At 70.5% G+C, this 55149-nt stretch carries 50 protein-coding genes, 7 tRNA genes and 1 pseudogene (1 of these 58 only partly in view); 21 read left to right on the top strand and 37 right to left on the bottom strand.

What is annotated here, in order from left to right:
- A protein-coding gene (gene pgsA / locus ACFWV8_RS27845) for a phosphatidylinositol phosphate synthase (protein ID WP_329389866.1) crosses the window boundary here: on the bottom strand, positions 1 to 528 show its 5' portion. 183 nt of this gene lie to the left of the window's left edge; the window shows 528 of its 711 coding nt (coding positions 1-528); it begins with the start codon at positions 526 to 528; its stop codon lies beyond the left edge, outside the window.
- Positions 529 to 735: 207 nt separating this feature from the next.
- On the opposite strand from pgsA, the gene ACFWV8_RS27840 reads away from it, so the two are divergent.
- Together ACFWV8_RS27840 and ACFWV8_RS27835 are read left to right on the top strand one after the other, a co-directional pair.
- Positions 736 to 2949 (top strand): elongation factor G-like protein EF-G2, encoded by a 2214-nt coding sequence (locus tag ACFWV8_RS27840; protein ID WP_384209387.1) that lies wholly within the window; start codon positions 736 to 738, stop codon positions 2947 to 2949.
- 169 nt (positions 2950 to 3118) lie between these two features.
- Positions 3119 to 4774, top strand: coding sequence for a hypothetical protein (locus ACFWV8_RS27835; protein WP_329389862.1), 1656 nt, complete (start codon positions 3119 to 3121; stop codon positions 4772 to 4774).
- A gap of 28 nt (positions 4775 to 4802) precedes the next feature.
- Here ACFWV8_RS27835 and ACFWV8_RS27830 read toward each other — a convergent pair whose 3' ends face one another.
- Positions 4803 to 5369, bottom strand: coding sequence for an HIT family protein (locus tag ACFWV8_RS27830; RefSeq protein WP_384209377.1), 567 nt, complete (start codon positions 5367 to 5369; stop codon positions 4803 to 4805).
- Positions 5370 to 5435: 66 nt separating this feature from the next.
- Between ACFWV8_RS27830 and ACFWV8_RS27825 the strand changes: the two genes are divergently transcribed.
- Entirely contained in the window at positions 5436 to 6149 is a 714-nt protein-coding gene (locus tag ACFWV8_RS27825; RefSeq protein ID WP_384209371.1) for a potassium channel family protein, read from the top strand.
- Between the two features lie 200 nt (positions 6150 to 6349).
- Here ACFWV8_RS27825 and thrS read toward each other — a convergent pair whose 3' ends face one another.
- Positions 6350 to 8332, bottom strand: coding sequence for a threonine--tRNA ligase (gene thrS / locus ACFWV8_RS27820; protein WP_384209366.1), 1983 nt, complete (start codon positions 8330 to 8332; stop codon positions 6350 to 6352).
- Between the two features lie 193 nt (positions 8333 to 8525).
- Between thrS and ACFWV8_RS27815 the strand changes: the two genes are divergently transcribed.
- Positions 8526 to 9251 carry an exonuclease domain-containing protein gene (locus ACFWV8_RS27815; RefSeq protein WP_384209359.1) on the top strand — a complete coding sequence of 242 codons (726 nt, stop codon included), beginning with the start codon at positions 8526 to 8528 and terminating at the stop codon, positions 9249 to 9251.
- Between the two features lie 100 nt (positions 9252 to 9351).
- Here the strand turns inward: ACFWV8_RS27815 and ACFWV8_RS27810 are convergent.
- Positions 9352 to 9423 (bottom strand) — tRNA-Val (locus ACFWV8_RS27810).
- 209 nt (positions 9424 to 9632) lie between these two features.
- On the bottom strand, positions 9633 to 10082 hold the full coding sequence (locus tag ACFWV8_RS27805) for an SRPBCC family protein (RefSeq protein WP_384209356.1): 450 nt from the start codon (positions 10080 to 10082) through the stop codon (positions 9633 to 9635).
- A 114-nt stretch (positions 10083 to 10196) separates the two neighbouring features.
- On the opposite strand from ACFWV8_RS27805, the gene ACFWV8_RS27800 reads away from it, so the two are divergent.
- Positions 10197 to 12647, top strand: a complete 2451-nt coding sequence (locus tag ACFWV8_RS27800; protein WP_384209353.1) for an SCO7613 C-terminal domain-containing membrane protein — start codon at positions 10197 to 10199, stop codon at positions 12645 to 12647.
- Between the two features lie 87 nt (positions 12648 to 12734).
- Here the strand turns inward: ACFWV8_RS27800 and ACFWV8_RS27795 are convergent.
- Positions 12735 to 12806: transfer RNA gene (locus ACFWV8_RS27795), tRNA-Val, on the bottom strand.
- A gap of 54 nt (positions 12807 to 12860) precedes the next feature.
- The gene (locus tag ACFWV8_RS27790) at positions 12861 to 13319 is read right to left on the bottom strand and encodes a TIGR02611 family protein (RefSeq protein WP_384209350.1); all 459 of its coding nucleotides are present in this window, start codon (positions 13317 to 13319) and stop codon (positions 12861 to 12863) included.
- A 190-nt stretch (positions 13320 to 13509) separates the two neighbouring features.
- Between ACFWV8_RS27790 and ACFWV8_RS27785 the strand changes: the two genes are divergently transcribed.
- Positions 13510 to 13923, top strand: a complete 414-nt coding sequence (locus ACFWV8_RS27785; RefSeq protein ID WP_384209347.1) for an SsgA family sporulation/cell division regulator — start codon at positions 13510 to 13512, stop codon at positions 13921 to 13923.
- Between the two features lie 386 nt (positions 13924 to 14309).
- Positions 14310 to 14867 carry a CGNR zinc finger domain-containing protein gene (locus tag ACFWV8_RS27780; RefSeq protein WP_384209344.1) on the top strand — a complete coding sequence of 186 codons (558 nt, stop codon included), beginning with the start codon at positions 14310 to 14312 and terminating at the stop codon, positions 14865 to 14867.
- A gap of 3 nt (positions 14868 to 14870) precedes the next feature.
- Here the strand turns inward: ACFWV8_RS27780 and ACFWV8_RS27775 are convergent, their stop codons facing one another.
- Positions 14871 to 15023, bottom strand: coding sequence for a hypothetical protein (locus tag ACFWV8_RS27775; protein WP_189109258.1), 153 nt, complete (start codon positions 15021 to 15023; stop codon positions 14871 to 14873).
- A 128-nt stretch (positions 15024 to 15151) separates the two neighbouring features.
- Positions 15152 to 15613, bottom strand: a complete 462-nt coding sequence (locus ACFWV8_RS27770) for a hypothetical protein (protein ID WP_384209340.1) — start codon at positions 15611 to 15613, stop codon at positions 15152 to 15154.
- A 172-nt stretch (positions 15614 to 15785) separates the two neighbouring features.
- On the opposite strand from ACFWV8_RS27770, the gene ACFWV8_RS27765 reads away from it, so the two are divergent.
- Positions 15786 to 16298, top strand: coding sequence for a DsbA family protein (locus ACFWV8_RS27765; protein ID WP_329389842.1), 513 nt, complete (start codon positions 15786 to 15788; stop codon positions 16296 to 16298).
- Positions 16299 to 16335: 37 nt separating this feature from the next.
- Here ACFWV8_RS27765 and ACFWV8_RS27760 read toward each other — a convergent pair whose 3' ends face one another.
- The 3 genes from ACFWV8_RS27760 to ACFWV8_RS27750 are packed head-to-tail and all read right to left on the bottom strand — an operon-like array spanning position 16336 to position 19095.
- A complete protein-coding gene (locus tag ACFWV8_RS27760) occupies positions 16336 to 17175 on the bottom strand; it encodes a GNAT family N-acetyltransferase (protein ID WP_384209336.1) in 840 nt (279 codons plus the stop codon).
- A gap of 42 nt (positions 17176 to 17217) precedes the next feature.
- On the bottom strand, positions 17218 to 18039 hold the full coding sequence (locus ACFWV8_RS27755; protein WP_384209334.1) for an aminotransferase class IV: 822 nt from the start codon (positions 18037 to 18039) through the stop codon (positions 17218 to 17220).
- Positions 18040 to 19095 carry a chorismate-binding protein gene (locus ACFWV8_RS27750; protein ID WP_384209331.1) on the bottom strand — a complete coding sequence of 352 codons (1056 nt, stop codon included), beginning with the start codon at positions 19093 to 19095 and terminating at the stop codon, positions 18040 to 18042.
- A gap of 179 nt (positions 19096 to 19274) precedes the next feature.
- Here ACFWV8_RS27750 and ACFWV8_RS27745 point away from each other — a divergent pair.
- From ACFWV8_RS27745 to ACFWV8_RS27725, 5 genes are all read left to right on the top strand, one after another.
- Positions 19275 to 19347, top strand: a tRNA-Gly gene (locus ACFWV8_RS27745).
- 36 nt (positions 19348 to 19383) lie between these two features.
- Positions 19384 to 19457: transfer RNA gene (locus ACFWV8_RS27740), tRNA-Cys, on the top strand.
- 1 nt (position 19458) lies between these two features.
- A tRNA-Val gene (locus tag ACFWV8_RS27735) sits at positions 19459 to 19530 on the top strand.
- 20 nt (positions 19531 to 19550) lie between these two features.
- Positions 19551 to 19622, top strand: a tRNA-Val gene (locus ACFWV8_RS27730).
- A gap of 23 nt (positions 19623 to 19645) precedes the next feature.
- A tRNA-Val gene (locus tag ACFWV8_RS27725) sits at positions 19646 to 19717 on the top strand.
- A 56-nt stretch (positions 19718 to 19773) separates the two neighbouring features.
- Here the strand turns inward: ACFWV8_RS27725 and ACFWV8_RS27720 are convergent.
- From ACFWV8_RS27720 to ACFWV8_RS27705, 4 genes are all read right to left on the bottom strand, one after another.
- Positions 19774 to 20067 (bottom strand): zf-TFIIB domain-containing protein, encoded by a 294-nt coding sequence (locus ACFWV8_RS27720; RefSeq protein WP_384209328.1) that lies wholly within the window; start codon positions 20065 to 20067, stop codon positions 19774 to 19776.
- A gap of 68 nt (positions 20068 to 20135) precedes the next feature.
- A complete protein-coding gene (locus ACFWV8_RS27715; RefSeq protein ID WP_384209325.1) occupies positions 20136 to 21143 on the bottom strand; it encodes an aminoglycoside phosphotransferase family protein in 1008 nt (335 codons plus the stop codon).
- 226 nt (positions 21144 to 21369) lie between these two features.
- Positions 21370 to 21576, bottom strand: a complete 207-nt coding sequence (locus tag ACFWV8_RS27710; protein WP_329389831.1) for a hypothetical protein — start codon at positions 21574 to 21576, stop codon at positions 21370 to 21372.
- A gap of 188 nt (positions 21577 to 21764) precedes the next feature.
- Positions 21765 to 22022: a hypothetical protein gene (locus ACFWV8_RS27705; protein WP_329389828.1), complete on the bottom strand. Its 258-nt coding sequence runs from the start codon at positions 22020 to 22022 to the stop codon at positions 21765 to 21767.
- A gap of 205 nt (positions 22023 to 22227) precedes the next feature.
- On the opposite strand from ACFWV8_RS27705, the gene ACFWV8_RS27700 reads away from it, so the two are divergent.
- Positions 22228 to 23508: a protein kinase gene (locus ACFWV8_RS27700; protein WP_384209412.1), complete on the top strand. Its 1281-nt coding sequence runs from the start codon at positions 22228 to 22230 to the stop codon at positions 23506 to 23508.
- 6 nt (positions 23509 to 23514) lie between these two features.
- Here the strand turns inward: ACFWV8_RS27700 and ACFWV8_RS27695 are convergent, their stop codons facing one another.
- Positions 23515 to 23814 carry a TrmH family RNA methyltransferase gene (locus ACFWV8_RS27695; protein WP_384209320.1) on the bottom strand — a complete coding sequence of 100 codons (300 nt, stop codon included), beginning with the start codon at positions 23812 to 23814 and terminating at the stop codon, positions 23515 to 23517.
- Between the two features lie 312 nt (positions 23815 to 24126).
- Between ACFWV8_RS27695 and ACFWV8_RS27690 the strand changes: the two genes are divergently transcribed.
- Entirely contained in the window at positions 24127 to 25497 is a 1371-nt protein-coding gene (locus tag ACFWV8_RS27690) for an aspartate aminotransferase family protein (protein ID WP_384209316.1), read from the top strand.
- Here ACFWV8_RS27690 and ACFWV8_RS27685 read toward each other — a convergent pair.
- A complete protein-coding gene (locus tag ACFWV8_RS27685) occupies positions 25472 to 25990 on the bottom strand; it encodes an Lrp/AsnC family transcriptional regulator (protein ID WP_384209308.1) in 519 nt (172 codons plus the stop codon). The genes ACFWV8_RS27690 and ACFWV8_RS27685 overlap by 26 nt on opposite strands.
- A gap of 204 nt (positions 25991 to 26194) precedes the next feature.
- Here ACFWV8_RS27685 and ACFWV8_RS27680 point away from each other — a divergent pair, with 204 nt between their 5' ends.
- Together ACFWV8_RS27680 and ACFWV8_RS27675 are read left to right on the top strand one after the other, a co-directional pair.
- The gene (locus ACFWV8_RS27680) at positions 26195 to 27181 is read left to right on the top strand and encodes an alpha/beta hydrolase (protein ID WP_384209300.1); all 987 of its coding nucleotides are present in this window, start codon (positions 26195 to 26197) and stop codon (positions 27179 to 27181) included.
- Positions 27182 to 27340: 159 nt separating this feature from the next.
- A complete protein-coding gene (locus ACFWV8_RS27675) occupies positions 27341 to 28903 on the top strand; it encodes a Na+/H+ antiporter NhaC family protein (protein WP_384209293.1) in 1563 nt (520 codons plus the stop codon).
- Between the two features lie 167 nt (positions 28904 to 29070).
- Here ACFWV8_RS27675 and ACFWV8_RS27670 read toward each other — a convergent pair whose 3' ends face one another.
- The 9 genes from ACFWV8_RS27670 to ACFWV8_RS27630 all read right to left on the bottom strand — a co-directional run bounded on the left by ACFWV8_RS27670 (position 29071) and on the right by ACFWV8_RS27630 (position 40780).
- Entirely contained in the window at positions 29071 to 29622 is a 552-nt protein-coding gene (locus ACFWV8_RS27670) for a hypothetical protein (protein WP_384209286.1), read from the bottom strand.
- A gap of 51 nt (positions 29623 to 29673) precedes the next feature.
- Positions 29674 to 30585 carry a TrmH family RNA methyltransferase gene (locus ACFWV8_RS27665; protein WP_384209280.1) on the bottom strand — a complete coding sequence of 304 codons (912 nt, stop codon included), beginning with the start codon at positions 30583 to 30585 and terminating at the stop codon, positions 29674 to 29676.
- On the bottom strand, positions 30578 to 31834 hold the full coding sequence (cobA, locus tag ACFWV8_RS27660) for a uroporphyrinogen-III C-methyltransferase (protein WP_384209273.1): 1257 nt from the start codon (positions 31832 to 31834) through the stop codon (positions 30578 to 30580). The genes ACFWV8_RS27665 and cobA overlap by 8 nt, the downstream gene beginning before the upstream one ends.
- 276 nt (positions 31835 to 32110) lie before the next feature.
- Positions 32111 to 35611: a nicotinate-nucleotide--dimethylbenzimidazole phosphoribosyltransferase gene (cobT, locus tag ACFWV8_RS27655; protein WP_384209269.1), complete on the bottom strand. Its 3501-nt coding sequence runs from the start codon at positions 35609 to 35611 to the stop codon at positions 32111 to 32113.
- 336 nt (positions 35612 to 35947) lie between these two features.
- A complete protein-coding gene (cbiE, locus tag ACFWV8_RS27650; RefSeq protein ID WP_384209263.1) occupies positions 35948 to 37168 on the bottom strand; it encodes a precorrin-6y C5,15-methyltransferase (decarboxylating) subunit CbiE in 1221 nt (406 codons plus the stop codon).
- 175 nt (positions 37169 to 37343) lie between these two features.
- Positions 37344 to 37982: a GNAT family N-acetyltransferase gene (locus ACFWV8_RS27645; RefSeq protein ID WP_384209258.1), complete on the bottom strand. Its 639-nt coding sequence runs from the start codon at positions 37980 to 37982 to the stop codon at positions 37344 to 37346.
- A gap of 104 nt (positions 37983 to 38086) precedes the next feature.
- Positions 38087 to 38947, bottom strand: a complete 861-nt coding sequence (locus ACFWV8_RS27640; RefSeq protein WP_384209252.1) for a MetQ/NlpA family ABC transporter substrate-binding protein — start codon at positions 38945 to 38947, stop codon at positions 38087 to 38089.
- Between the two features lie 85 nt (positions 38948 to 39032).
- On the bottom strand, positions 39033 to 39701 hold the full coding sequence (locus ACFWV8_RS27635; protein WP_384209247.1) for a methionine ABC transporter permease: 669 nt from the start codon (positions 39699 to 39701) through the stop codon (positions 39033 to 39035).
- Positions 39698 to 40780: a methionine ABC transporter ATP-binding protein gene (locus tag ACFWV8_RS27630; protein ID WP_384209242.1), complete on the bottom strand. Its 1083-nt coding sequence runs from the start codon at positions 40778 to 40780 to the stop codon at positions 39698 to 39700. Before ACFWV8_RS27630 ends, ACFWV8_RS27635 begins: the two co-directional genes overlap by 4 nt.
- A 638-nt stretch (positions 40781 to 41418) precedes the next feature.
- Here ACFWV8_RS27630 and ACFWV8_RS27625 point away from each other — a divergent pair.
- Entirely contained in the window at positions 41419 to 41778 is a 360-nt protein-coding gene (locus ACFWV8_RS27625; protein ID WP_384209239.1) for a hypothetical protein, read from the top strand.
- 2 nt (positions 41779 to 41780) lie between these two features.
- A complete protein-coding gene (locus ACFWV8_RS27620; RefSeq protein ID WP_384209236.1) occupies positions 41781 to 42236 on the top strand; it encodes a hypothetical protein in 456 nt (151 codons plus the stop codon).
- A gap of 75 nt (positions 42237 to 42311) precedes the next feature.
- Here ACFWV8_RS27620 and ACFWV8_RS27615 read toward each other — a convergent pair whose 3' ends face one another.
- Positions 42312 to 42815 carry a GNAT family N-acetyltransferase gene (locus tag ACFWV8_RS27615; protein ID WP_384209233.1) on the bottom strand — a complete coding sequence of 168 codons (504 nt, stop codon included), beginning with the start codon at positions 42813 to 42815 and terminating at the stop codon, positions 42312 to 42314.
- Between the two features lie 364 nt (positions 42816 to 43179).
- Entirely contained in the window at positions 43180 to 44346 is a 1167-nt protein-coding gene (locus ACFWV8_RS27610) for a glycerophosphodiester phosphodiesterase (RefSeq protein ID WP_329389798.1), read from the bottom strand.
- A gap of 144 nt (positions 44347 to 44490) precedes the next feature.
- Between ACFWV8_RS27610 and ACFWV8_RS27605 the strand changes: the two are divergent.
- Positions 44491 to 45256: pseudogene (locus ACFWV8_RS27605) on the top strand (lysophospholipid acyltransferase family protein).
- A gap of 29 nt (positions 45257 to 45285) precedes the next feature.
- On the opposite strand, the gene ACFWV8_RS27600 reads toward ACFWV8_RS27605, so the two are convergent.
- The 8 genes from ACFWV8_RS27600 to ACFWV8_RS27565 all read right to left on the bottom strand — a co-directional run bounded on the left by ACFWV8_RS27600 (position 45286) and on the right by ACFWV8_RS27565 (position 52769).
- Entirely contained in the window at positions 45286 to 46566 is a 1281-nt protein-coding gene (locus ACFWV8_RS27600; protein ID WP_384209228.1) for a sensor histidine kinase, read from the bottom strand.
- Positions 46563 to 47231, bottom strand: a complete 669-nt coding sequence (locus ACFWV8_RS27595) for a response regulator transcription factor (RefSeq protein WP_329389791.1) — start codon at positions 47229 to 47231, stop codon at positions 46563 to 46565. The genes ACFWV8_RS27600 and ACFWV8_RS27595 overlap by 4 nt, the downstream gene beginning before the upstream one ends.
- A gap of 77 nt (positions 47232 to 47308) precedes the next feature.
- Entirely contained in the window at positions 47309 to 48259 is a 951-nt protein-coding gene (locus tag ACFWV8_RS27590) for a VWA domain-containing protein (RefSeq protein ID WP_384209226.1), read from the bottom strand.
- The gene (locus ACFWV8_RS27585; RefSeq protein ID WP_384209223.1) at positions 48256 to 49224 is read right to left on the bottom strand and encodes a DUF58 domain-containing protein; all 969 of its coding nucleotides are present in this window, start codon (positions 49222 to 49224) and stop codon (positions 48256 to 48258) included. The genes ACFWV8_RS27590 and ACFWV8_RS27585 overlap by 4 nt, the downstream gene beginning before the upstream one ends.
- Positions 49221 to 50282 (bottom strand): AAA family ATPase, encoded by a 1062-nt coding sequence (locus ACFWV8_RS27580; protein WP_384209221.1) that lies wholly within the window; start codon positions 50280 to 50282, stop codon positions 49221 to 49223. Before ACFWV8_RS27580 ends, ACFWV8_RS27585 begins: the two co-directional genes overlap by 4 nt.
- Complete coding sequence (locus ACFWV8_RS27575) at positions 50279 to 50524, bottom strand: hypothetical protein (protein WP_384209218.1); 246 nt, start codon at positions 50522 to 50524, stop codon at positions 50279 to 50281. Before ACFWV8_RS27575 ends, ACFWV8_RS27580 begins: the two co-directional genes overlap by 4 nt.
- Before the next feature lie 71 nt (positions 50525 to 50595).
- A complete protein-coding gene (locus tag ACFWV8_RS27570; protein ID WP_384209215.1) occupies positions 50596 to 52224 on the bottom strand; it encodes an MFS transporter in 1629 nt (542 codons plus the stop codon).
- On the bottom strand, positions 52224 to 52769 hold the full coding sequence (locus ACFWV8_RS27565; protein WP_384209211.1) for a TetR/AcrR family transcriptional regulator: 546 nt from the start codon (positions 52767 to 52769) through the stop codon (positions 52224 to 52226). Before ACFWV8_RS27565 ends, ACFWV8_RS27570 begins: the two co-directional genes overlap by 1 nt.
- 122 nt (positions 52770 to 52891) lie before the next feature.
- Here ACFWV8_RS27565 and ACFWV8_RS27560 point away from each other — a divergent pair, with 122 nt between their 5' ends.
- Complete coding sequence (locus tag ACFWV8_RS27560; RefSeq protein ID WP_384209208.1) at positions 52892 to 55111, top strand: NADP-dependent isocitrate dehydrogenase; 2220 nt, start codon at positions 52892 to 52894, stop codon at positions 55109 to 55111.
- The last annotated feature ends 38 nt before the right edge of the window (positions 55112 to 55149 follow it).

The raw sequence follows: 55149 nt of genomic DNA, 5'->3' as shown, positions 1-55149 counted from the left end.
CGAGATGACGAGGCGCTCGGCGCGCTCGATCAGCCCGTTGACGGCCACCGGCAGCCCTATGGATTCACCGCGGGCCTTCGTGTACGAGACGACCTGGCCGCTCGTCAGACAGAAGATCGACACGGCGCACAGCACGTTGTTGTCGCCCGTCCCCGCGTACCAGAGCGCGAATCCGCCGAAGACCGCGCCATCGGCGACCCGGTCGAGCGTGGAGTCGAGGAAGGCCCCCCACCGGCTGGAGATCCCGGCCTGCCGCGCCATGTTGCCGTCGATGAGGTCGGAGAAGACGAAGAGCGTGATGACGATCGTGCCCCAGAAGAACTCTCCGCGGGGGAAGAAGAACAGCGCTCCCGCCATCACTCCCGCGGTACCGATGAGCGTCACAGCGTCGGGACTCACCCCCCGGCGGAGCAGAAACGCGGCGAACGGGGTGAGGACACGCGTAAAGAATGCACGCGCGTACTTGTTCAGCATGGCCTTCCCGACGGTCGTTGGGCAGGCGGCCCCATCGGCCACCGGCTGGCCCATCGTAGCCAGGACGGCGGCGCTCCACCGCCGGGGAGCCAAGCTCGGGCGGAACGGGCGGTCCCGCCCGACTTGGTGACCGACGTATGGACGCGGGCCGACGCGAGTGGAAAGCTCGAAGGACCACCGTGGGCATCGCTGGAGCTGCCACGCGCGGCCCCCACGCCCGCGCCCGACTCCTCACCGTGCGATCGATCGGGAGGCATGATCATGGGCGACAAGTCGAACGAACATCCCGGGGCCGCCGGCAGGGCGCCGACGGCCGGCCGGCCCTCCTCCGTACGGAACGTGGTGCTGGTCGGCCACAGCGGATCCGGCAAGACGACTCTTGTCGAGGCCCTGGCGCTGACCGCCGGGGCTCTCACCCGGGCGGGCCGCGTGGAGGACGGCGGCACCGTCTCGGACTACGACGAGATCGAGCACCGGCAGCAGCGTTCCGTACAGCTGTCCCTCGTCCCACTGGAGTGGGGAGGGTGCAAGATCAATCTGCTGGACACCCCCGGCTACGCGGATTTCGTCGGGGAACTCAGGGCCGGTCTGCGCGCCGCGGACGCGGCCCTTTTCGTTGTGTCCGCCGCCCAGGAGGCGGAGGCGGTGCCGGGCTCCACCCGCGCGATGTGGGAGGAGTGCGCCGCCGTCGGCATGCCGCGCGCGATCGTCGTGACGCATCTGGAGACCGCGCGCACGGGCTTCGACGAGCTGACGCGGGTCTGCGGCGGGATCTTCGGCGGTGCCGACCCCGACGCCGTCCTGCCCCTGTATCTCCCCGTGTACGGCGCCGAGGGCCCCGACGGGCACGCGCCGGTCACCGGGCTCACCGGACTCCTCACACGGAAGATCTACGACTACTCGTCCGGCGCCCGCGAGGTGCTGGCGCCCGACCCGGGCCGGCTGCCGCTCATCGACGGTGCCCGGGACCGGCTGATCGAGGGGATCATCGCCGAGAGCGAGGACGAGACCCTGATGGAGCGCTATCTGGACGGCGCCGAGATCGACGAGCGCACGCTCGTGGACGATCTGGAGAAGGCTGTCGCCCGCGGTGTCTTCCACCCCGTCCTCGCGGCGGCGCCGGCCGCCGACGGGGCGCGCCAGGGCCTCGGTACGGTCGAGCTGCTCGAACTGATCACACGCGGTTTCCCCACCCCGCTGGAGCGCCGGGCGCCCGAGGTGACGACACCGCGCGGATCGGCGCGCCCGCGCCCGAGCTGCGACCCGGGCGGCCCGCTGGTCGCCGAGGTGGTCAAGACGGCGTCCGACCCGTACGTGGGCCGGCTCTCCCTGGTCCGGGTCTTCTCCGGCACGCTGCGGCCCGACGAGACGGTGCATGTCTCCGGCCACGGGCTCACCGACCGCGGCCACGAGGACCACGACGTGGACGAGCGGATCGGCGCCCTGTCGGCGCCCTTCGGCAAGCGGCAGCGGATCCTGGACAGCTGTATCGCGGGCGATCTGGCGTGTGTGGCGAAGCTGTCGCACGCCGAGACGGGCGACACGCTCTCCGCCACGGACGACCCGCTGCTGATGCGGCCCTGGACGATGCCCGATCCGCTGCTGCCGCTCGCCGTGGAGGCGCACAGCACGTCGGACGAGGACAAGCTCTCGCAGGGTCTCGCGCGGCTCGCGGCCGAGGATCCGACGATGCGCCTGGAGCAGAACCCCGCCACCCGTCAGGTGGTCCTCTGGTGCCTCGGCGAGGCACACATGAACGTGGCCCTGGAGCGGCTGCGCAACCGGTACGGCGTCCAGGTGGACGTCGTACCGCACAAGGTCTCGCTCAGGGAGACCTTCGGCGAGCCCGCGTCGGGGCGTGGCCGGCTCGTCAAACAGTCGGGCGGGCACGGCCAGTTCGCGATCTGCGAGATCGAGGTCGAGCCGCTGCCTGTCGGCTCCGGCGTCGAGTTCGTCGACCGGGTCGTGGGGGGCGCGGTGCCGCGGCAGTTCATCCCCGCCGTGGAGAAGGGCGTCCGGGCGCAGGCGGCGCGCGGTGTGGCCGCCGGGCATCCGCTGGTCGATGTGCGGGTGACGCTGGTGGACGGGAAGTCGCACTCGGTGGACTCCTCGGACGGCGCCTTCCAGACCGCGGGCGCGCTCGCGCTGCGTGAGGCGTCCGGGCAGGCGCGTATCGAACTGCTAGAGCCGGTCGCCACCGTGGAGGTCGTGGTCCCCGACGAGTACGTGGGCCCCGTGATGAGCGATCTGTCGGGGCGGCGCGGCCGGGTGGTCGGCACCGATCAGGCGGGGACGGGACGGACGGTCGTACGGGCGGAGGTGCCGGAGATCGAGATCGGCCGGTACGCGATCGATCTGCGGTCGGTCTCGCACGGCACGGGCCGGTTCAGCCGCTCGTACGCCCGGCACGAGGCGATGCCGGCCCAGGTGGCCGACCGGATCCGGGAGAGCGCCGCCGCCGAGGTGATGGCCTGAGGGCGGCGCCCGGGAGACGGGAGCCGCGCGGTGCCGGGACCTGTTTCGCCCTGACGCGGGGTGTGTGCCCCGGGTTACGCTGTGGTGCGCCCCAGCTCAGCAGGTGTGCGGGGCACGGTAGTTGGGAAAAGGGCGCAGCAGCGGATGCTCGCGGCGATGGGGGCGGACAGTGGCGCAGGACGGATTCGATTTCTCTCCGGGGGCTCAGGTTCCGCTCCAGGGGTCGGCGGGGCAGACGGCGGCGACGCATGCCCTTGCCTCGGCGGCGTATCGCGACAGCTCCGTCGAGGAGATCCTCAAGGCCGACAGCGAGTGGCACAAGTCGACGGTGAAGAAGGGCAAGGTGTCGCTCTTCGAGCCGAATCTGGGTGAGGCGTTCTCGCGCGCGGTGCAGACGCGGATGCTGGGTGGCGGCCGTGCCGCGCTGATCCAGTCCTTCGGTACGGAACCGCAGGCGGTGGTCGAGCACTGTCTGGCGGCGATCCGCATCCGTAAGGAGCGTGACACCCGGCTCACCGTGGTGGCCGTCGTGTTCGGCCTGCTGTTCCTGCCGGGGATGCTGCTGTGGATCGGCGTCTTCCAGCTGCGCAGGACGCTGGCGGGGTCGAAGGACAAGAACGCCGGTGCGATCGGCGGCGCGCTGCTGTTCGGTGTCGCCGCGCTGGCCGTGGTCTTTCTGATCGCGCTGCCGTTCACGGGCTTCCTCGGCTGGTATCTGCGCGGTGTGATCGTGGCGCCCGTCATCGGGTGGCTGCTCGCCAAGCGGATCTGCGAGACGACGGCCAAGGACCTGCGGGCCCGCTGGAGCGATCTCCTGTCGGGCGGCGGCCTCGGCGCCAAGGTGCCCGAGGCGGTGCCGGGGCATCCCGACGAGACCGCGCGGGAGGAACTGCGCCACGGTCTTGAGAAGCTGACGGCCGAACAGCGTTCCAACGCGGTCTTCTACGCCGGTCCCAAGGGCATATTGGGTATGGGCACCCGGTGGGGCAGCTGGACGCTCGCGGAGGACCTGGTTCCTAAAGAGGCCGGCAAGGAGATCCACCAGTTCCGCAGTTACGACGTGATACGGGCGATGCACGACCAGCTGAAGATGCTGGAGCGCGGCCCGCTCAACTCCGGTGGTTTTCCCAAGCCCGAGGTGAAGCACTGGATCGTTCGGCCGGTCGCCGAGAACGCCGGATCGGTCAGCAGGCCGGAGGGCCAGGACGTCGAGACGTACCAGGTCAAGCCGCACGAGATACAGCGGATCTGCAACCACCAGCAGTTCGGCGCGGGTGACCGGCACTATCTGGGCGTGCAGTTCGTGCTGTGGGACGGCCAGTTGGTCATCACGATGATGATCACGGTGACGGTCCTGCACGAGACACTGCGTATCGAGGTGACGGGTCACGCGCTGGGGCCGGTGAACGGCATCTTCTTCTCGAAGCCCTCGCCCAAGACGGTCACGACGGCCAAGACGGTCCGCTTCTGGGAGACCAGGACGCGCAACCTGCCGCTGGTGGAGGCGAAGGAGGCGGTGCGGCTGGCGGTGCGCGCCCCGTTCACCTGGTATCCGCCGATCCTCGACTTCCTCGGCGGAAAGCTGTCGCTGCCCGAGCCGTTCGGTCTGCGGCACGTCTGGGCGGACAAGCCGTGGCGCCACCGCTTCATGGCCGACGACGCGATGCGCGCGGCGACGCCGGTGCTGCGGGTGGCGCACGCGGCGGCCCTGCGCGTGCTGGACGAGAACGGCGTGGACACCGCGCGCTTCGGCAGCCGCTCCTCGTCCCTCAGCGGCGCGGTCCAGGACCCGACACCGAAGAAGGCCGACGTGTACGACGCGTAGTGAGGGGGCCTGATCGGAGCGACAGGCCCTACGCGTCGCCCTTCGGCCACGCGTCGGCGAGCATCACCCGGGTGTCGGCGAGGAGTTGGGGCAGCACCCGGGTGCGGGCGATGACCGGCATGAAGTTGGCGTCGCCGCCCCAGCGGGGCACGACGTGCTGGTGCAGATGGGCGGCGATGCCGGCGCCGGCCACAGTGCCCTGGTTCATACCGATGTTGAAGCCGTGCGCCCCGGAGGCCGTACGCAGCGCGGTCATCGCCTGCTTGGTGAAGAGGGCCAGTTCGGCGGTCTCGGCGTCGTCGAGCTCCGTGTAGTCGGCGACGTGCCGGAACGGTACGACCAGGAGATGGCCGCCGTTGTACGGATACAGGTTCAGCACCGCGTAGACCGACTCGCCGCGGGCGATGACGAGCCCGTCCTCGTCCGACTTGAGCGGGATGGAGCAGAAGGGACAGCCCTCGCCGGCGTCCGGGCCGGTGGGCTTGTTCTCGCCCTGGATGTAGGCCATCCGGTGGGGCGTCCACAGGCGCTGGAACGCGTCCGGGCTGCCCACTCCGATCTGCTGCTCCGGCTCACTCGTCATGCTGTGCAGCATATGACTTCGGCCCGGTGACGCGTGTCGCCGGGCCTGCCCCGTACACACTGCGGCCATGCTGGCGCGATGCATGTCCGGAACCGAGCGAACCGCCTGCGTGACTGGGAGCGGCGCGCCGAACTGCCCCTGCTCATCGCCTCGCTGCTCTTCCTCGCCTGTTACGCGGTGCTGGTGCTGAACCACAGCCGCGATCCGCTCCTCGGCGATGTCGCGCTGAGTGTCCTGTTCGCCGTCTGGGCGCTGTTCGCGGGTGACTACGCGGTACGTCTGGTGCTGAGCGGCCAGGGTGCCCGCTTCGTCACGAAGCACTGGCTCGACACGGTCGTCCTTCTGCTGCCGCTGCTGCGCCCGGTGCGGATCGTGAGCACGTACGTGACGCTCCAGCGCCGCCGTGACCAGCCGCGGCTGAGCCTGTACGGGCGGGTGATGTCGTACGCGGGTGTGACGGCCGTGCTGCTCAGCTTCGCCTGCGCGCTCGCGGTCTACCAGCAGGAGCGCGGTGCGCCCGGGGCCACCATCCGGACCTTCGGGGACTCGGTGTGGTGGGCCTGCTCGGCGATCACCACGGTCGGGTACGGCGATGTCACCCCGGTGACGCCGCTGGGCCGGCTGTTCGCGGTCTTTCTGATGGTCTGCGGTCTGGCGCTGCTGGGGGCGGTGACGGGTTCGTTCTCGTCGTGGCTGATCCAGGTCTTCGGCCGGGAGGACCTGGCGAGGACGGCGGACCAGGGCCCCCCGGGGGGCCGGGGAGAGGGCGCTGAACGGCCTCCGGAGGGCTGATGTCTCCCGGAGGCCCTAGGCCCTGTCCGGTGGATCTTCAAGGGCCCGGAACGCCCGGCACGGCACCTCGCCGCGTTGCCGAAATGCCCACAGGAAACCACCCTGCGGGCACTTCGGCGCCTTGCGATGCACCGCACCAGACGCCCCGGGCTATCCGCGAAGATCCACCGGACAGGACCTAGCGGTCCCGCCGCGTCGTCTCAGACCTGTACGCGGCGCTCCACGACGTCCAGCAGCTCCGCGAGCGCCTCGTCGGCCGGGATGCCGTTCTTCTGCGTGCCGTCCCGGTAGCGGAAGGACACCGCGCCGTTGGCGACGTCCTCGTCACCAACGATGATCATGAACGGCGTCTTGGCCTTCTGGTGGTTGCGGATCTTCTTCTGCATGCGGTCCGCCGACGCGTCCACCTCGACGCGCAGCCCCTTGGCCTTCGCCCGCTCGGCGAACTCCTGGAGGTAGGGCACATGCGCGTCGCCGACCGGGATGCCGACCGCCTGGACGGGCGCCAGCCAGGCCGGGAACGCGCCCGCGTAGTGCTCCAGGAGCACGGCGAAGAAACGCTCGATCGAGCCGAAGAGCGCCCGGTGGATCATGACCGGCTGCTGCTTGGTGCCGTCGGACGCGGTGTACTCCAGCTCGAACCGCTTCGGCTGCTGGAAGTCGACCTGGATGGTCGACATCTGCCAGGACCTGCCGATGGCGTCCTTGGCCTGGACGGAGATCTTGGGCCCGTAGTACGCGGCGCCGCCCGGGTCGGGGACGAGCGGCAGCCCCTGCTTGTCCGCTGCCTGCTGGAGCGCCGCCGTGGCCTCCTCCCACTCCGCGTCCTCGCCCATGAACTTGTCCGAATCCGGGTCCCGGGTGGACAGTTCGAGCTCGAACTCGGACAGGCCGTAGTCGCGCAGCAGCTCCAGGACGAAGGTGAGCAGGGAGTCCAGCTCCTGCGGCATCTCCTCCTTGGTGCAGTAGATGTGCGCGTCGTCCTGGGTGAAGCCGCGGGAGCGGGTGAGGCCGTGCACGACACCGGACTTCTCGTAGCGGTAGACCGTGCCGAACTCGAACAGGCGCAGCGGCAGCTCGCGGTAGGACCGCCCGCGCGCCTTGAAGATCAGATTGTGCATCGGGCAGTTCATGGCCTTGAGGTAGTAGTCCTGGCCGTCGAACTCCATGGGCGGGAACATGCCGTCCGCGTAGTGCGGCAGGTGCCCGGAGGTCTCGAAGAGCTTCTTCTTCGAGATGTGCGGGGTGTTGACGAACTCGTACCCGGACACCTCGTGACGGTGGCGTGAGTACTGCTCCATCTCCTTGCGGATCACCCCGCCCTTGGGGTGGAAGACCGCGAGACCGGAGCCCAGCTCGTCGGGGAAGGAGAACAGGTCCAGCTCACTGCCCAGCCTGCGGTGGTCGCGGCGCTCGGCCTCGGCGAGGAAGTCGAGGTGGGCCTTGAGCTCTTCCTTGGACGGCCACGCGGTGCCGTAGATCCGCTGGAGCTGCGGGTTCTTCTCGCTGCCGCGCCAGTAGGCGGCGGCGGAGCGCATCAGCTTGAAGGCCGGGATGTTACGGGTGGTGGGCAGGTGCGGGCCCCGGCACAGGTCCTTCCAGCACAGCTCACCGGTCTTGGCGTCGAGGTTGTCGTAGATCGTCAGCTCACCGGCGCCGACCTCGGCGGACGCGCCCTCGGCGGCGTCCGCGGCCTTGCCCTTGAGCCCGATCAGCTCGATCTTGTACGGCTCGCCGGCCAGCTCCACGCGCGCGTCCTCGTCGGTGGTGACCCGCCGGGAGAACCGCTGGCCGCGCTTCTGGATCTCCTGCATCTTCTTCTCGACGGCCTTGATGTCGTCGGGGGTGAAGGGCTCGGCGACATCGAAGTCGTAGTAGAAGCCGTCCTTGATCGGCGGACCGATACCCAGCTTGGCCTCGGGGAACAGCTCCTGCACGGCCTGCGCCATGACATGCGCGGTGGAGTGGCGCAGGATGTTCAGGCCGTCCTCGGAGGAGATCTCCACGGGCTCGACGGTCTCGCCGTCGGCGACCTCGCAGGAAAGGTCCTTCAGCTCGCCGCCCACCCGGGCGGCGACCACGGTGCGCTCGCCGGGGAAGAGGTCGGCCGCCGTAGTGCCCGTCGTCACCACGCGCTCTTCCCGCTCGGAATCGCGTTCGATGGTCACGCGGACATCTGACACCGGTCTCTCCTGACTCACGGGGTGCGCAGGCTCGTTTCCGTACGCGACGGGAATCGTACCGAGCCCGAGGGGTCACTCGCTAAACGCTTCAATTGTGCCGCCATCTCCGGCGTACGCCGCAAAGGGTGCGGGTATGACCGATTCGGGCGGTCGGCCGGATGCCATCTGCCACGCGTGCGCGAGGAGTTCGGGGATGACGCACTGGTACGAGGGCCCCCTGGCCGCATTCGACATCGAGACGACGGGCACCGACGCCGAGGAGGACCGGATCGTCTCGGCCGCCCTCGTCGTCCAGGACATATCGGGCTCCCGGGCCCGGGTCACCCGCTGGCTGGTCAACCCGGGGATCCCGGTGCCGGTCGAGGCGACCGAAGTGCACGGGCTCACCGACGCGTTGGTCCAGCGCACGGGCCGCTGGCCGGCTCCGGTGATCGAGGAGGTCGGGCGGGGACTCGCCGAGCAGTGCATGGCGGGCCGGCCGCTGGTGGTGATGAACGCGCCGTTCGGTCTGACACTGCTCGACCGCGAGATGCGGCGCCACCGCGGCTCGTCCATGGCGCGGTATCTGGAGAACGCGCCGTTCTGCGTCCTGGACCCGGGCGTGCTCGACCGGCATCTCGATCCGTTCCGCAAGGGCCGGCGGCGGCTGATCGACCTCTGTTCGCTGTACGGGGTGATGCTGGACGGTTCGCACGACGCCGCGGCCGACGCGGTGGCGGCGCTGGAGGTGGTCCGGTCGGTGGGGCGCCGGTTCGCCACGACGACACAGCAGCTCACCGCGGCCCAGTTGCACGCCCGGCAGGCCTCCTGGCACGCGGCGCAGTCACGCGGCCGGCCGGAGTGGTTCGCGCGGGGCGGTTCACGTGCGGCAGCCGGCCCGGCGTGGCCGCTGCGGCCCCAAATACCGGTGGTGGCCTGACCGTTCGGGGGTCCGCGCGGGGGGCGGGTGCCGGGGCGGGTCCGAGGCACGTCCGACAACAGCGAGGCCGGTCCGTCAGCGACGGACCGGCCTTTCCCGGTGGGCGATACTGGGTTCGAACCAGTGACCTCTTCGGTGTGAACGAAGCGCTCTCCCACTGAGCTAATCGCCCGGGAACGGACTGAACCATACAGGTCTCGCCGGGTTTCGTTCAAACGGTATGACGGCCCGCCAAGGGCTGTCCCGTAATCCCCGGTGGATCAGCGCGCGGCGTCGGATGCGGTGCATCGCAAGGCGGAGGGTCGTCCTCATACTGGGCGTATTCGGGCGATCCGACAACGCGGCGAGGTGCCGTAGCTGTCGTCGCGCGCCCGCCGGGGATTACAGGACAGCCCTGAGGACCTTCCGCAGCCCCCGCCGCCCCGCCCGCATCATCAGCGCGTGATTGGCGAGGAAGAAGGGCCGGCCGGGCACGGCGAGGCGCCGCAGCAGCGGCTTGTTGACGTCGACCTCCTGCTCGTACAGGGCGCGGGTGCCGCTGCCCCGTGCGCTCAGGGTCCAGCGCGCCCAGCCTTCGAGATCGCCCGTCATCGCGATTTCGAGGACGCGGGCACGCGGGTCGTTCCTGCTCTCGCGGGCGTGGACGAAGAGGTCGTACGGAATCAGCGACCGGAACCGGGCCGTCCCGCCGCGCTCGTCGACGGGGATCACCTCCCGGACCTGGGGCCACCAGTCGGGATACTCACCGGCCCGTTCCAGCACGCCGAACACGGTGTCCGGGGCGGCGTCGAGATCCCAGACGCTGCGGAAGCGGTAGTGATGCCAGTCCATGCGCCAAGTGTGCGCGCCCGGGGGTCAGGTGCGCGCTCCCGGACGGGTACTCAGACACGTATCTGAGTACGAGAGCCGATGGCCCGTGCTGTGGCCCGGACCACACTCCAGGCCATGGAGAACCTTCCGCGACCGGCCGAGGAACTCGCGGTCCTCGATCGCGAGCTGGCCCGAATCGAGGCACGCAGAGCGCAGTTGCTCGCCCGCAGGTCCTATCTGCTGACGCTGCTGACAGCGGTGGCACCACCGGCACGGCCGGTCCCGGCGGCGCGGCCCGCCGCCCGGACGCCCGAGACGTCCCCGCCGAGCGTGCAGAACGCGCTGCTCGCCCTGGGCGGTGTCCTGCTGACCGTCGCGGCCGTCGCCTTCACCGTGGTCAGCTGGGGCTCGATGGGTATCGGCGGCCGGTCCGTCGTGCTGGGCACCGTCACCCTGGCCGCGCTCGTCACCCCGGCCCTTCTGCTGCGCCGCTCCCTGGCCGCGACCGCCGAAGCCGTCGGCGCGCTGGCGCTGGTCCTGACGGTCCTCGACGCCTACGCGCTGAACCGCGCCGCGATGCCCGACGCGGATCCCCTCGGCTACACGGCCACCGCGTGCGCTGTACTGGCCGCGCTCTGGGCGGCGTACGGACTGCTGGCCGACGGGCTGCGTACGCCGCTGCCCGCCGCGGTCCTCACCGCCCAACTCCCCCTGCCGCTCTGGGCGCTGGCCGCCGGCGCGAGCGAACTCACCCTCGCGTGGGCGCTGCTGGCGACCGCCGCCGCCGACGTGGCGGTCGTGCTGTGGACCAAACCCTCGCCCGCCAGGTCGATCGCGGGCGTCACCGCGTGGGTGACCGGCGGCTGGGCGCTGCTGATGGCGGTCGCGCTCTCGGTGACCGCCGACACCCCGCTCGACGCCGCCCGGCCCGGCCTGCTGCTGCTCGCCGGGGCCGGTCTGGGTCTCTTCGCCGCCGTGCGCGTGCCGGATGTCTCGTTCGCCGGTGGCCTGGTGGCCGGTCTGGCCGCCGTCGCCGCGACGGGCGGTCTGCCGCGCCCCTCCGTGCCGCTCGGCTGGGCCGTCGTCGGGTATCTGCTGTGCGGCGCGGCCCTGTTGACGGCCGTACGGGCTCCGCTGCCCCGCATGGCGGTGCGCGGGCTGTGCGCCGCGGCCGGAACTGTCGTGGCCGGTGCCGTCCTGTGGACGCTGCCATCGGTGGCCTTGACGGTGCTCGGCCCGGCGTCCCTGGCGGAGGGCATCTGGTCGGGCTCGCCGGGCAGCGCGCGACAGACGCTCGGAACGGATCCGGGGTGGTCCGCGATGGCCACGGCGCCGCTGGTGCTGCTGATCGCCGCCGGCCTCCTCGCCGTCGCGTACCGCCATCTGCCCGCCTCCGTACGACCCGCCGCGCTCGGCGGTGCGACGGCGCTCGCCTGGGCCGCGCTGCTGGTGCTTCCCGGGGCGCTGGACCTCGGGTACGCGGCGGCGGTGGCGACTCATCTCGCGCTGACGGCGGGCGCGTTGGGGCTCGCGGTGCGCCCGCGTCCGCAGGCCGCGCGGTCGGCGGTCCCGACGACGGCCGTGGTCTGCGCACTGACCGGCGCGGCGAGTGTCTCGCTGCTGGCCCTGGCCACGGAGCCGGCCACGCTGATCACCCTCGGGGTGCTGCTCGCCCTGCTCTGCGGTGGCGCGGTGGCTCTGAACCCGGCCGTGACCGAAGCCGACAAGGACACCGGCACCGCCACCGCCCGCGCCGCCTTCCCGGCGCGGTCCTTCCAGGCGCTCCTCGCCTGCGTCGCCGTCGCGACGGCCGTCGCGCTGCTGTGCGCGCTCTCCGCGTCCGCCGGGCTGCCGCGCGAGCGCACCGCGCTGGTCGTCCTCGCCGTGCCCGCCGCTGTCGCGCTGCTCGCCGCGCGCCTGCGCGGGCGTCCGGTGGCCCTGCCGATGGAGCTGACGTCGGCCGGGGCCGGTCCCCTCGCGGTCGTCCTCGCCACCGGCCACCCGGAGACCACCGCCCTCGTGCTCGCCCTCTGCGGGGTCGTGGCCGCGGGCACCGCGCTGCGCCCGGACCGCCGCCCGGCGGCCGGGTATCTCGCGGCGGCGCTGTTCGTGCTGGCCACGTGGGTGCGGCTGTACGCCTCCGACGTGTCGACCCCCGAGGCGTACACCCTCCCGGCGACCGTCCCCGCGCTCGTCGTGGGCTTCCTGCGGCGCCGGGGCGACCTGGAGGCGTCGTCCTGGACGGCGTACGGCCCCGGCCTCGCGGCGACGCTCCTGCCGAGCCTCGCCGCCGCCTGGGGCGACACGCACTGGCTCCGCCCGCTGGCGCTGGGCGTCGCCGCGCTCGCGGTCACCCTCGTCGGCGCCCGGCTGAGGCTCCAGGCGCTGCTGGTCATCGGCGGCGGCGTGCTCGCCCTGGACACGCTGCACGAGCTGGCGCCCTACGTCGTCCAGGCCGTCGGCGCCCTGCCCCGCTGGCTGCCGCCCGCGCTCGCCGGACTGCTGCTCCTGGCGCTGGGCGCGACGTACGAACGGCGCCTGCACGACGCCAGACGGCTGCGGCGGTCGCTGGGCCGGATGCGCTGAGGGCGGGCGACCGGTCAGGGCCCGGAGCAGATACGGAAACGGCCGATGCCCCGGAGACGGTGAAGTCTCCGGGGCATCGGATCCGGGTGGGCGATACTGGGTTCGAACCAGTGACCTCTTCGGTGTGAACGAAGCGCTCTCCCACTGAGCTAATCGCCCGGACGCAGGGCAAACATTACCCCATGCCAGTGCCTCCCCCGGACCGCTTCCAGGTCACTGGTCGATCTTCCAGGGCATGACGAATCCGAACTTCCACAGGTAAATGCCGGCCAGTACGGCCATGATCACCAGACCGACGGTCGTCAGGATGATGTTGCGCCGGCGCACCTTGGGATCGAGCGCTTTCTGCGCCGCCTCGGTGACCTTGCGCCGCGTCCATCTGAGCACCAGTTGTGCCCAGACGAATTCGGTCGCCCAGATCGCCATACCGCCGAAGATTATGAGCCACCCGGGACCGGGCAGCGGCAGCAGCACGACACCCACGCCGACCACCGCGAGCCCGACGACGAATACGCCGACCTGCCAGCTCATATGGAGCGTCTTCGAACCCTTGATAAAGCCCGGAGCGCGGGAGCCAAGCACTCGCTCCGGCGGCTCCTCGGTCAATTCCCCCGTGGATTTCACTGTCGTCGGTACGACGACATCCCCCCGCTCGTCACTCTCCGCATGCATGACTCCCAACCTACCGGACGCCGAGTCGTCACCGGAATGGCGGCATAAGTCGAAGTTAGGCACCGCTGTACGAGCTACCTGAAGGATCACAAAACAGACAGAGGGGTTTACAACGGCACCGTAGGTGGCATGTCGATTTCGCCGACGTGCGAATCCCCGAGCGCACACTGAGCGAAAGGCCCTGGCGCTTATGAACACCACGGTCAGCTGCGAGCTGCACCTGCGCCTCGTTGTATCGAGCGAGTCCTCACTGCCTGTACCCGCGGGCCTGCGGTATGACACGGCCGATCCCTATGCCGTGCACGCCACCTTCCACACCGGAGCCGAGGAGACGGTCGAGTGGGTGTTCGCCCGCGACCTTCTGGCCGAGGGGCTGTACCGGCCCACCGGCACCGGCGACGTCCGAGTCTGGCCCTCCCGCAGCCAGGGCCAGGGAGTCGTCTGCATCGCACTCAGCTCCCCTGAAGGAGAAGCCCTGCTGGAGGCCCCGGCGCGAGCCCTGGAATCCTTCCTCAAGCGAACCGATGCCGCGGTGCCACCCGGCACCGAGCATCGCCACTTCGACCTCGACACCGAGTTGTCTCACATCCTGGCGGACAGCTGAGCCAGGCCGACAGCTGCTCGGCGCCGTCCGACTCGGGGAGACGGCGCCGCGCGGACAACCGAATACGGGCGAACGACGACGCCGTCGCCGCGGAATCCACCGCGGCGACGGCGTCGCCGCGCTCCGGCCCGGAACCGCCGGACAGGACCTGGGCCAAGGCCGTGTCTTCAAAGTCCCGCCTGGCCCGCGACGCCTGGCACGGCACCTCGCCGCGTTGTCGGAGTCGTGCGAGTACGCCCAGTACGAGCACCATCCTCCGCCTTGCGATGCACCGCACCAGACGCCGCAGGCCCCGCCTTGCAGGCGGACGACGCTACTTCGAAGACACGGCCTAGGATCTGCGGAACCCCGCGGGCACCGGCCCGCGGCAGGCCCGGGAGCGAATCGTGCAGGTCCCTCACGACACCCGCAACGCCCTTGAGACCGTCGTCAGTCTCGTGAACACCGTCCCCGAGGCCGACGGCACGGACGGGCTCGCCGATGTCGAGGCCCTGTACGGCTTCGCACAGGCCCATCGGATGAGCGGCGTCGGTGACCTCGGCCCCCGTGATCTGCGGGCCGTACACGACGTACGTGCGCGCTTCACCGAGGTCTTCGCGGCGGACGGTCCCCGCCAGGCGTCCCGGCTGCTCAACGAGCTGGTGGCCGCCGCAGGGACGACCCCGCAGCTGACGGACCACGACGGCTACGACTGGCACGTGCACTACTTCGCGCCGGACGCGTCGATGGCCGACCATCTGGCCGCCGACTGCGGCATGGCGCTCGCGTTCATCGTGGTGGCGGGCGAACAGGAGCGGCTGCGGCGCTGCGAGGCGCCGGACTGCGGGCACGCCTTCGTCGACCTGTCGCGCAACCGCTCCCGCCGTTACTGCGACAGCCGCACCTGCGGCAACAGGCTGCATGTGGCGGCCTACCGCGCACGCCGCAAAGAAGCGGCCGGCTGAGCGTCACAGCAGGAACAGATCATGGATCGCCGCCATCAGCAGCAGGGTGCCGATCACCGTCAGAAAGATCATCAACGGCGGCTGGGAGAGCGCGAAGAGGCAACCGCGCGGCTCTTCGGTGGGTGCGGGGGTTCGGCCCCGTGAGGTATCGAGCATCGCGGGGTGATCATGACGCAGCCGAAGGTCAGCCGGACAACCAACACGCGTCCCGGTGAGGCGAGTTCGTCAGATTCCCGGTAAACGTCCAACCTCTGAGACGGTCGGGCCGCCGGAAGGGCTTCCGGTCAGATGCCGTGCTTCTTGAGGATGGCCTCGACATCGCTGAAGTCGTCACCGGGATCGGTGCCGCCGGACTTCTTCGCCTTGGCCGGCCGCGGCTCCGCCGCAGGGGCGGTGGACGCGCCGAGCGAGGGCGCGGACGCCGCGGGCGCTACCGCGTCACGCTGCGCCGCCCTGGCCGCGGCCTTGCGTTCCCTACGGCTGCCGACACCGGCGCGCCGCTCCACCATCCGTGTCGTCACGAACAGCAGCCACGAGAATCCGAGGAGTCCGACACCCACCCAGGCGGTCGGGCTGAACGCCTTGTCGGCGAGCCACTGGACCACCCCGGTCATCACGAGCGCGACGGGCACCAGCGAGTACGCCGCGATCCTGGTCGCCGCCAGGAAACGCTTGCGGTAGGCGGTGATCGCCGCGATGCCGAGGCCGGCAGCGGACACCGCGGAACAAATGGTCTCGGCAATCATCCGGTCCTCCAGGCGTTCGGGCCGTCGTGGGTCGTGGTCGGCTCCCTTCCATCCTGCACCCCCCGACGGGGTACGGGCCACGGTGCGGAGCCACCTCAGGGAGATCTCCGGGATCCGCCTCCTCCCCAGGTCCCGGTCGGGAGCGGGCACCGGGACCTGGAAGACTGGCCACATGAGTGACTCCCCCATCGCCGGCCCCGTCCAGCTCGACGTCTGGTGCGAGCTGGAGTGCGCCGACTGCCACACCGCCCTCGCGGACCTGCACGCGCTGCGTGCGCGCTACGGCGACCGGCTGGACATCCGCCTGCGGCACTTCCCCCTGGAGAAGCACCGCCACGCGTTCGCCGCGGCCCAGGCGGCCGAGGAGGCGGTGGAACAGGGCCAGGGCTGGCCCTACGCCGAGGCGGTCCTGGCCCGCCACCAGGAACTGGCCACCCGGGGCGAGCCGCTGCTGGTCGAGATCGCCCGCGAACTGCGCCTGGACGACGAGGAGTTCGACACCGCACTGATCGACGGCCGCCACACCCTGATCGTCGACGCGGACCAGGCCGAGGGCAAGGCGATCGGTGTGACGGGCACCCCCACGTACGTGATCGGCGGCGAACGCCTCGACGGCGGCAAGAGCCAGGAAGGACTCCGCGAACGCATCGAGGAAATCGCGGACCGCCTGCTCGCGAAGGAATGACACCCGCTCTCCTGAAGCGGGTGTCGCAGGTTGGCGTTCAGAGCAGTGGTTTGAACATGTTGTGGTGCGTGGTGACGTACCCCAGGGACTCGTAGAGGCCGATCGCCGGGGTGTTTCCCGCGAAGACGTGCAGGCCCACCGTGGGCGTGCCCCTGTCGTGGGCGATTCGTTCCGCCTGGAGCATCAGGGCGCGGCCGTAGCCGTTGCCGCGCAGGGTGTCGGGGACCTCCACCGCGAATACGTAGGGGATGACCACCCCGGGGTCGATCTCGCGGCTGCCTACCCAGATGTCGCCGACCACGGCTCCGTCGTGGACCAGGACCTCGATCGAGGTGGCCGGGGTGGACAGGCCGGCGGGCAGGAGGTGGTGGCGGCTGGACTCCGCCTTGGCCTGGGCCTGGGACGGTGGCAGGCCGCGGTCGATCCAGCTCTGGCGGAAGCCGTCGAACGAATGCTCCTGCCAGGTCTCGTACTCCTTCTCGTCCATCGGTCTGCCGACCAGTCCTGGCGGCAGGGCCGGGGGCTCCTGGCCGAGGTCCTTGAGCATGTTCCGGCTGCGCTCCGTGTGGCCCAGGTTCGCCAGCAGCGGCAGCAGGCCGTCGGCCTCGGCCGGGACGGAGGCGACCACCTGGCCGCAGCCCCAGCCGCGGAGCACCTCCTCGGCGGCCAGCGCGGCGATCGTGCCGCGACCGCGGCGCCGGTCGCCCTCGTCGATCCGCAGTTGGCGCAGAACACCGGCCGGGGTGCCGAAGGCACCGTCCATGGCGAGTTCGATCACGCCGACGGGACGGCTGTTGTCACACACCTCGTAGCTGCGTGACTTCATGCCGTCATCGGTCTGCTGAAGCGGCCCGGTCGGCCGCAGAGTCGTGGTCATCAGGGGAGTTGTACCCATCCGGCGGGCACGCGTCATCAAGTTTTACGGATCCAGGTCGCTCGCCGCGCGCTCGTCGAAGACACGCATGGCCTTGGCGGTGACGGGGCCGGGGGCGCCGGGCAGTTCGCGGCCGTCGACGCGGTGGACGGCCTGGACGTCGCGCAGCGACGACGTCACGAAGATCTCGTCGGCACGGTCCAGCACGTCGAACGGCATCCGCGTCTCGTGCGCTCCGCACCACTCCACCGCCAGCGCCCGCGTGATGCCGGCCAGACAGCCCGAGGAGACGGGCGGGGTGTGCAGCTGCCCGTCCAGGACGACGAACACGTTGGAGCCCGTGCCCTCGCACAGGTCTCCGACGGTGTTGGCGAACAGCGCCTCGGAGGCGTCCTGTTCACGGGCCCGCGCGAGGGCGACGACGTTCTCGGCGTACGACGTGGTCTTGAGCCCGGTCACCGCGCCGCGTTCGTTGCGCGTCCAGGGGACGGTGATCACGGCGGTGGTGTCCGGGCGGCGCGTCGTCTCCCCGACGGCCACGACCAGCGTCGGGCCGGTGTCGCCGCGGTCGGAGCCGAGCGGTGAGAGACCGCCGGTGTACGTGATGCGCAGCCGGCCCATCGGGACGGGGTTGGCGTCCAGGACCGCGGCGCACGCGGCGCGCACCTCGTCGTGGTCGGGATCGGGCAGGCCGAGACCGCGCGCCGAGCGGGTCAGCCGGTCCAGGTGCCGGGTGAGCGCGAAGGTCCGGCCCTGGACGGTCTTCACCGTCTCGAAGATTCCGTCGCCCACCGTCAGCCCGTGGTCGAGCACGGACACCTGTGCGGCATCGGCCGCCCGCAGTCCGCCGTTGACCCAGATCATCATCTAGCCGGTCCTTCCCGTCGCCTCGTACACCTCCGACGCTACCGCCAGCAGCCGCGAAGCCTTGAGCTCCGTCTCCTGCCATTCCCGCTCGGGGTCGGACCCCCACGTGATGCCCGCGCCGGTGCCGAAGCGCAGGACGGGCCCGCGCAGCGGGTCACGTTCCACCCAGAACGTTCGTATCCCGACGGCGAGTTCGGCCGTGCCGCGGTCGGCGTCCACCCAGCCGACTGCACCGCAGTACGGCCCGCGCGGGGCGGTCTCCAGCTCCTCGATGATCTTCAAAGCGCTGGATTTCGGCGCGCCGGTGACCGACCCGGGCGGGAATGTCGCGGCCAGCAGCTCCGGCCAGCCCGCGCCGTCGGCGAGTTCGCCGCGTACCGACGACACGAGGTGGACGAGGCCGGGGTGGGGCTCGACGACGCAGAGGGCGGGCACGGTCACCGATCCGGTGGCACAGACACGGCCCAGGTCGTTGCGGACGAGGTCCACGATCATCACGTTCTCGGCGTGGTCCTTCTCCAGCAGGTCGGCGGCGGTCCGGCCGGTGCCCTTGATCGGCCCGGACTCCACCGTGCGGCCGGTGCGCCGCAGATAGAGCTCCGGGGACGCGGTGGCGATCTCCACGCCGTGCGCGGGAAGCCGGATCGTGCCGGCGTACGGGGCGGGGTTGCCGCGCGCCAGAAGGGCGGTCAGCGCGTCGACGTCGGCCGCGGCCGGGTCGGGCAGCGGCGCCGTCAGGACCCGGCAGAGGTTCGCCTGGTACACCTCGCCGGCCGCGATGAGTTCACGCACGCGCCGTACGCCGGAGACGTACGCGGCCCGGTCGAGCGACGACGTCCAGTCGCCCGGCGCGGGGCCCTGCCACTGCCCCGGCACGGGCGGCGGCACCGGCTCGCGGCGGACGTCGCCGAACCGGGCGCAGGTCAGGCGGCCTTCGAAGTCCATGGCGACGGCCCAGAAGCCGGTGGAGTCCAGGGCTTCCGGGTCGCGGGTGACATCGCGCAGATCGGTGGCGAGGAGATCACCGAATCGGGCCAGCGGAGGAAGGTCGTGCACGATGGTGAGTCTAGGGCGGCTCGTCCGGCGGACCGCGAACGTGTCACGACGGCGTCGTGAAGGTGCCGCAGCGTGAACGCACGGCAGCACGCTGCACAAACGCGTTTTTGTACTGGCCCCGTAATCCGCTAGAGTTCACCACGTCGCCGGGCCGCGCAGTAGGGGCCGGGAAACGGCACGCGGACGTAGCTCAGTTGGTAGAGCGCAACCTTGCCAAGGTTGAGGTCGCCAGTTCGAACCTGGTCGTCCGCTCGATATGGGGGATCCTCATCCCGCCCCCGTACTCCTGGTGGAGTGGCCGAGAGGCGAGGCAACGGCCTGCAAAGCCGTCTACACGGGTTCAAATCCCGTCTCCACCTCCAAGGACGATTAGCTCAGCGGGAGAGCGCTTCCCTGACACGGAAGAGGTCACTGGTTCAATCCCAGTATCGTCCACTGGATCCATCTGGATTCCCGCGCGATTAGCTCAGCGGGAGAGCGCTTCCCTGACACGGAAGAGGTCACTGGTTCAATCCCAGTATCGCGCACGCAGTACACGCGGGGTCACCCTGCGCGATTAGCTCAGCGGGAGAGCGCTTCCCTGACACGGAAGAGGTCACTGGTTCAATCCCAGTATCGCGCACAGCCCGAAGCCCCCGGCCTTTCCCGGCCGGGGGCTTCGTCGTGTCCGGCGCTCGCTCAGGAGGAGAAGAGCATCCGGCCGAAGCCCTTCTGACGGTGGTGCCCGCCGTGGCCGCCGTGGTGGCCGCCGTGCGGTGCGCCCCACGCGGGAGCCGGTGCCGCCGGCGGGGGGTAACCGCCGGGCGCCGCGGGCGGCGGCGGGGCCTGCTGTCCCCACTGCGCCTCAAGACGGGTGAGGGACTCCAGCTCGCCGTAGTCGAGGAAGATCCCACGGCAGCCGCTGCACTGCTCTATCTGGACACCGTTGCGGTTGTAGGTATGCATCGCTGCATGACACTTGGGGCACTGCATGGATCGGCTCAGCTCCTCGCCGTTCGGTCGGCATCGCCGGAATGCCTCCCGGCGACGGTCCGTTCACCTTACGACGAGGGCCCTGGCGTCAACTCCGTTGGGAGTGTGGCAATTCGGGCACAGCTCTCGATCATCGTCTCCTCCACCTCGTCCAGGTCACGGCCCTGCTCGGCCGACTTGGCGAGGGCCAGGGCGGCGGTCTGGACGGTGAGGACGCGGGCGGGGATGTCGAGCCGGGGCCAGGGGTCGCCATCGGGCGGTACGGCGGGGCCGCCCGCCGACCGGTAGGCGCCGAGGAAGCGCCGCCACTCGTCGGGGGCCAGCAGTCCGGCGGCGTACCAGGCGGCCGGGCGGGCCAAGTCCCAGGCGGCGTCGCCGAGTCCGAGGTCGTCCACGTCGATCAGCAGCCAGGGGCCGTCCGGTACGGGGTGCCGTACGAGCTGGCCGAGGTGCAGGTCCCCGTGGCAGAGCGAGCCGCCCTCGGGGGCGGGCGCCTCGTCCCTGGCCCAGGCTGGCAGCCCCGCCCAGGCACGCTCCACGTCGGCGCCGGCCGGGTGGCGTGCCGCGGTTCGCATCCGGGAGATGGCCTGGGCGGCCTTGAGGGGACCGCGCGTGGGCGGGACGGCCAACGCGAGAGCGGCGGGCGCCACCGCGTGCAGCCGGGCCAGCAGCGTCGCCGCCGCCTCCCAGGGCGCGTCGTCGGGGCGGTCGGGGTCGACGGGGGCGCCGTAGGGCCAGGCGGTGACGGGCCGGCCGGCGATCCGCGGGGTGGCCGCCGGGAGCGGGGCCAGCAGGATGCCCGTGAGCAGCGGATGAGCGGCGACGGCGAGCCGCGCGCGGTGGCCTGCCGGGTCTGTCGCGGGCGCGTGCGCCTTGGCGACGGCGGACTCGTGCCGTACGACGGTGGCGTCCGGCCGGTCGGCCAGGACGGTCTCGGCGCCCCCGCAGGCCCGACAGGGCCCCTGGGATACGGCGGCGAGGGCCGCGTCCGGGTGGGCGGCGTGACGGGCGGCGGCGGTGAGCGCGCGGACGACGGAGGGGGCGGGACCCGTGGTGCCGGTCGCGGATGTGGTCACGGTGGTGTCTGTCCCCCGGTGCGGTGTGTTCCAGCCGGGCAGCTTACGCCGGGGACCCTTCGGCGGGGGATCCCCCGGGCGGTCCGGAACGGGTCCGGACAGCGCGATGGCCGGTCAGCTCCCCAGCTGACCGGCCAAACGCTGCCGTCCGCCGCACCCCCGTCCCCACGGGGTTGTTGGCCGGATGTCTACGATTCGGGCCGCTCTCCCGAACCTGGGGCGCCGCTCAGCGCCCCAGCATCACGCCCACGGACGACGCTTGTGTGACCACTGCTTCCCAGCCGCCGAAGACGACGACCAGCAGGGCCGCGAGAGGGAGGACCATGGCTGTGGCCACCAGGGGGTGGCGCGGACCGGAACTCCGCCCGCCGAACGCGTCGAACGCCCTGCGTCCCTGCGTGCGGGTCATCGCTCGCGATGCCGTGTCGGCCATGGTCCTTCTCCCGTCGAGTCTGGCAGCGGCGAGTGTCTGACCTCGGGGGACGAGTGCTCCACCCGCCGCTTGACAACAACATTAGGCAAGCGCCGTGCCTGGGTCGTCATGCCCGCGTACCGATTGCCGGGCCTCCCGGAGGATGACCGGTACCCCCGCCGCGTACTCCCCTGGGTGGAGAGGGGGGCTCAGGCCTTGGGGTCTTCCCTGAGGGGACGCTCCGAGAGGTCCTCCCTGGGGACCGGCTGCTCCACCAGAGCGAGTACGCGCGTGGCCATGAAGCGCGCCGTGCGCACCACCGAGCCGTTGCGGGTGACTTCACTCACTTCCACCACTCCTCGACGCACCGCCGTCTCCACCCGGCGGCCTGCCCGACTTGCCACGACTTCGTACGTACGCGTCGTGTCACCCGCGTCCACCACTATCTCCACGCGGTCACCCTTCATTGATCCAATCCCCCTTCTGCGACCGACCTTTGAGATCTCGCACGGGCCCGACGACCTTGGATCCACGGTCCCCTGACCACCTTTCAAGTTTCTCACCCAGCACTGACAATCGATCCGTCCGCGAGGGCGCGGCCTATGAGCGCCCCGGGGCGCGGGTACGTAAGCTGTGCCACGTCACACGGACGACCGGGCAGCGGGGATGGACATGGCGATGATGCGGCTCCGGCGCGAGGACCCGCGTGTCGTCGGTTCGTTCAGGCTTCACCGACGGCTGGGCCAGGGGGGCATGGGCGTCGTCTATCTGGGTTCGGACCGGCGCGGGCAGCGGGTCGCGCTGAAGGTGATCAGGCCCGATCTCGCCGAGGACCAGGAGTTCCGCTCGCGGTTCGCGCGCGAGGTCTCGGCGGCCCGGCGCATCCGCGGGGGCTGTACGGCACGGCTGGTGGCCGCCGATCTCGACGCGGACCGGCCGTGGTTCGCGACCCAGTACGTGCCGGGACCCTCGCTGCACGACAAGGTGGCCGAGGACGGGCCGCTGTCCGCCGCCGAGGTCGCCTCCGTAGGAGCGGCGCTCTCCGAGGGGTTGCTGGCCGTGCACGAGGCGGGGGTCGTCCACCGCGATCTGAAGCCGTCGAACATCCTGCTCTCCCCCAAGGGCCCGCGCATCATCGACTTCGGGATCGCCTGGGCGACCGGGGCGAGCACACTCACGCACGTCGGTACGGCGGTGGGGTCGCCCGGCTTCCTGGCGCCCGAGCAGGTGCGCGGCGCGGCGGTCACCCCGTCTACGGACGTCTTCGCGCTCGGCGCGACGCTGGCCTATGCCGCGACGGCCGACTCGCCCTTCGGGCACGGCAGTTCGGAAGTCATGCTTTACCGGGTGGTGCACGAGGAGGCGCAGTTGTACGGGGTGCCGGACGCGCTGGCGCCGCTGGTGCGGGCCTGTCTGGCGAAGGACCCCGAGGAGCGGCCGAGCACGCTCCAGCTGTCGATGCGGCTGAAGGAGATCGCGGCGCGGGAGGCGCAGGGACTGCCGGACGGACGGCCGCCCGTGCAGCGGGAGCGGAACGGGCACGACGTGGCGACGGGCCGGATTCCGGAGCGTACGGCGCGGATGCCGCAGCGTACCGAGCGGGCGGAGCGAACGGACCGGTCGGAGCGGATCGAGCGGCAGGACCGACAGGACCGTACGGACCGGTCCACCCAGGGGCGTACGGCCAACGGGCACGACTCCCGCCCGCACGGGAGCCGTGGTTCGGCGCCGCGCACGGGCGGCGGGCGTCCGCCGAGGCCCCGTGAGGGCTCGCCCCGGACCGGCTCACGGACCGGTGGCCGTCCCGGCAGCCGGCCGGGGGCCCGTACGACATCGGGCGGGCGCGGTGGACGCAGACCGGCCAATCCGCAGCTGCTGCGACAGCGGCTGATCGTCTTCGTGGTGGTGACGCTGATCGTCGCGCTGGGGATCGCGGCGGCGCAGCAGTTGTAGGCGCGGTCAGGCCCGGGGCAGCGTCAGGTAGAAGGCGACGGCCGAAGTGGCCGCCGCATTGAGGGAGTCGACGCAGGCGTCCATCGGGATGCTCACCCGCGGGTCGGCGGCGACGAGGGCACCGGAGGTCAGCCCGTCGCCCTCTGTGCCGAAGAGGAGCGCGAGTCTGTCATGACGCCGCTCGGCGAGTTCGTCGAGCGGCGGCGTCGACGCCGAGCGCCGCGGCGTTACGGAAAGCTGCGCCGAGGTGGGCGGTGTTCCAGGTCCGCTTTCCGCGCGGGACGCGTCTGTGTGAGGCCATCCCAAGTCCGTTTTCGGTCGAGCTACAGCCGGTCGGATGCACCCACGGTCTTCCCGGAGACCGGGAGCTCTCGGCCACCGCCCGGATGATCATTACCGGTGCGGAAGGATCTCGCCCGCTGACGTCGTGCACCACCCGCGGCCTGCCACTGGTTCAAGGGCTACCTGGACCTCCATGAGACGGGACTCCCGACTGGTGGTGACGAAACATCGCGCGATGAAAGCCTTTTGCGCATCATTGTTGCGCGGAGGAAGCCCTTCGCACCATTCTTCGCAATCGCGTGCCGCGCCGACTGCCCTAACGTTGCTCCCCAACCAGTGAACGACGAAAGGCCAGACATGACGACAGTTTCGGGTGAGCGCCAGGTCGGAAGTTCCGTTCAGTCAACGGAGGAATTCTGGGACAGCGCGCGACGTCACTTGATCCGCTACGGTCCGGCCGGCTTCGTCCCGTCGATCATCGAACGTGCGGACGGCTGTTTCCTGTATGACGAGAACGGACGCGCCATTCTCGACTTCACGTCTGGGCAGATGAGCTCTCTGTTGGGCCATTCCTACCCGGCAGTCGTGGAGACCGTGTCGCGATCGATCGCCACACTGGACCACTTGTTCAGCGGAATGCTGAGTCGCCCGCTCGTCGACCTGGCCGAAGCGCTGTCGCGCACGCTTCCCGAGGCGTTGAGCAAGGCCATGATCCTCAGTACCGGTGGCGAGTCGAATGAAGCCGCCATCAAGATGGCCAAGCTCTACACGCAGAAGCACGAGATCGTCTCATTCGACCAGTCGTATCATGGTTCCACGCACGCGGCCGGCGCTGCGACCTACAGCCTGTCTCGCGCAGGATACGGTCCCCTCGCCCCGGGGAATCTCATCATCCCCACCCCGAACCCGTATCGCTCGGTGTTCAGGGACGAGGAGGGAGCGCATGACTGGCAGGCCGAGCTGGACTTCGGATTCGCCATGGTCGACCGTCAGTCCGTGGGCAGCTTGGCGGCCTTCATCGCCGAGCCCATCCTCGGCACCGGAGGACTGATCGTCCCTCCCGACGGATACTTCGCCGCCCTGCGAAAGAAGTGCGACGAGCGCGGCATGCTCCTCATCATCGACGAGGCACAGACCGGCCTGTGCCGCACCGGTGACTGGTACGCGTTCCAACACCAGGGAATCGCTCCGGACATTCTTACCCTGTCCAAGACCCTGGGTGCGGGTCTGCCGGTGTCCGCGGTGATCACCACCGAGGAGATCGAAGCCACGTGCAGTGACCGAAGGTTCATGTTCACGACGACCCACGTCTCTGACCCCCTGGCCGCGGCTGTGGGCCTGACGGTCGTCCAGACGCTCGAAGAAGAAAAGTTCGACGCCACCTCGCGTCGGCTCGGCGAGCGACTGCGACAGGGGCTCCTGGACCTTCAGAACCGGCACGAGCGCATCGGGGAGGTTCGGGGCCGGGGCCTGTTTCAGGGCATCGAACTCGTCATGGACAGGGAAACGAAACAACCGGCGGACAACTATGGCACCGCGGTCACGGCGGCCTGCTTCGAGCTCGGACTGCACCTCAACATCGCCCAGATGCCGGGCGTCAACAGCATCCTGCGCATCGCACCCCCGCTCACGATCCCCGAGGCTGCCCTCGATTCGGGGCTGGCGATTCTCGACGAAGCGCTCACGATTGCCCGGAAGCGCGAGTAGCCGTGCGAGCGGTTCCGGATGAACGTGCGTCGTCAGATCGCGGAGTTCGTGAGGGGACGTCGGACTTGATGAGCAACATCGGGAACCGCGAATGGAGTTTGCCGAAGCCCGGCAACGTCAGGAGCTTGGTGGTCATGAACAGCTCGTATGCGGCAAGATCCCTCGTCGCCACCACCACCTCGAAGTCCGGCGAGCCGAACATGCGCCGCGCCTCGATCACCTCTGAGTAGGAGGTCAGCTCCGACTCGAACCGCTTGGTGGTGGCGGGCGATTGATTCTCGAGCTCGATGTCCACCAGTACCTCGAATCCGCGACCGACGGCCGATGGCGCGAAACTCGCGTGGTAGCCGGTGATGATGCCTTCGTCCTCGAGGCGCTTGACGCGCCGCAGACACGGCGAGGGCGTCAGCCCGACAGCCTCGGCCAGTTCGAGGTTGGACTGCCGACAGTTACGCCTGAGTTGATCAATTATTGCGCGATCGATGCGGTCCATTGGTCAACTATCCCACGCGCTAGTTCATCACGTAATCAGCTGGAAATCAAGAGGGGCCAATGTGAGCAACAGCCCCGGCTTCAGCCCTCCACGACACATGCAGTCGCCCACCGCCTCGCGGAACACGGCTGGTAGGCCGCGGCAGGGCCCCAGCTTCCTTCGGGCAACAGCGGCTCAGAACACGAACGTATCGAGGTGTCGAGCATGACGAAGTTCCCGACGCTGGACCCAGAACTCGCGGCTGCCGTCGCGGCGATCCCCGATCTCGACCTCTCGGACGTCGCTGCGGCGCGAGAGCTCAACAACACACTGTCCGAGCCCGCGCTGGCGGCCCTGTCGTACGACGGGGTGGACGTCTTCGACGTCTCGGCCCCGGGCCTGGCCGATGCTCCCGATGTCCCGATCCGGCTGCTGAGACCCGCAGGCGTACGTGGTGAGCTTCCCGTCGTGCTCGCGATACATGGCGGCGGTTTCGTACTCGGGCGTGCGCGGGACTACGAGTACTTCTGTCTGGACGTCGTCCGGGAGCTGGGGATCGCGGTGGCCAACGTGGAGTACCGCCTCGCGCCGGAGACGCCGTTCCCCGGTCCGCTGGACGACTGCTACGCGGCCTTGAGCTATGTCCACGCCAACAGTGAGGAGTTGGAGATCGACCCGGCCCGCATCGCCGTGGGTGGCTCGAGTGCCGGCGGGGGCCTTGCCGCCGGAACGGTCCTGAAGGCACGCGACGAAGGTGGCGCCCCGATCGCGTTCCAGTACCTGGTCAGCCCCGCGCTTGACGATCGTCTCAGCACCCCGTCGTCGATCCAGTTCGTCGACACGCCAGTGGTGAACCGCCGCACCGGGGTCCTGTCCTGGCAGCACTACCTCGGTGGTGACTACACCGGGCCGGACGATCCCGATGTCTCCGTCCACGCGGCGCCCGGACGCGCCGTCGACCTGTCCGGTCTGCCGCCGACCTACATCGCCGCGATGGAGCTCGATCCGCTGCGCGACGAGAACATCGAGTACGCGCTCCGGCTGCTCCAAGCAGGCGTCAGCGTGGAGCTGCACTCCCATCCCGGCGCATTCCACGGGTCGACTGAGCTTGCGCCTCTCGCCGAGATCAGCGTCAGGGCTCAGCGGGAGATCATCGATGCGTTGGGCCGAGGGTTGCGATCCAGGACACCGACCTCATGCACATCTCCCTGAGGGCTGTCCCGTAATCCCTGGCGGGCGCACGGGACCGGCGCGGCCCGCTGTGAGGCCCACGCGCGTGCCTGGGCTCGGCCTCACAGTGGCCGGATCAGATTGTGAACTCCTTGCTACCGCACCACACGCCCATCCTTTGAGAGCAGGAGACGATCAGCCATGTCCGTAGAGCATCCTGAACGTAAGCACCCTGAACTTCACGCGCCAGCACCGGAACCTGCTGCGATAAGCCGCGGCGATCTGAACTCCAGTGCCATTCCCGAGGACAGACTGAGGTTCCGGATCGGAATCCTCGGTGCTTTCATCGCCCCTGCGGTCTTCTTGGCCGGAGTGGTTGCCTACTTCGTGATCTTCGGAGTCTTCGACATGAACGCCCTCACGGCCTCCGGGCTGGCCGGGCTGCTTGTCGCCGCGCTGTTCGCCACGTCCTACTCCCGGTTCTGGGATTGCGTCATTGCTGGTGTCTCTTCGCGGAACTCCGTCACTCTGCTGCTGATCCTTCTCTCAGTGAGCCTGGTCCCGGCGATGATCACTCAGACGGATGTTGCCGGTGGGTTCGTGTGGCTCGCGGGGCAGGTCGGGATGGGCGGCGGCGAGTTCGTCGCGGTGACTTTCGTGATGGTGTGCACCATCTCGATGTCGACGGGCACCTCGCTCGGCACCATGTTCACGGCCTTCCCGATCTTCTACCCGGCCGGCGCCCTGCTCGGAGCAGATCCGCTGTTGTTGGCCGGAGCTGTGTTGTCCGGAGCCTTGTTCGGCGACAACCTTGCCCCCATCTCGGACTCGACCATCGTCTCGGCCTCGACGCAGCGCTATCGCCGCCGTGAGGGGGTTGCCGATGTCGGCGGGGTAGTGCGGTCTCGAGCTCGGTATGCCCTGGTGGCGGCCGGGGTCAGCGGCATCCTGTTCCTGGTGTTGGGGCTGCTCCGGTCGGGCGACGGCGCCGCCCTGTCCGCCGTCGACGGCAAACAGGGCGGCCCGCTCAGTCTGATCATGGTCGTGCCTGTCGCCGTCCTGCTGCTGGTGTCCTTCTGGAAGCGTGACATCTTCCTGGCCACGACTATCGGTCTGCTGGTCGGCATCGCAACTGGCCTGGCGACCGGGCTACTGAGCCCCGCCGACGTCATCTCAACCAACGATGACGGAACTCCGGGAGGTTTCCTGATCGCCGGGATAAGCAACATGTTGCCGCTTGTCGGACTCGGAATCGTTGTCTTCGGCATCGTCGGCGTATTCCAGGGCGCAGGAGTCTTCGATCTCATCGTCGACCTTGCCAGTCGCTCCGATCGGACCCGCACACCAGTCAGAACCGAGCTGGCCATTGGCCTGGGGGCCGCGGCAGCGGCCGCTGTCTTCGCGGGAGTCAACAGCCCGTCGATGCTGATGTTCGGCCCTGTGGCTGACCGGCTTGGGGCACAAGCCCAGTTGCACCCGTACCGGCGGGCCAACGTCATGGATTGCTTCGCCCTGAGCATTGGGGCGGTGGTGCCGGCGGCCAGCGTGTTTCTGCTGGTCTCGAGCCAGCTGACCCAGGGGTACGGAAAGGGCGCGCCCGAGTTGTCCGCAGTGTCGATCTTCACCACAGCGTTCTATCCACTCGTACTCACCGTCGTGATGTTCCTGGCAGTGCTGACCGGGTGGGGCCGTCGCTTCGAGGGCGAGGGGGGAGCCGAGTTGCGCAAGCCGCCTGGCCGAGTCGACAGCGACCGGACGCGGTGACCCCTGGGCGCCACGTCGCCGGCGCCCGCTGGGCGATCGAGGAGACCGTCCAGACCGCGGAGGGCCAAACCGGGCCGACCATTACCAAGTCCGGCAGTACACCGGCTGGTATCGGCACAGCACCCTCTCGACGCTCGCCCACGTCTTCCTCACCGTCACACGGTCAATCACGATCGCCCACCATCGACGGCATCGATGAGGTCCTGGACGGCGGGAATCTCGTTGCCAGGTGGTCGTGACGCGAGACGGGCTCGACGGTGAGCCCGCCGGGGCGGGAGAACGGCATACGCGGGCGCGTTCCCCGGTCGGACGGTGGCGTGAGGAACTTCCGTCCAACGAGGCCGGACACCCCCGCGCTTGCTTGTCCCACCACCCCGCTCGGTTGTCGAGATGGTCTGTTGTAACTCCGCGGTGCGGCCGAAGAAGCCGCCCGGATCGTGAACCGGCGTCGTCATGTCGTAGTGATCAACCGCGGTGAGTACCTCCGACATCCGGTGCCCGACATCGGATGCGTCGTCGCCCGAATCACCAAGGTGGAGGTCGATCGCAGCGAACTCGCCTCGCCGACGGCGAAGCAACCGGTCCACGTCCTCGTCGAGACTGGCGATCATGAATAGGCTGCGGTCGACGTGCGCATTCGTTGAGATTCGGCGTTGGACCAGTTCGAGCAGACGCGGCTCGACCTCCATGTACTCGACATAGACCAGTTGGATCTCCATCCGAGGTAACTGGTTCCAAGCCCTTCCCCGATGAGGCCAGGGCGACGGTCTCTACCGGGTCGCGTAGAAGACGACCGCGGACGAGGCCGCGACATTCAGCGAGTCGACCCCGTGCATCATGGGGATGGTGACCCGTGCGTCGAGCAGTCGATCGGCCCCGGGCGTCAATCCATGTCCTTCGGTGCCGAAGACCAGCGCCACGTTCCGATGGTCTTGTGCCACCAGTTCGTCGACAGTGATCGCCCCCTCTCCGAGCGTCATGCCGGCCACAACGTAACCTGCCTCCTTCAACAGTTGGATGCCGTCGGGCCACGGCTCGATGCGCGTCCACGGCACCTGAAAGACAGTGCCCATCGAGACGCGCGCCGAGCGACGATACAGCGGGTCGGCACAACTCGGTGTCACCAGCACAGCGTCGACTCCGAGCGCCGCGGCAGACCGAAACGCCGCACCTACGTTCGCGTGATCGACCAAGCCTTCCAAGATGGCGATCCTCGATCGCCGCGGCGCGGCGCTGGCCTGCGGTTCCTGCGCTCGTATGGTGGAACACCCCACGTTGGCGTGGTCCACCATGTCCTCGAGGACGACGGCGCGGCGTGCCTTCTGCAGGAGGTCGGCGGGCGGCGGCAGGGGCTTGCGGTGCATGGAGGCGAGCGCGCCGCGGTGGACGTGGTAGCCGGTGACGGCTTCGGCCAGCTCCGGGGCGACCTGGTAGACGGGTGCGGCGGTGCGGTCGATGACGTCGCGCATGACGTGGGTCCACTTGGCCGTCAGGAGCATGGACCGCATCTCGTAACCGGCGGCCACGGCACGGCGGATGACCTTCTCGCCCTCGGCGATGAACAGGCCCTCGGCGGGCTCGCGCCGGCGGCGCAGTTCGACGTCGGTGAGGTCGGTGTAGTCGGTGAGGCGGGGGTCGGCGGAGCCGCCGGGGGCCGCTTCGACGGTGATGATCTCAGCCACGGTCAGGACCGGTGCCGTCGGGACCGCCGCCGTCGCCGGGGCCCGCGCCGACCGAGACCACGTCGCCGATGACGATGACGGCCGGGGGCCGTACGTCCTCCGTACGGACTGCTTCGGCGGCCGTCGCAAGTGTCGCGTCGACGCGGCGCTGTGTCGCCGTGGTGCCTTCCTGGATCAGCGCCACGGGGGTGGCGGGCGACCTGCCGTGGGCGATCAGTGTCTGCGCGATGGCGCCGATCTTGTCGACGGCCATCAGCAGGACGAGCGTGCCGCGCAGCCGGGCCAGCGCGGACCAGTCCACCAGGGAGCGCGGGTCCTCGGGGGCGACATGACCGCTGACGACCGTGAACTCGTGCGCCACACCCCGGTGTGTGACGGGGATGCCCGCCGCGCCGGGGACGCTGATGGAGCTGGAGATGCCGGGCACGACGGTGCAGGCGATACCCGCCTCGGCGAGCGCCTGGGCCTCCTCCATGCCGCGCCCGAAGACGAAGGGGTCACCGCCCTTGAGACGTACGACCGCCTTGCCCGCCTTGGCGTGCTCGATCAGGGCGTTGTTGATCGCCTCCTGGGCCATGTAGCGGCCGTACGGGATCTTCGCGGCGTCGATCACCTCGACGTGCGGCGGCAGTTCGTCCAGGAGGTCGCGCGGGCCGAGGCGGTCGGCGATGACGACGTCGGCCTCGGCGAGGAGGCGCCGGCCGCGGACGGTGATCAGCTCCGGGTCGCCTGGGCCGCCGCCGACGAGGGCGACTCCGGGGGTCCTGGTGCGGTGGCGGGGGGCGACGAGGGTGCCGTCGCGCAGGCCCTCGACGATGGCGTCCCGCACGCCGGCCGAGCGGCGCGGGTCGCGTCCGGTGAGGACGGCGACGGTGACGCCCTCGCTGCGCCCGGTGGCCGGGGTCCAGGCGGTGGCGGCCTCGGCGTCGTCGCTCCGCACGCACCAGGTCCTGTTCCGCTCGGCCTCGGCGGAGGCGCGGGCGTTGGCCTCGGTGTCGCTGGAGGCGACCAGGACGTACCAGGCGTCGCCGAGGTCGCCGTCGGCGTACGGGCGGCGTTCCCAGCGCAGTTCGCCGGCGTCGGCCATGGCTTCCACGGAGGGCGTCGCCGACGGCGAGACGAGCAGGATGTCGGCGCCGGTCGCGATGAGGGCCGGCAGTCGGCGCTGGGCGACCTGCCCGCCTCCGATGACGACGACGCGCCGCCCGGCCAGACGGAGTCCGACGGGGTAGGCGGGGTGCTCGGCCATGGCGCGGGCTCCTCCAGGGGCGGGGTGTCGGGGTGGTGAAGGTGCTGGTGGGACGCGGTAGCAGCTTAGTGGGAGCGGGAATGGCTCGGGTTGGCCGGTGGCCGGGGAGCCTGGTTGAGTGCCGCGGCCTCGTGCGGGCGGCGGAGGCTTTCCCCTACCCGCCCCTTCCCGAACCCGGGGCTCCGCCCCGGACCCCGTACGGCCTTCGGCCGTGCTCTCAAACGCCGGGCGGGCTGGTTTTCGGGGAGGGGCTGAGATCGCGGGAAACGCCTCCGGCTACTTCTCCGTCACTCCCGCCGAGTCGAACGTCGCCACCTCGTGCATCGCCCGCGCCGCGCTCTGGACCACCGGGAGGGCCAGCAGGGCGCCCGTGCCCTCGCCCAGGCGGAGGTCCAGGTCGACCAGGGGGCGCAGGCCCAGTTTGTTGAGGGCCGCCACATGGCCCGGTTCGGCGCTGCGGTGGCCCGCGATGCAGGCCGCCAGCGCCTCCGGGGCGATGGCGCGCGCGACAAGGGCGGCGGCCCCCGCGCTCACACCGTCGAGGATGACCGGTGTACGAAGCGACGCGCCGCCGAGCAGGAAGCCGACGAGCGCCGCCTGCTCCAGCCCGCCGAAGGCCGCGAGGACTCCGATGGGGTCGGCGGGGTCGGGGCGGTGGAGTTCGAGACCGCGCCGGACGACGTCGATCTTGCGCGCGTGCATCTCGTCGTTGATGCCCGTGCCGCGCCCGGTGACCTCGGACGGGTCCAGGTCCGTGTAGACCGAGATCAGCGCGGCGCAGGCCGTGGTGTTGGCGATGCCCATCTCGCCGGTGAGCAGGCCTTTGTTGCCCGCCGCCACCAGATCGCGCGCGGTCTCGATGCCCACGTCGATCGCGGCCAGCACCTCTTCACGGGTCAGCGCGGGCCCGGTGGTGAAGTCGGCGGTGCCCGCGCGGACCTTGCGGGGCAACAGGCCGGGGGTGGCGGGCAGTTCGCCCGCGACGCCGACGTCGATGACACAGACCTCGGCACCGACCTGATTGGCGAAGGCGTTGCAGACCGCCCCGCCACCGAGGAAGTTGGCGACCATCTGCGCCGTCACCTCCTGCGGCCAGTGGGTGACACCCTGGGCGTGCACGCCGTGGTCGCCCGCGAAGACCGCGACGGCCGCGGGCTCCGGGATCGGTGGCGGGCACATCCGGGAAAGGCCGCTGAGCTGCGCGGAGATGATCTCCAGCATGCCGAGCGCCCCGGCCGGCTTGGTCATCCGCTTCTGCCGCTCCCACGCCTCGCCGAGCGCCTTGGCGTCGAGCGGACGGATGCTGGCGATGGTCTCCTTGAGAAGGTCGTGCGGTTCCTCTCCGGGCAGGGCCCTGCGGCCGTACGTCTCCTCGTGGACGACCCAGGAGAGCGGGCGGCGCTTGGACCAGCCCGCCTGGGTCAGCTCGGGCTCCTCCGGGAACTCGTCGACGTATCCGACGCAGAGATACGCCACGACGTCCAGGTGCTCGGGGAGGCCGAGCGCGCGGACCATCTCACGCTCGTCGAAGAAGCTGACCCAGCCGACGCCGAGTCCTTCGGCGCGGGCGGCGAGCCACAGGTTCTCGACGGCGAGGGCGGACGAATACGGCGCCATCTGCGGCTGTGTGTGGCGGCCGAGTGTGTGCCTGCCGCCGCGCGTGGGGTCGGCCGTGACGACGATGTTCACCGGGGTGTCGAGGATGGCCTCGATCTTCAGTTCCTTGAACTGCTTGGCCCGGCCCTTGGGGAGCGACTTGGCGAACGCGTCGCGCTGGCGCTGCGCCAGTTCGTGCATGGTCTGGCGGGTCTCGGCGGAGCGGATGACCACGAAGTCCCAGGGCTGCGAGTGGCCGACGCTGGGGGCGGTGTGCGCGGCTTCGAGGACGCGCAGCAGCACCTCGTGCGGGATCGGGTCGGAGCGGAAACCGTTGCGGATGTCGCGGCGTTCGCGCATGACTCGCAGGACGGCCTCGCGCTCGGCGTCGTCGTAGCCGGGGGCGGGAGGTGACGCGTCGTCGGCGACGGCAGGGGCCGGCTCGGGGCCGGCGACGAGGGCGGTGGCAGGCTCGGATTCGGGCTCGGCCGCCGGGGCGGGCGCGGGCTCGGGTGACGGCTCGGGCTCCTCGACCACCGCGAGCGGTACGGGCTCCGGCTCCGGTACAGGCTGCGGCTGCGGCTGCGGCTGCGGCTGCGCGAGTACGGGCTCCGGCTGTACCGGTTCGGGTTCGGGTTCGGGTTCGGGTTCGGGTTCGGGTTCGGGTTCGGGTTCGGGCTGCGGCTCGGCGGCTGCCGGCGGCTTGACCGGCGCGGGCTCTACGGGCGCCGCGCCGGGCAGCGCTATCGACTCGCGCTGCTCCTCGGCCTCGGCCGGCTCGACGACCGGGGCCTCGTCCACCACCACCGCGTCGGGTACGGATTCGGAGGCGGGCGCGGGCTCTTCGGTCACCGGGGCTTCGGCCACCGGCGCGGCCACCGGCGCGGGCGTCGGCTCGGGCGTCGGCGCGGGCGTCGGCGCGGGCGTCGGCTCGGGCTGGACCGGGGGCTCGGGCTCAGGAGCCGGCTCGGGGTTCTCGGCCACCGGCTCCGGCACGATTTCCGGCAGCGGCACCGGCACCGGCACCGGCTCCGGGAGCGGGACCGGCTCCTGAACCGGTTCGTGGGCGAACTCCGGTCCGTAGTCGGGCACGACCGTCTCCGCGGCCGGCTCGGGAGCGCCTTCGCCCGCCACCGCCTGCGCTTCGCCGATCACTTCGGCCACCGCGATCGCGGTCTCCGCCACCGGTGTCTCGGACTGCGGCGGCACCGACGCCCACGGGTCGGCGCCCTGCACGGGAATCGCGCCGAGCTGCGGCCCCGGCAGCGCGGCGGCCTCCTCGCGCGGGATGTCCAGATACTCGGGGCCGGTGGTCGGCGGGCCCTGTGTCCGTACCCGAATCGGGTGCGGCGGCGTACTGCTGGGACCCCGGTCGGCGAGCGAACGGACCACGCCACCCGTGGAGTCGGGCATCGGCGGGCCCAGGTGCAGCGGGCGGCGCGCGGGCGGCGGCGTCGGCGTGGAGGTGGCGGTCGGGACCCGTACGGCCCCGACGTCGACGGAGCCGGTGTCGCGGCCACCGGCTTCATGCGCGCCCGGTTCGGCGGCGACGGGTGCCGGAGCTTCCTCGGCGGCCACAGGCGCGGGAGCCTCGGCAGCTTGCGGTGCGGAGTCCGCAACGGGCACCTCCGCAGGGGCGTCCACCGGTGCGTACGCCTCCGGTGCCACCGCGAACTCCGCCTGCTGCACGGGCTGTACGGGCTGTACGTCCTGCTCCGGCATCCGGGCCAGGTCCGGCGCCGCGTACTCCGGCAGGCTCTCGGGCGCGGGCACCGGCTGGAACTCCGGCGGCGTCCCGTACGACACCTGACCGTGCCCCGGCGAGTCGGCGTGCTGGAGCTCGGGCTCCGAGTAGGCCGCGAGCGGCGACTGCGGCGGCTGCTGCGTGAACTCGCCCTGGCCCACATGCCGCACACCTTGCCCCACCGGAACGGGCTCCGGCTCGGGCACAGCAGCGGGCACGGCATGAGCGACCGGCGCGACGGGCTCCGGCGGCGGCACCGGCAGCGGATCGCCCCACGCGCCCTGCGAACTCGGCATCAGCAGAAGGTCGTCGTCCTCGGGAGCACTCTCGGAGGGGCCCAGGTAGGCGTAGGAGCCGGCAGCGGGGTCGCCCGGCTGCTCCACCATGCCTGCGTTCTCCGGCTGTCCCTTGGCCGGGATCTGGCCGGTGTCAGTCATGCGTACCCCTCGCCCATTGGTTGTGCTCCTTCGGCCCTTCGACCGGGGCGCCCGATTCCGCGGCGCTTCCAGCGCCCGTCAGTGACAACGAGCGTGGGCGCCGCGCGGCACGAATCGAGCCGCGGCCCTCACGTATTCTCCCGGCCGTCCGCGGCCGACACACGGAGATCCGCGGCGGCCGTCTGTGGGCTGCGCCACGTTGCGCGACCCCCGGTGCAGCCGTACCACATGGGGGACCAAAACGCCCCCCTTTTCCGGACATTGACGAACGAAGCGACGAACGACCGGCTGCGGTACAACGATCGGTCAGCCTACCTCGCGCCTCTGACAACAGGGTCAGGGGGCGCGGTCCGGCCGCTTCCCCGAGACCAGGAAAACCACCGAGCGTTCACGCTCCGACCAGACTCCGGTATCCATGTCCACGGACTGGAGCAGGACGCATTCCACCGTGTAACCGCCCTCGCGCAGGGCGGTGCAGACGGCCTCGGCCTCGTCCCGTGTGGCCGCGTGGGTGACGATGCGCGCGGGCCTGCGGTCGGCGCACGCGATGACGACGTCCACTCCCCCGCCGCCGATGCGTACGACGTCGGGTTCGGGCAGATTCTCCAGTACGTGGGGCGCGCGGCCTTCCACGACTTCCAGTTGCACACCGGCGCGCCGGGCGGCGGCTGCCGTGCTCGCGCACGCCCCCGGTTCCGCGTCGACGGCGATCACAGCCGCGCCGAAACGCCCAGCCTCGGCGGCGAACGCGCCGCTGCCGGAGCCGATGTCCCACACCAGATCGCCGGTACGGGCCCCGAGCCGGGCGAGTTGGGCCGCGCGCAGCCAGCTGGACTCGCCCTCGTCGAGTTCGACGCCGTACTCCTCGGACGGCAGGGCCCAACCCCGCACGGCGGGCGGGAACTCGGGGTCGTGGGCCGCGATCCAGCCGCCGGTGCGGACGGGCGCGGTGCCGATGCCGCCGACGACGATGACCACGTTGGGGTCCCGCCAGACGTGGTCGGCCGCCTTGTCCGAGGTCAGGACGGTGACCTGTTCGCGCTCAGTGCCCAGTTCCTCGCAGATGACGAAGGTGCGGTGAACTCCCTGGAGCAGCAGGGCGAGTTCGGCGGGACCGGCGCCCGGGGACGTGAGGACGGCGACCTTGGTGTGCGCCCGGCACACATTGACCGCGCGCCGGAGTGTGCGCCGCTGGGCGACCACCACCTGCGCGTCGTCCCAGGGCATTCCGGCGCGGGCGAAGGCGGTGGCCACGGCGGAGACGGCCGGTACGACTTCGACCTCCAGGCCGTGCTCGGGCGCGCGCAGGGTGCGTACGACGCCGAAGAAGCCCGGGTCGCCGTCGGCGAGCACGACGGCGCTGCCGCGGTGCCCGGCGATCCTGCGGGCCGCGAGGTCCACGCTGCCGAGACGGATGCGTTCGGCGTCCGGCGGGATCTCCGGCAGGGCGAGATGGTGGGCGGCACCGGCCACCAGCGTGGCGGCGGCGAGGGCGGATCTGGCCGCGGGCGCGAGGGGCGAGCCGTCCCAGCCGATCACCGTGACGCGGTCGGCCATCGTCGTCAGTCTCCCGGGAGGTCGTCAGGTCGTTCTGTCGCAGGCCGGAGCCGCCGCGGATCGGTGTCGCGTGTGGGGTCCGCACCGTGGCGGTGCGTGTGAGGGTACCCGCCGGTCGTCGCGCGGTCCGCGAGGGGTCCTGGGAGGACGGTGGGGACGGGGAAGCCGCGGGCGTTCAGTTCCAGTCGGTGAAGGAGCCGTAGCCGCCCGCGTCCGCCATCTGGTCGGCCACGCCTTCGAGGTCTTCGGGCAGCAGGCTCCAGACGATGAGGTCCGTACGGATGTCGATCCAGCCGCCGGACTCCGTCTGCGTACGCGCTATCCACGCGTTGCGCAGGACGCCCTCGCTGATGCAGCCGGCCTTCTGCGCGACCTGCTGGGCCGCCGTGTTGTCGGCTGCGGTGCGCAGTTCGATGCGTTCGAAGGTCTGGTCGCGGAAGAGCCACTGCGCGACGGCGAGCACCGACTCGGTGGCATACCCCTCGCCGCGCGCCCAGGGGGCGGTGACGTAGGAGAGCTCGGTCGCCCGGGTGCGCCAGTTGGTGTTCTGGAGGCGCGCGAGGCCGACGAGGCGCTGGGTGAGGAACTCGGTGACGGCGAGGACCAGTCCGCGCCCCTCGGTGCGTTCCGCGGGGGCGATTCCGCGCACCCACTGCTCGGCGTCCCGGACGGTGTACGGGTACGGCGCCGACGTCCACGCGATGACCGGTTCGTCGTTCATCATCTCGATGTGCGCCGGGATGTCCGCGTCCTCGAACGGGCGCAGGACCAGCCGCTCGGTGCTGATGGAGACGTCCGGAAAGGTGGTAGTCATGCGCAGCTCCATGCCTCAGTCCGTCGTAAATGCACAGCATGCAGCATCGGGGGAGCCCCGCACACGGCCGGGGTGTACGGGGCTCCCGCCGAATTGACGGCCGGTTACGCGGGCGGACCGAAGGCGGGCAGCACGGCGCCGTTCTTGTAGGTGTCCTCGATGTACTTCTTCACCTGGGGCGAGTTGAGGAGTTTCGCGAGCTTCAGCACCCGCGGGTCCTTCTCGTTGCCCTCCTTGACGGCGAGGAAATTGGCGTACGGATTGTTCTCGGTCTTCTCCAGGGCCAGGGAGTCCTCGGCCGGGTTGAGGTCGGCCTCGATGGCGTAGTTGCCGTTGATGACCGCGGCGTCGACGTCGTTCAGGGCGCGGGGCAGGGTGGCGGCCTCCAGTTCCTTGAACTTCAGGCCCTTGTCGTCCTTGATGTCGGCCAGGGTGCCGTTGCCTTCGACGCCGTCCGCGAGCGTGATCACGTCGTTGTCGGCGAGGAGCTTCAGGGCGCGGCCCTCGTTCACCGTGTCGTTCGGGATGGCCACTGTCTGGCCGGACTTGAGGGCTCCGAGGTCGTTGACCGTCTTGGAGTAGAGGGCGAGCGGTTCCAGATGGACATTGACGACCGGAACGATGTGGGTGTCGTTCTTCTTGTTGAAGTCGTCGAGGTAGGGCTTGTTCTGGAAGTAGTTGGCGTCGACCTCGCCGCTCTCGGTGGCGGTGTTCGGCAGGACGTAGTCCGTGAACTCCTTGACGTCGAGCTTGAGTCCGGCGTCGGGGGCCAGTTCGTCCTTGATGAAGTTCAGGATGTCGGCGTGCGGTGTGGGGGACGCCGCGACGAGCAGTGGCTTGGACTCGTCGGCCTTGGCGCCGTCCGCGGTCTTCTCGGCCGGGTCGGACGAGGTGCCGCAGGCGCTGAGGCCGATGGCGAGTGCGGTGGTGGCCGCTGCGGCGGCGATCTTGAGGTGAGCGCGCACGAAGAGTGCCTCTTTCCGGTGTGGGTGGTTCGAGCCCGGACAAGGAGTGCGGGCCGGTGGGACATCTGGGGGGGGCGGCGGCGCCCTATGCCGTTCGGGTCCGGCGGGTCAGCAGCCGTACGGCGAGGTCGCCGAGGAGCTGGATCACGGTGACGATCAGGATCAGCACGACGACCGTGGCGATCATGAAGCCGTTCTCGAACCGCTGGAATCCGTAGGTGACGGCCTTGGAGCCGAGGCCTTCGCCGCCGACCGCGCCCGCCATGGCGGAGTAGCCGATGAGCGCGATGACAGTGGTGGTGGTGCCGGAGACGATCGACGGCAGGGCCTGGGGCAGCAGCACCTTGCGGACGATGGTGGGGATGGAGCCGCCCATGGCCTGGACGGCTTCGACCAGTCCGTGGTCGACCTCCCGTATCGCCGTCTCGACGAGCCGGGCGAAGAACGGGATCGCGCCGATGGCGAGCGGCACGATCATGGCCGTGGGGCCGATGAAGGTGCCGACGACGAAGGTCGTGAAGGGGATCAGCGCGATCAGCAGGATGATGAACGGCAGCGAACGGCCGATGTTCACGATCACGCCGACGACCTTGTTGACGGGGGTGTTCTGGAGCAGACCGCCCTTGTCGGTGAGGACGAGCAGGACGCCCAGCGGCAGTCCCCCGGCGACGGTGACCAGCGCCGACCACAGCACCATGTAGAGGGTGTCGAGCGTCCCCTGGCTGAGCAGTGGCTGCATTTCGGACCAGGTCACTTGGCATCTTCCTTGGTGAGCGGGGTGGACGGTTCGGTGGCCAGGGACGTCCCGGCGGTGTCCGCGGCCGGCTCCACAACCTCGACCTGGAGGCCCTGTTCGCGCAGGAAGCCGAGGGGGACGACGTTCTCCTCGAAGGCGCCCGGCAGTTCGATCCGCATCCGGCCGATCTGACGGCCGCCGACGGTGTCCATGGCCGCGCCGAGGATCGAGATGTCGATGTTGTAGGTGCGAGAAAGCTGGGAGATGACCGGCTGGGTGGCGCTCGCGCCCTGGAAGGTGACATCGATGACCGTGCTGCCGGGTCCGGCGACGGCACCGTCGACCGGGAACAGCTCGCGGGCCAGGCGCGAGCCGGGGGTGGCGAGGAGTTCGCCGACCGTGCCGGACTCGGTGATCCGCCCCTTCTCCATGAGCGCGGCCGAGTCGCAGATCGTCTTGACGACCTCCATCTCGTGCGTGATCAGCAGGATGGTGAGGCCGAGCTGCTGGTTGATGTCGCGCAGGAGTCCCAGGATCGAGCGGGTGGTCTCGGGGTCGAGGGCGCTCGTCGCCTCGTCGGAGAGCAGCACCTTCGGGTTGCCCGCGAGGGCGCGTGCGATACCGACGCGCTGCTTCTGGCCGCCGGAGAGCTGGGCCGGGTAGGCCCTCGCCTTGTCGGCGAGGCCGACGAGGTCGAGCAGTTCCAGCGCCCTGCGGGAGCGTTCCCGCGCGGGGTGGCCGAGGATCTCCAGCGGCAGTTCGATGTTGTCCTGGACGGTGCGCGACGACAGCAGGTTGAAGTGCTGGAAGACCATGCCGATGGAGCTGCGCGCGCGCCGCAGTTCCTTGCCGGCCCGCCGCCCGCGCCCGGCGAGCGCCGTCAGGTCGGTCCCGTCGACGGTCACGGTGCCGGCGGTGGGCCGCTCCAGAAGGTTGACGCAGCGGATGAGCGAGGACTTCCCGGCGCCGCTGCGGCCGACGACTCCGAAGACCTCGCCCTCGCGTACACGCAGGTCGACACCGTCGAGAGCGGTGATCTCAGGGCCGCGCGACCGGCCGGACCGGTAGACCTTGGTCAGGCCTGTAGTGGTGATCACAGGGGTTCCGTCACTGTCGGGTGCGCGGCACGAAGGCCGGGCGGGGCAGGGGGAGTTCGGGCGGTCCGATCTGGCGCGGCGCGACACCGCACGGCACGTCGGCCCGCGGCGGCCCGTGGCCGGCTCAGGGCCGTTCGCGGGTGCTGCGGTGGGTGACCGTGCGGGGCCGCCGACGGGCGTACGTGGTCCGGGTGCGTGACGTACGGGAGGTACGGACGTAACCGTGGACGTGGCGTCGCGTCTGTCGGGTCTCGCTTCGGGGCGCGAGGCTCAGGCAGGGGCCCTCAGTGGGCGCACATTCGACACAGACAACGAACACCGGGCGTCATGGTCGCCTCGGTCGCATACATGCGGCTGTTCGTCGTGGTCATGTCGGTAAGTAAAGCAGAGCTCATGTCCGGACTCCACCCTGCTGTCCGAATACCGAACGCCCCTCGGACGGCATGCCGCTCCCCGATTCCACGGCTCTGACCTGCGCATATATAGGCAAGCTGGCGTGGAAGGCGATGCCGGGGGTGGACTCGGAGCGGTCGCGGGCTGTGGCCAAGGCCACGGTCCCGTGGCCCGCCGCGTACCGTGGCCTGTTCCTCGCAGGGGCGGGCGCACCGGGCTTACCGGGCCGTAATACTCTCGACGGCATGCTTGTCGCCCTGACGGTCGCGGTCTCCGTGGCCGCCCTCGCCCTCGCCGCCTGGTGCGGTTACGCCGCGTACCGGGACCAGCCCACCAAGGACTGGCACTTCATCGGCATGGCGGTGGTTACGGCGCTGACATTCGTCCAACTGGTCGTCGGAATCGTCCAGTTGGCACGCGGTGAGGAGCCGGCCGACGGCTCGGTGATCTTCGTCTCGTATCTGATCGGCGCGTTCGCGGCCGTGCCCGCGGCCGGATTCCTGTCGTTGGCCGAGCGGACCCGCTGGGGTTCGGCCACGGTCTCGGCGGGCGCCGTCGTCCTCGCCGTACTCGAAGTGCGTCTGTACGACATCTGGGGAGGCTGACGGTGGAGACCGGGACGGGCGGCGCGGAAGTGAGCACCGGAGCGGGCACGGACGAGCGGCCCCCGGGGCGGACCAGGCTGGTCCAGGGGCCCGGTCTGCTGCTCGTCTGGCTGTACGGGGTGATGTCGGTCGGCGCGGTGTCGCGGACCGCCTTCGAGATCTCCACCAAGTTCGACCGGGCCCCGCTGGCCTACACGCTGTCGGGTGTCGCGGCCGTCGTGTACGTGTTCATCACCTACACGCTGGTACGGGGCGGCGAGACGGCCCGGAGGGTCGCGCTGGTGTGCTGCGCGGGCGAACTCGCCGGTGTGCTCACCGTCGGGACCTGGACGATCGTGAACCCCTCCGCCTTCCCCGACGCGACGGTCTGGTCCGGGTTCGGCTGGGGGTATCTCTTCATTCCCGTGCTGCTGCCGATCACGGGGATGCTGTGGCTGCGCAGGTCCCGACGGAGTTGAGCGGGTCGAGCGGTTGAGCTCTTGCGCCGTGGGGGCTCGTGAACGGTGGGCTCTTGAACGGTCGCCCGCCGTGGATCAGGCGCTGGCGGCGAAGGCTCCGGTGCCCGCCTCCTTCTCCAGCGTCACGAGGGTGAGACCGGGACCGGTCGGCTCGCTGGCCACCGGCGCGTACCCCTTGCTCCGGTACAGCCGCAGATTGCCCTCGCTGCGGTGGCCGGTGAAGAGCTGGAAGCGCTTGGCCGCCTCGTCGCCGGCGAAGCTGCCCTCTATGGCGTCGAGCAGCCGGCCGCCGAGACCGTGGTGCCGCATCCGCGGGTGAACGATAAGCTTGCCGATCCTGGCCGTGCCCTGCGCGTCGACAACGCCCCGCACGGAGGCCACGACTTCGCCGCCGAGCCTGGCCACGAGCGCGTGGCCGCGGGCGATCTCTTCCTTGAGGTCGTCAAGGGTCTGGGTCAACGGTTCGATGGTGTAGTCACCGTAGAGCTCCGCCTCGCTCTGGTAACACAGGTACTGAAGCTTGAGGATGTGTTCCGCGTCCTGTGCACTCGCTGCTGAGATGGTCACGCTCATGCCCATGTGTGCATGCCTCCCGCTCACCTGCTGCCGCCGGTTGTCTACCGCTCCTTTCCCCGGAGTTCAGGAGCCGCAACCTCTGTGATGAGCATTCTGCCCAGGCATCACAGGCATCCGGAACGCACTGACCCCAATCTCACCTGTGAGATACCCAACCCTCCTGCGAAATCGCGGGTGGTGGGGCCGTCGGACGACAACTTCCCAGCCGCCGGAGCGGGATGGGCGTCAGGTGTACGTTCTGGGGTCCCGCGCCCAAACCCGGAGTCGAACCCGGCCTCCACAGCGCATGGTTGTGCCCCGGCGGTCAACACCCGGCCGGGGCACACCATCAGGCGTTTCGGTCAGTCTTCACTGCCGGTGACCGCCGTCAGTCCTTGTTGAAGTCGGCGGCGGCCAGCAGACCCGTGTCGGGATTGTCGGTGAAGATGCCGTCGATGCCCTGCTCGAAGTAGACCTTGAAGGCCCCGAAGGCGTCGCCGTACGCGTTGGGGTCCGTACCGACCCGGAAGTCGGCCGGCAGGAAGCTGTTCTCGTTGCGCATCGTGTACGGGTGCAGGATCAGGTCCTTGGCGTGCGCGTCGCGCACCAGGGTGGTCGGCTTGCCCAGCTTGCCGTCCTTGTCCTTCGGGATGATCAGGTCCAGCCACGGGCCGATGCCCTGCGCGAACGACGCGATCCACGTCAGCCCCTTGGGCGTGATGAGGTCGGCCACGAAACGCGGGTCGCCCGCCTGCTTGAGGTCCCACGGCTGGGTGTTCGCGGCGTCGAAGAGCACGACGCGCGGGGTCGAGACCAGCTTGGCCATGCGCTGCATGCTGGTGGGCTCGAAGGACTGGAGGAAGAGCGGGGAGTCACGGCGGTCCCTGCCGTAGCGGCGCAGCAGCTTCGCGAGCCGCTCCTCCAGGCCGAGGCCGAGGCCACGGAAGTAGGTGGGGTGCTTCGTCTCGACGTACAGCCACACGGGCTCGCCCCGGCGCCGGCCCTCTTCGTCGGCCCACCGCAGGACCTCTTCGAAGGTGGGGATCTCCCAGCGGCCGTTGTAGACCGTGCCGTGCTGACGCGTCTGCGGGATGCGCTCCTTGGCGCGCAGCGTCTTCAGCTCGGCCAGCGTGAAGTCCTCGGTGAACCAGCCGGTGAGGCTGACCCCGTCGACGCTCTTGGTCGTCTTGCGGCCGGCGAACTCCGGGTGGTCGGCGACGTCCGTGGTCCCCGTGATGTCGTTCTCGTGACGGCAGACGAGGTGACCGTCCTTGGTGGGCACGAGGTCCTGCTCGATCACGTGCGCGCCGAGGTCGAGCGCGAGCTGGTACGAACCGAGGGTGTGCTCGGGCCGGTAGCCGCTGGCGCCGCGGTGGCCGACGATCGTCGGCACGGGCAGTCTCTTCTGCGGCGGGCGGTGCCCACCGTGTCCGCCGGCCTGCGCGGCCTGAGCGGTGCCGGCCGTACCGGCGGAAAGACCGAGTGCGGCCGAGCCGAGCACCGCCGCTCCGAGCACGGTCCTTCGCCCCGGGATGTTTTGCGCACCCTGTGTCATGAACGCTCCTTCATGTGATGTCCATGTGCTGTCCCGCACCTGTCAAGCAAGGGCTTGATCGTAGGGAGTCGCCCCCTACTGCGGGCAGACCGTGCGCGAACACACCGGAAACTCGTGCCAACACCGCGCGTCGGCCCCGGCCCGATGTGCGCGGGAGGCCGACCCGCGAGTATCGTCCTCACCTGCAGAGAGTTAGGGCCCGTTACCGAAACCGCTCACCAACCGGAGGACCCCGTTGTCCCGCTTTGCGCTCGTCAAAGCAGTGCTCGGACCGATCTTGCGTCTGATGTTCCGGCCACGGGTGGAGGGCGCCGAGAACATTCCGGGGACCGGTCCGGTGATCCTCGCCGGAAACCATCTGACCTTCATCGACTCGATGATCCTGCCGCTCGTCTGCGGCAGCCGTCAGGTCTTCTTCATCGGCAAGGACGAGTACGTCACCGGCAAGGGGATCAAGGGCCGGCTGATGGCCTGGTTCTTCACCGGCTGCGGCATGATCCCGGTGGACCGGGACGGCGGGCACGGCGGTGTCGCGGCGCTGATGACCGGCCGGCGGGTGCTGGAGGACGGTCAGATGTTCGGCATCTACCCCGAGGGCACGCGCTCCCCCGACGGCCGGCTGTACCGGGGCCGCACGGGCATCGCGCGGCTCACCCTGATGACGGGCGCGCCCGTGGTGCCCTTCGCGATGATCGGCACGGACAAGATCCAGCCGAACGGGGCGGGCATGCCGAGGCCGAGCCGGGTGACGGTCCGCTTCGGCGCGCCGATGGAGTTCTCGCGGTACGACGGGATGGACCGCGACCGCTATGTGCTGCGCGCGGTGACCGACTCCGTGATGACGGAGGTCATGCGGCTCGGCGGGCAGGAGTACGTGGACATGTACGCCACCAAGGCGAAGGCCGCCTGACGCCTTCCGTTGCATGTTCGGGCGCGCGGTCAGCCGGACGGCCCTTCGTCCGGCGGGCCGTCGGGCGGTGACCCGCCCGGCCTGGTCTGCTGCCCACCCGTCTCCCCCGCGGCCGGCAGCCACAGCACGAAGGTGCTGCCCACTCCTCTGCGGGAGGTCAGCCTGACCTGTCCGGCGTGCGATTCGACTATCTGACGGACGATCGCGAGTCCGAGGCCCGCGTGCCTGTCCCGGCCCGTGCCACCGCCGTTCCCCGCGCGCCAGAAGCGGTCGAAGACGCGGCCCTGGTCGTCGGCGTCGATGCCGGGTCCGGAGTCCTTCACCGAGACCCACAGCCAGCCGTCGCGCCGCCCCGTCGAGACCACGATGCGAGTACCCGCCGGGGAGAGCCGTACCGCGTTGGACAGCAGATTGCCGATGGCCCTGCGCAGCGCGTCGTGGTCCCCGATCGTGGTGTCGCCCCGGGTCAGCCTGCGGTCGAAGACGAGTCCCCGTTCGGCGGCCAGGACCGCGAACTCCTCGCAGGCCTCGTCGGCGACCACCGCGAGGTCGACGTCCGTGTCGGCCAGTGCCGGTGCGCTGCGGCGGGCGGTGGCCAGCAGGTCCTCGACCAGACGGGTCATCCGGGTGGTCGCCCGGTCGACGATCCTGACCGCCTCGCGCCGTTCCTGTTCGTCGGACTCCTCGGCCGTTAGTACGGCGTCGAGATTCGCCCGGATGATGGTGAGCGGGCTGCGCAGTTCGTGCGACGCGTCGTCGATGAGCTGGCGCTGGGCGCGGAAGCCGTCGTCCAGCCGGTCGAGCATGGAGTCGACGGTGTCGCCGAGTTCGCGCAGTTCGTCGCGCGGTCCGGTCAGCCGGATGCGCTGGGAGAGGTCGGTGGCCTGGATCTCGGCCGCCGTACGGGAGATGGCCCGGACGGGGCGCAGGGCGCGGCCGGAGAGCACCCAGCCGATGCCGAAGCTGGCGACGGCGATGCCGCCGAGAAGGAAGAAGGAGAAGCGGCGGAGGTTGTGCAGCGTCTGGTAGTTGACCGCCGCTTCCACGTCGCGGACCTTCACGACGTCGAAGTCGCCCACGTACTGGCCGCCGACGTACTTCTCCGCCGTGTACTCGTTGGTGACGGGGTGCGCGTCCCCGCTCTTCTCCACGACGACGTAGACGCCGCCTAGCACCAGCGCCGTGAGCACGAAGAGCAGTGCGGAGTACATCACGGTGAGCCGGAAGCGGACGGTGTGGACGAAGGCGGGCAGCGGGACACGGGCCGCCGCGCCGGCAAGCCTTCCGAAGCGCCCGGAGCCGCGGGTCATGGGGCGTCCATGAGCCGGTAGCCCTGGCGTATGACGGTCTCGATGAGCGGCGTGTCCTCGCCGGTGACCTTTCTGCGCAGCGAACCGACCGTGACGCGGACGGTGTTGGTGAACGGGTCGGCGTGTTCGTCCCAGACGTGCTCCAGCAGTTCCTCGGCGGGGACCACCCGGCCGGGACGGGTCATCAGATAGTGCAGGACGCTGAACTCCTTGGATGTCAGCCGGAGCGGGCGCTCGCCCCGGAACGCCTCGAACCTGGCGGTGTCCAGGCGCAGTTCGCCGACCGTGACGACCGAGGTGCCGCTGTCCTCGCGGCGCAGCAGGGCTCTGATACGGGCGAGCAGCTCGGGCAGGGCGAAGGGTTTGACCAGATAGTCGTCGGCGCCCTCGTCCAGGCCCCGTACGCGGTCGGCGAGCCGGTCGCGTGCGGTGAGCATCAGGATGCGGGGGCCGCCGGGCACGGCCCTGATGGTGCGGCAGACGGAGAACCCGTCGCCGTCGGGGAGCATCAGGTCGAGCAGGACGAGGTCGTACTCGTTGACGGACAGCTTCTCCAGTGCGGAGTCGACGTCGCCGGCCCAGTCGACCGCGTAACCGGCGCGGACGAGACCGACCCGGAGCGCGGCGACCAGGTCGGCCTCGTCCTCGACCGCGAGGATTCTCATGATGCGAACCTAACCTCCGTACGGCGGCGGCCGGGAGTGCCGCTGAGCGCTGCCCGGCCTGATCCAAACGACAGACCCTAGGGAAGCCGGGAGAACCAGAGCAGCGAGGTGGCGGCGGTCGCGAGTGCCGTGAGCAGTCCCGCGGCGACGAACCACTGCCAGATCTCGCGCTCCTCGGTGCGGTGTCCGACGGAGCTGCCGATGTCCTCGTAGACCTGCTGGAGTTCCTCTCCGGACGCGGCCTCGTGGTAGTCGCCCCCGGTGTCGGCGGCGAGCCCTTCCAGGGCGGGGCCGTCCGCGGGGACCTCCAGGGTGGTGCCGTTCGGCATCTCCACGACGCCGTCCTCCGTGCCGTACGCGATGGTCGACACCGGGATGGCGTCTCCGGCCACCTCTCGCGCTGCCTCCGCGACCGAGCGGCCCGCGGTGTTGGTGCCGTCGGAGAGGAGCACGATGTGGGCCGGCGGCGGGTCCTGTTCCGCCCGCTCGTCCAGGTCCCTGACCGCGTCACGTGCCGCGACGACGGCTTCCCCGATCGCCGTGCCCTCGCCGGTGGTCAGTCCGCTGATGGCGGAGCGCAGCACGTCGCGGTCGGTGGTCGGCGGTACGGCGACGGTGGCGGAGCCGCTGAAGGGGACGAGACCGGCGTTGAAGCGCGCGGGGAGCCGGTCGACGAAGTCGAGGGCGGCGCGCCGCGCGGCGGTGAAGCGGCTGGGGCTGACGTCGGTGGCTTCCATGGAGGCCGAGATGTCGAACGCGACGACGACGGTGGCCCGTTCGCGCGGCACCTGAACGTCGGTGGTGGGCCGGGCGAAGCCGACGACGAGCAGGGCCAGGGTGGCGCAGAAGGCGGCGGCGGGGATGTGCCTGCGCCGTCCCGGCTGCTCGGGCGCGACCTTGTCCAGCAGGTCGAGGTTGGTGAAGCGCACGGCGTAACGTCCGCGTCTGCGCTGTACGACGGCGTAGAGGGCGACCAGACCCGCGAGGGGGACGAGCAGGAGCAGCCAGCCGGGCGAGAGCAGCGTCATGTGCCGGCCCTCCCGCCGGGACCGCCCGCCGCGCCGCCGCTGCCGCCGCTGCCGCCGGTGGCGCGGCGTTGGGCCTCGACATGCCGTACGACGTCCCTGACCCAGTCGCGGTCGGTGCGCAGCCGCAGATGCGCGGCGCCGGAGCCGCGGATCGACTTGCTGATCAGGGTGCGCTGTTCCTGGGCGGCCTCGGCGTACCGGGCGCGCAACTTCCTTGAGTGGGTGGGTACTTCGCGGCTCCGCCCGGTCTCGGGATCGACGAGGGTGAGCATCCCGACGTCGGGCAGCTCCAGTTCCCGGGGGTCGGTGATCTCCACGGCGAGTACTTGGTGGCGGTGCGCGAGCACGCGCAGCGGGCGTTCCCAGCCGGTCTCCAGGAAGTCGGACACGACGGCGACCAGACCGCGCGGCGGCTGAAGGGTGTGCAGGGCGCGCAGCGCCGTCTCCAGGGTGCGCCCGTGGAGTTGTCCGGGAACGGCGGGCTCGCGCGGGCGCTCCAGGACGGCCCGCAGGAGGGCGAGCAGCTGGCGGCGACCGCCGCGTGGCGGGATGCGCCGGATTCCGCCGGGGCCGGTGATCTGGGCGCCGACGCGGTTGCCGGTCCGTTCGGTGAGGAAGGCGACGGCCGCGGCGGCGCCGACGGCGAGGTCGCGCTTCTCCATCCGCGCGGTGCCGAAGTCCATGCTGGCGGTCGCGTCGAGCACGATCCAGGTGGTGAGTTCGCGGTCGGCGAGGGTGAGGCGGACATGGGGACGGGTGGTGCGGGCGGTGGCGTTCCAGTCCATCCGGCGGACGTCGTCGACGCCCGGCTCGTACAGACGGGTCTCGGCGGGTTCACTGCCGGGGCCGCCGTGACGGCCGGGGTGGTCGCCCTGGAGGAGCCCGTCGGGGCGCCGGGTGAAGAGGAGTTCGAGATGGCGCAGGGCCTGTTCGGGCGTGAGTTCGCGGAGTGTGGGACCGGTCATGCCGCGTCCTCGCGGTGCTCGGTCCAGGAGTCTCCCGCCGGGGCGTCGACGGGCGTCTCGCCCGCCACCGGGTCCTGGCGCGGAGTGATCCGGGGCTGGTCGACGGCCGATAGGACCTCGTCGACGATCTCGGCGGCGGTGACACCGTCGGCGAGCGCGTCGAAGGAGAGCACCAGGCGATGCGCGAGGACCTCGTGCGCCAGGTCCCGGACGTCCTGCGGCAGTACGTAGCGCCGGCCGCGCAGCAGGGCGGTGGCGCGGGCCGCCGCGACGAGGCCGAGCGTGGCGCGCGGGCCCGCGCCGTGCGCCAGCCGGCCGTCGGCGTGGGCGCGTTCGCGGGTGGCGCAGACGAGCCGTACCGCGTACTCGGCCACCGCGTGGTGGACGAACACGTTGTCGGCGGCCCGCTGGAGGCCGATGACCAGGTCGGGGGTGAGGACGGGCCGGGGCTTCGGCGGGTCGACGCTCATCCGGTAGAGGATCGCCAGCTCCTCGGACTCGGAGGGGGTGGCGATGTCGACCTTGAGCAGGAAACGGTCGCGCTGGGCCTCGGGGAGCTGATACACACCCTCGGACTCGATGGGGTTCTGGGTGGCGAGCACGAGGAAGGGGCGGGGCACCTCGATGGTCGTGCCGCCGATGGAGACCTGGTGTTCGGCCATGACTTCGAGGAGGGCGGACTGGACCTTGGCGGGGGCGCGGTTGATCTCGTCGGCGAGGACGAAGTTGGCGACGACGGGGCCGGGTTCGACCGTGAACGTCTCGGTCGACTGCCGGTAGATCCGGGTGCCGGTGATGTCCGACGGCACCAGGTCGGGGGTGAACTGGAGCCGGGTGAACTCTCCTCCCACCACCCGGGCCAGGGTCTTGGCGGCGAGTGTCTTGGCGACGCCGGGCACGCCCTGGAGGAGGCAGTGCCCGCGGGCCAGTACGGCGGTGAACATCCGCTCCACCATGCGGTCCTGCCCGACGATGACCCGCTTGACCTCGAACAGCGCCTCTTCGAGTAGCTTCTCCTCGACGGTGTGGGCGTGGGCGTCGGTGTGGGCGCCGGTCACAGCGCGTCCGCGGGATCGGCCGTGTCCGCCGCCTCGGCGGGCGCCGACGGCGCCTGCTTCTCCGGGCAGTCGTCCTTGTCCGCGACGGCGGCGCCGGGAGCTTCCTCGTCGACGACGAGCCGTACCTCGTCGGGCGGCGTGCTGCCGCCGTCGGCGAGGGCGGCGCCGCCGACGGCGGTGATTCCCGCCGCGGCCAGAACAGTGATCGCGGCGAGGGCGGTGCCGCGCGTACGACGTGTCATGGTCTTCTCGCTCCTTGGGGCTGGGAAGCCGGTGTCGGAGGACAGACCATCAGGCGAAGGCGAAAACGGACCTAAAGCGGGGGACGCTCGCTGGTCAGGGCCGGTACGGGAGGGCCGGACGGTGCGGCGGGTGTCTCGGTGTGGTCCGCCAGCTTCTGGCCGCGCAGCAGGAACCACGCCGCCACCGAGGCCGCGAGCAGGACCGCCGCTCCGGCGCCCGCCGCGATGCTCAGGCCCTCGACGAACGCCTCCCGGGCCGCAGCGACCAGTTCCGCCGCCTGGTGGGCGGGGACGGTGCCCGCCGCCTCGACCGCGCCGCCCAGGGACTCGTGCGCGGCGTCGGCCGCCCCGGCCGGTACGTCCCGCGGGGTGGGGAAGCCCCGGTAGACACCCGTGACGATCGAGCCGAGGAGCGCGATACCGAGGGCGGCGCCCAGTTCGTACGCGGTCTCGGACACCGCCGATGCCGCGCCGGCCTGTTCCTTGGGGACGCTGGAGAGGATCACGTCGGCCGTGACCGTGAAGGAGAATCCCGCGCCGACGCCGACCACGAGCAGCACGGCGCCGAGCATCGGATAGCCGGTGTGCTCGGTCAGTGCGACGAGGGCCGCGGTCGCCAGGCCCACACCGGCGAGGCCGCCGGCGACCACCAGCCGTACGGAGAACCGCCGGGCGGCCCGGCCCGCGAGCAGACCCGCCGTCACGGCGCCGACTGCGGCGGGCAGTTCGGCCAGGCCCGCCTCCAACGGCCCCCTCCCCTGGACGAGTTGCAGATACTGCGAGAGGAAGAAGACCAGCCCCGACAGACCGAAGATCGTCAGCAGGTCGGCCAGGACGGCGCCGGAGAAGCCGCGGTTCCTGAACAGCCGCATGTCGAGCAGCGGGTGACGGATCCTCAGCTGTCTGCGGACGAAGCCGGTGAGCGCCACGCCGCCGATCACCGCCGCCGCCGCGATGTCCCAGCGCAGCCCGTACGCCGCCGCTTCCTTGACGGCGTACACGATCCCGACGATCCCGACGAGCGACAGCACGACGCTCGTCAGGTCCCAGGGACCGGGCGCGGGGTTCTTCGACTCCGGGAGCAGTCTCACGCCGACGATGACGAGGACCGCCATGACGGGCAGGTTGATCAGGAAGACCGAGCCCCACCAGAAGTGCTCCAGCAGGAATCCGCCGACGACCGGTCCCACAGCCGCGCCCGCCGACGCCGCGGCGCCCCAGATACCGATGGCGACGCTGCGTTCCCTGGGGTCGTGGAAGATGTTGCGGATCAGGGCGAGCGTGGCGGGCATCAGCGTCGCACCGGCGACACCCAGCAGCGCCCGCGCGACGATCATCATCTCGGGGCTGGTCGCGTACGCGTTGATCACGGAGACGGCGCCGAAGGCCACCGCGCCCGTCAGCAGCAGCTTCTTCCGCCCGATCCGGTCGCCGAGACTGCCCATGGAGACGAGCAGGCCGGCGATGACGAACGAGTAGATGTCGCCGATCCAGAGCAGTTGGGTGCCGGACGGCTTGAGGTCCTCGCTCAGGAACGGTGTGGCCAGGCCGAGCACCGTGGCGTCGACCGCCACCAGCAGCACGGCCAGGACGAGTACGGACAGGGCGAGCCAGCGCCCCGGGCGGTGCGTCACGTCCGTAAGCTCCGTCGCCTTCGCCTTCCCCGTCGCCACCTTCGCCGTCCGGTCGGTGCCGGTCATCACTCCACGCTCCGTCGTGCTCCGCCGAGCAGCAGCTCGGCGATCATGTACTGGAAGTCCTTCGCCGCGACCCGGCCGTCCTGGATGGCCCACGCGGCGGTGCCGACAAGGCCGTAGAACGCCTCGGTGAGCCAGGCGGGTGGCAGGTCGATCCGGAACTCGCCCCCTTCCTGTCCGCGCCGGAAGAGCGCCGAGACCCGGGCGTCGAGCCGGTCCCAGCCCTCGTTCACGTCGCCCTCGAAGAGCTGGTTCTCGGTGACCAGGAAGGCCAGGAGCCCGGCGGCGGGCTCGACCTCGGCGATGAGCCTGCGGAGCGCGTCGCTCGCGGTTCCCTCGTCCGTCCGCGCCGCGTCGAGCGCCGCTTCGCACTCCCGGATGCCCAGCTCCTCCAGCGCCTTGACCAGGGCGTCACGCCCCGCGAAGTGCCGGTGCAGGGTGGCCCGGCCGATACCGGAGGCCCGCGCGACCTCGTCCATGGTGGCGGTGGCCTTGCGGGTGAGGAGGGCGGCGGCGGTACGCAGCACCTGGTCACGATCGACTGTCATGAGACAACCATAACCCAAATGAGACACTGACGTCTCAACGATCACGGGCCACTGTCGAGTGGGGCCCCGCCACGGGATATCTTGATGTCGAGCAATGTTGCAGACGTGGAGCGGAGCACCCGGTGACAGACTCGACCATCATTTACACGCACACCGACGAGGCCCCGGCCTTGGCCACCTACTCATTCCTGCCTGTGGTCGAGGCCTATGCCTCGACGGCCGGGGTCACGGTGGAGCGCCGTGACATCTCCCTGGCGGGCCGGATCATCGCCGGTTTCGCCGATCGTCTCGAACCGGGACAGCGGATCGACGACGCACTCGCCGAGCTCGGCGCCCTGGCCAAGACCCCCGCGGCCAACATCATCAAGCTGCCGAACATCTCAGCGTCGATCCCGCAGCTCAAGGCCGCGATCGCCGAGCTCCAGCAGCAGGGTTACGCGCTCCCCGACTACCCGGACGACCCGAAGTCCGACGAGGACAGGGACGTACGGGCGCGCTACGACAAGGTCAAGGGCAGCGCCGTGAACCCGGTGCTGCGCGAGGGCAACTCGGACCGCCGCGCCCCCGCGTCGGTGAAGAACTACGCCAAGGCGCACCCGCACCGGATGGGCGCCTGGACGGCCGGTTCGAAGACGAACGTCGCGCACATGGACGCCGACGACTTCCGCTCCACCGAGAAGTCCGCCGTGATCGCGGAGGACGGCTCGCTGCGGATCGAGCTGGTGGGCGACGACGGGAACACCACCGTCCTGCGTGAGTCGGTGCCCGTGCTGGCCGGCGAGGTCGTGGACGTGTCAGCGATGCGCGTCGCCGCGCTGCGTGAGTTCCTGACGGCGCAGATCGCCCGCGCCAAGGCCGAGGACGTGCTCTTCTCGGTGCACCTCAAGGCCACGATGATGAAGGTCTCCGACCCGATCATCTTCGGTCACACGGTGCGTGCCTTCTTCCCCAAGACGTTCGCCGAGCACGGTCACGCGCTCGCCGAGGCCGGTCTGAGCCCGAACGACGGTCTCGGCGGGATCCTCAAGGGTCTCCAGTCGCTGCCCGGCGGATCGAAGATCGCCGACTCCTTCGCCGCCGAACTGGCCGAAGGCCCGGCGCTCGCGATGGTCGACTCCGACAAGGGCATCACCAACCTGCACGTCCCGAGCGATGTCATCGTCGACGCCTCGATGCCTGCCATGATCCGCACCTCGGGCCATATGTGGGGCCCGGACGGCGCCGAGGCCGACACGCTCGCCGTCATCCCGGACAGCAGCTACGCGGGCATCTACCAGGTCGTCATCGACGACTGCCGCGCCAACGGCGCCTACGACCCGTCGACCATGGGCTCGGTGCCCAACGTCGGTCTGATGGCGCAGGCGGCCGAGGAGTACGGCAGCCACGACAAGACCTTCGAGATCCCGGCCACCGGCACGGTGCGTGTCGTGGACACGGCGGGCAACGCTGTACTGGAACAGACGGTCAGCGCCGGCGACGTCTTCCGGATGTGCCAGACCAAGGACGTGCCGATCCAGGACTGGGTCAAGCTCGCCGTCGGCCGCGCCCGCGCCACCGGCGACCCGGCCGTGTTCTGGCTGGACGAGGGCCGCGCGCACGACGCCAACCTGATCGCCAAGGTCAGCGCGTACCTGCCCGAGCACGACACCGATGGCCTGCGCATCGAGATCATGAACCCCGTGGACGCGATCGCGTTCTCGCTGGAGCGCATCCGGCGCGGCGAGGACACCATCTCGGTCACCGGCAACGTCCTGCGCGACTATCTGACCGACCTCTTCCCGATCCTGGAGCTCGGTACGAGCGCCAAGATGCTCTCGGTCGTGCCGCTCATCAACGGCGGCGGGCTCTTCGAGACGGGCGCGGGCGGCTCGGCGCCCAAGCACGTGCAGCAGCTCGTCAAGGAGGACTACCTGCGCTGGGACAGCCTGGGCGAGTTCCTCGCGCTGGCCGTCAGCTTCGAGCATCTCGCGACCACCACCGGCAACGCGCGCGCGCAGGTGCTGGCCGACACGCTCGACCGCGCCACCGGCTCGTTCCTGAGCGAGAACAAGTCGCCCAGCCGCAAGGTCGGCGGGATCGACAACCGCGGCAGCCACTTCTACCTGGCGCTCTACTGGGCGCGGGAGCTGGCCGGGCAGACCGAGGACGCGCAGCTCGCCTCCGCGTTCGAGGCTCTCGCCAAGACGCTGACCGAGCAGGAGGAGACGATCGTCGGCGAACTCCTCGCCGTGCAGGGGGCGCCCGCCGACATCGGCGGCTACTACCAGCCGGACCCGGCCAAGGCCGAGGCCGTGATGCGGCCGTCGAAGACGTTCAACCAGGCGATCTCGACGCTGGGTTGATCCCAGGCATACGAAAGCGCCGGGCGGGCCGCAGCAGC

Origin of the sequence: Streptomyces sp. NPDC058665 (assembly GCF_042714995.1) — a bacterium.
Classification (GTDB): domain Bacteria; phylum Actinomycetota; class Actinomycetes; order Streptomycetales; family Streptomycetaceae; genus Streptomyces.
Note: the sequence above shows the minus strand (reverse complement) of the source record. Positions and strands in the feature narration are given on the sequence as shown.

What these genes read in the sequence shown, in the direction of transcription:
- ACFWV8_RS27645 (WP_384209258.1), bottom strand. Translation starts at nt 37,982, where the DNA reads ATGACTACCACCTTTCCGGACGTCTCCATCAGCACCGAGCGGCTGGTC.
- ACFWV8_RS27595 (WP_329389791.1), bottom strand. Translation starts at nt 47,231, where the DNA reads ATGAGAATCCTCGCGGTCGAGGACGAGGCCGACCTGGTCGCCGCGCTC.
- ACFWV8_RS27765 (WP_329389842.1), top strand. Translation starts at nt 15,786, where the DNA reads ATGAGTGACTCCCCCATCGCCGGCCCCGTCCAGCTCGACGTCTGGTGC.
- ACFWV8_RS27775 (WP_189109258.1), bottom strand. Translation starts at nt 15,023, where the DNA reads ATGCTCGATACCTCACGGGGCCGAACCCCCGCACCCACCGAAGAGCCG.
- ACFWV8_RS27755 (WP_384209334.1), bottom strand. Translation starts at nt 18,039, where the DNA reads ATGATGATCTGGGTCAACGGCGGACTGCGGGCGGCCGATGCCGCACAG.
- ACFWV8_RS27840 (WP_384209387.1), top strand. Translation starts at nt 736, where the DNA reads ATGGGCGACAAGTCGAACGAACATCCCGGGGCCGCCGGCAGGGCGCCG.
- ACFWV8_RS27625 (WP_384209239.1), top strand. Translation starts at nt 41,419, where the DNA reads ATGCTTGTCGCCCTGACGGTCGCGGTCTCCGTGGCCGCCCTCGCCCTC.
- cobT (WP_384209269.1), bottom strand. Translation starts at nt 35,611, where the DNA reads ATGACTGACACCGGCCAGATCCCGGCCAAGGGACAGCCGGAGAACGCA.
- ACFWV8_RS27590 (WP_384209226.1), bottom strand. Translation starts at nt 48,259, where the DNA reads ATGACGCTGCTCTCGCCCGGCTGGCTGCTCCTGCTCGTCCCCCTCGCG.
- ACFWV8_RS27815 (WP_384209359.1), top strand. Translation starts at nt 8,526, where the DNA reads ATGACGCACTGGTACGAGGGCCCCCTGGCCGCATTCGACATCGAGACG.
- ACFWV8_RS27615 (WP_384209233.1), bottom strand. Translation starts at nt 42,815, where the DNA reads ATGGGCATGAGCGTGACCATCTCAGCAGCGAGTGCACAGGACGCGGAA.
- ACFWV8_RS27785 (WP_384209347.1), top strand. Translation starts at nt 13,510, where the DNA reads ATGAACACCACGGTCAGCTGCGAGCTGCACCTGCGCCTCGTTGTATCG.
- ACFWV8_RS27585 (WP_384209223.1), bottom strand. Translation starts at nt 49,224, where the DNA reads ATGACCGGTCCCACACTCCGCGAACTCACGCCCGAACAGGCCCTGCGC.
- ACFWV8_RS27770 (WP_384209340.1), bottom strand. Translation starts at nt 15,613, where the DNA reads ATGATTGCCGAGACCATTTGTTCCGCGGTGTCCGCTGCCGGCCTCGGC.
- ACFWV8_RS27600 (WP_384209228.1), bottom strand. Translation starts at nt 46,566, where the DNA reads ATGACCCGCGGCTCCGGGCGCTTCGGAAGGCTTGCCGGCGCGGCGGCC.
- ACFWV8_RS27680 (WP_384209300.1), top strand. Translation starts at nt 26,195, where the DNA reads ATGACGAAGTTCCCGACGCTGGACCCAGAACTCGCGGCTGCCGTCGCG.
- ACFWV8_RS27610 (WP_329389798.1), bottom strand. Translation starts at nt 44,346, where the DNA reads ATGACACAGGGTGCGCAAAACATCCCGGGGCGAAGGACCGTGCTCGGA.
- ACFWV8_RS27805 (WP_384209356.1), bottom strand. Translation starts at nt 10,082, where the DNA reads ATGGACTGGCATCACTACCGCTTCCGCAGCGTCTGGGATCTCGACGCC.
- ACFWV8_RS27790 (WP_384209350.1), bottom strand. Translation starts at nt 13,319, where the DNA reads ATGCATGCGGAGAGTGACGAGCGGGGGGATGTCGTCGTACCGACGACA.
- ACFWV8_RS27760 (WP_384209336.1), bottom strand. Translation starts at nt 17,175, where the DNA reads ATGACCACGACTCTGCGGCCGACCGGGCCGCTTCAGCAGACCGATGAC.
- ACFWV8_RS27720 (WP_384209328.1), bottom strand. Translation starts at nt 20,067, where the DNA reads ATGCAGTGCCCCAAGTGTCATGCAGCGATGCATACCTACAACCGCAAC.
- ACFWV8_RS27675 (WP_384209293.1), top strand. Translation starts at nt 27,341, where the DNA reads ATGTCCGTAGAGCATCCTGAACGTAAGCACCCTGAACTTCACGCGCCA.
- ACFWV8_RS27700 (WP_384209412.1), top strand. Translation starts at nt 22,228, where the DNA reads ATGGCGATGATGCGGCTCCGGCGCGAGGACCCGCGTGTCGTCGGTTCG.
- ACFWV8_RS27825 (WP_384209371.1), top strand. Translation starts at nt 5,436, where the DNA reads ATGCATGTCCGGAACCGAGCGAACCGCCTGCGTGACTGGGAGCGGCGC.
- ACFWV8_RS27800 (WP_384209353.1), top strand. Translation starts at nt 10,197, where the DNA reads ATGGAGAACCTTCCGCGACCGGCCGAGGAACTCGCGGTCCTCGATCGC.
- ACFWV8_RS27830 (WP_384209377.1), bottom strand. Translation starts at nt 5,369, where the DNA reads ATGCTGCACAGCATGACGAGTGAGCCGGAGCAGCAGATCGGAGTGGGC.
- ACFWV8_RS27670 (WP_384209286.1), bottom strand. Translation starts at nt 29,622, where the DNA reads ATGGAGATCCAACTGGTCTATGTCGAGTACATGGAGGTCGAGCCGCGT.
- ACFWV8_RS27710 (WP_329389831.1), bottom strand. Translation starts at nt 21,576, where the DNA reads ATGGCCGACACGGCATCGCGAGCGATGACCCGCACGCAGGGACGCAGG.
- ACFWV8_RS27575 (WP_384209218.1), bottom strand. Translation starts at nt 50,524, where the DNA reads ATGACACGTCGTACGCGCGGCACCGCCCTCGCCGCGATCACTGTTCTG.
- ACFWV8_RS27705 (WP_329389828.1), bottom strand. Translation starts at nt 22,022, where the DNA reads ATGAAGGGTGACCGCGTGGAGATAGTGGTGGACGCGGGTGACACGACG.
- ACFWV8_RS27685 (WP_384209308.1), bottom strand. Translation starts at nt 25,990, where the DNA reads ATGGACCGCATCGATCGCGCAATAATTGATCAACTCAGGCGTAACTGT.
- cobA (WP_384209273.1), bottom strand. Translation starts at nt 31,834, where the DNA reads ATGGCCGAGCACCCCGCCTACCCCGTCGGACTCCGTCTGGCCGGGCGG.
- ACFWV8_RS27565 (WP_384209211.1), bottom strand. Translation starts at nt 52,769, where the DNA reads ATGACAGTCGATCGTGACCAGGTGCTGCGTACCGCCGCCGCCCTCCTC.
- ACFWV8_RS27570 (WP_384209215.1), bottom strand. Translation starts at nt 52,224, where the DNA reads ATGACCGGCACCGACCGGACGGCGAAGGTGGCGACGGGGAAGGCGAAG.
- cbiE (WP_384209263.1), bottom strand. Translation starts at nt 37,168, where the DNA reads ATGGCCGACCGCGTCACGGTGATCGGCTGGGACGGCTCGCCCCTCGCG.